This window comes from Paenibacillus sp. RU5M, from assembly GCF_900221055.1.
GTDB classification, from domain to species: domain Bacteria; phylum Bacillota; class Bacilli; order Paenibacillales; family Paenibacillaceae; genus Paenibacillus; species Paenibacillus marchantiae.
In genome coordinates, this window is the sequence record NZ_OBQM01000010.1 from 1 (window position 1) to 57,671 (window position 57,671).

Below are 57,671 nucleotides of genomic sequence, written 5' to 3' on the forward strand. Positions count from 1 at the left end.
TTGGTTTCTCAGTACATGCGTGATTCGGGTAACACAGTACTGACAAATATGGACTCCGTAGCTTCCGGTGGTATTGATCCAGATTCCAATCCATCGGGCACACCAGACGGATGGGTTCGTCAGTAACATGAAATGAGCACCTTCTTGTACATTGAGAGGGTGCTTTTTTTGATAAATGAATGAAACTGTCGACAAAGTAATTTCATGAGAAGTTTTTAAATCACCTCAATCCTGACTGTAGTGTTAATGATTCTTTATAGTACTTTCTATCAACTCAATAAGGCTGCTGGAGATGAATCAACTTAGGGCAAGACATGGTCTTTAGGCTGTCCAAACTTTAGCGAACCACATGCCAATCTCTTAAAGTCCCTTATTATAAGGTTATAACTAAGTCATCTACCAAAATAAGTAGTTTTATTTAAGTCCACATTCCATAGCAAGCAATATTGTACCTCTTTGGGTAAGAAAATGTACCCGAAAGGGTACCTACAAAAGATTTACAAAGGAGTATCATTAATAGCGATGATTATATTAATTATGGGAGTGAAAAAGCATGAGGAAAGTAAGAACCTTTAAAAGTGTTATGGCATCAGTATTAGGTGTATCAATGCTGATCAGTCCTTTCTTGTATCCGGAAAAGACAAGTGCAGATTCAGCAAAAACAGTTGACGTAGTTACCGGATATTACACTACATTTGTAAAAGCTAATGATGCTAATTGGTATGGGACCGGGGATAACTCGTTCTATCAGTTGGCTGCAGATGAGCGAACAGATGTGAAGCACTTTGTTAAGTCTGGTTTAGATGACGCGATTGATATCTCAACTGGTCAGAACGTTACATTAGTAGCTAGAAGTGACGGTCACGTTTTGGCTTGGGGGCAGGCATTAGGAAGTTATCGTTTAGGAATTCCATCTCGAACAGAAGATGTAAAGGTACCTACAGTCGTCGAAGGAATCTCGGATGTAAAGAAGGTAGCTGCGGGAGCACAATATTCACTCGCCCTGAAGAATGATGGGACGGTTTGGATTTGGGGAACAATTGGTACAGACACGGATTCGTATGTTCCCCGAAAAGTAGAAGGTTTGACTAATGTCACTCATATTGAAGCCGGATATAAGACTGCATATGCGATAACAAGCGATGGTAGTCTATGGGCTTGGGGAAACAACAGTTTTGGTCAGATCGGGGATGGCGATACAACCATTACACGTAAAACACCAGTTAAAGTGTTGTCTAATGTAAAAAAAGTAGTTAGTACAGAGTTTACTACCCTTGCACTTAAAAACGATGGAACAGCTTGGGGTTGGGGGAGAACTTCTAATGGTTCTACAGGTTATGGAAATGCAAAAATAGGTGGTACCGTAATTGAGAATACATACTCGGCTCATAAATATGGTACTTTGGATGATGGTTATGATGCTCAGATAAACGACATTGTTGATATCGCTTTGGGTTTTCGAGCATCACTTATTGTTCGGGCAGATGGAACTGTATGGGGAGCTGGAACGAACTCATCGGGAGAACTTGGATTGCCTAGCGTTACGTCTACAAATCCTAGACCAGTTAAAGTTAACAATTTAACAAATGTTTCAAACATCTTTATGGGTGCGTTTCATGCTCTTGCCATTGACACTAATGGAGATACTTGGGGATGGGGAGATAGTTCTAAAGGCCAGCTTGGTTTTTCAAAGACAGGAATTAACCAACAAGCAGCACTATTGAATATCACAAACGCACCTCTTATGGGCCCGGAAATTATATCTTCAGGGATTCAACAGAATGAAATGAAAATTACGATAAATAATCCAGCCTATGTCCTTCCACTCATTCTTGAATATCGCTTAAATGATGGGGAATGGATCATTATTAATTCAGGTTCCAGCATCAATATCAAAGAGAATGGCCTACTTGAAGCAAAAGTTACGGATACTTTAGGTCAAAGTAAAACAAGTACTTATCAAGTAAAAGGACTTAACGTAAAGCCTTCTAAACCTTTACTTGAATCACAATTTACGAACAACGAAATGAATGTGAAATTTAGCAGTCCAAAATCCGCTGATACGCTAAAACTTGAATACCGTTTTAAAAGCGGAGCATGGAATACTGTAACATCGGGATCGACGATTACTTTTAAGGATAATGGATTAATCGAAGCAAGAGTAACAAATGAGTCAAATCTCTCTTCTGATGTAGCCGAACTGGCCATCAACTCTATTGATACATCGATTCCAGGCAGCCCAACATTTACAGTGAATAATGATAGTGATCGTGATGGAAGTGTCGTTATCATAATTAATTATCCTAGTGATGCAACGATCAAAGAATACAAAAATAGTACAGATTCAACGTGGACCACATACACGACAACGGGCGGTCTATATTACACGAGTGATCGAATTATCGAGGCACGTGCAAAGAATAAATTTGGTGTCACATCAGCAGTATCAACATATGCTATCGATTATCTACAAAAAGAAAAAAACAATTCGATTGGTTATAACAAAGTGTATGTTGCCGAAGTCATGAAAGATCAAGCAAATTTAGATGAAGCAAGAGCAGTAGTTAAGGGGCTTATCCCCCTTGATGAGCACTATCGCATCGACTTCGAGAGACGATTAGACGCTCTTCAAGACCTTATTAATCAAAAAGATCCTGCTTACCAACAAAAAGTACAACTGGCGACAGAGGCTGTCATTAAAGCTGAGAAATCTCTGGTTCAGGCTGATTTGGATGCAGCTCGATTGTTGGTTAATGCTCTAAAAGGAAATGATAAAATCAATCTGACTACACGTTTGGATGCTGTCCAAATATTGATTGATGCAGAAGTAGTTTATGTAAAACAATTAAAAGAGGCTACTGATGCAGTTGTTAAAGCAGAAGGATCTAAATTGCAAGTTGATGTGAATGCAGCAAGAACCTTAGTACAATCCTTGCGTATTGTAGATAAATCTTCACTTTCTGTCCGATTGGACATTATACAAAACTATATTGATGAAGAAACAAGTTATATTAGACAATTGAATCAAGCGGTTATTGCTGTTGAGAAAGCAGAAGGGTCTAGATTACAAATCGATGTGAATGCAGCAAGATCGCTAGTAGCAGGTTTGCGTGATACTGATCAAACTGCACTTACTGCCCGTCTAGATATTGTCCAATCTGATATTGATGCATCCGAGGGCGGTTACACCAAACAAGTGGAAGAAGCTATCGCAGCTGTTGTCAAAGCAGAGACATCCAAGACACAGCAATACGTAGACAGTGCTAAAACTCTGGTACAAGCACTACGTGCTTCGGATCAAACAGCTCTAATGAATCGTTTGAATGCAGTGCAAAATTGGATTGATTCTGAGGCATTGTATATCGAACAATTGAATAAAGCGACAGAAGCTGTAGTTAAAGCAGAAACATCCAAGACACAAACAGATGTTAACGATGCAAGAAATTTGGTTAAAGCTCTTCGTGAAAGTGATAAATTATTGCTTAACGGACGTCTAGACCTGGTGCAAGTATTAATTGACTCAGATTCAAATTATACAAAACAAGTTGAAGCAGCGACCACTGCTGTAGTTAAAGCAGAGTCAACCAAATCCCAAACCGACCTTGATACAGCGAGAGACTTGGTTAGCAAACTCAAAGATAAAGATCAAGAAATTCTCAACGATCGTCTTGATGCACTGCAAGATATTTTGAACGATGCATACGATCAAAAGTTAAAGGATGCTACGGCCGCTGTTGAAAAAGCCGAAAAATCGTTATCTCAATCGGATGTGACTGTAGCAAGAGCTTTAATTAAAGATCTCAACACTTATGATAAGGCTTTGCTTGGATCACGTCTGGATGTTGTCCAGGATCTAATTGATTCAAATCAAAACTATCAAGATAGACTAGATGCAGCTATACTGGCAGTGAAGAAAGCGGAAACGTCTGTGAATCAGGATGATTTGGACGATGCGCGTGAACTTGTTAATATACTGAATCCGGATGACCAAACTGATCTACATCTCCGGTTAGATGCACTGCAAGTTAAAATTGATGAGCGAGATGCATACCTGAATTTACTTGCTGAAGCATCGAACTCTGTTAGAATCGCAGAACTTTCCAGAGATCAGGCGGATGTAGATGCTGCTCGAACTCAGGTGGCTCAGTTGAAAAATGAAGATCAGCAAAAATTGAACTTGCGATTGGACAGTGTTCAATCCATTATTGACCTCAATCGTAATCTGCAGCCAGCAAAGGAAGCAGTCTTCCATGCAGAGACAACTCAAACGCAAGTGGATGTAGATAAAGCGAAAGAATTGGTAGAAAAGCTTAGAGAAGGTGCTTGGAAAGCTTACCTGCTTGATATTTTGAATGAGCTCCAATCAACAATTACTGATGTTGGTAAGAGTGTAAGTCAGTTTGATGCAGCTAAGACAAAATTGTCTGATGCAGAATTAAGTAAGAAACAAGCAGATCTGACCAAAGCGAAATCAGCAATTGACGCTTTGCCGGCAAGTAATCTGAAAAATGAACTTACAGAGCGGTTTACTAAGGTGCAAGCAGAAGTGAATTTGACGAAGGCTGTGCAAAATGCGAGCTTGGCTGTTACACGAGCTACAAGCGCAAAAACGTTGGAATCTTATAACGCTGCAATTGCATTAGTAAATCCACTTCCAGAATCATCGAAATCTGATTTAGTTACTAAACTTGAAACACTCAAGTTAAAAATTGATAGTGCTCGATCAGAAGAAACAGAGGTTCTTAATGCCGAAACACTAGTCGAATTTGCTGAAAGTAGTCTGCTTGAAAACGACTATGAACAAGCAGCTTTAGCAGTTAGTCAACTGAAAACAAGTTCAAGTAAAACAAAACTGAATAAAAGAATTACCGTGTTAAAAAATGGTTTGATCAAAGAAAACCTGGTATTAACCAAATTTGAAGTGACCGCACAGACTAAGAATACGAACACCCTAACATGGACTAAAGTAGATGGAGCAACTGGATACAAACTTGAACGTATGCTCAATGGGGTTGTAATCAAGACGTTTACATTGACCACTCAGAAATCTTATAAAGACGTAGGATTGGAACTGAACACTGAGTACACTTACAGACTCACCCCTAAGGCCGGTTCAATTTTAGGGGAGGCTAAACAAATTATTGCACCTAAATTTACTGTAGAATTACCAGCAGCACCTAGTTTGGTAGAGGCATTTGTTGATGAAGATGGAATCTTACATGTAACAGGTACAGGACAGGGAACTAATCCACTATACTTTGTAGTTCAAAATGAAAAGGGAATTCAACAAACAAGAGCTGGAATTATTGATGGTGAAGAAAAAGCTTATATCTTTAACACTGCCGGTGTCTACACAGTGAAAATTGAAGCCTACAACACATCCAGCAAAGTTTCTTCTTATTCTGAGACGAAAAGTGTAACTGTAACTGCTTCTATGGTTGAGCCACCAACTGCCGAAGATGCTATTTATTCTGTGAAAACAGAAGGCGAATATATTGTATTTAATGCATCTGTAGCGAACAATGTGGACGGGGCAGCACAAAAATTCACATTCGAAATTCGAGATCCAGATGATAAGCGTATAAATTATGGAACAGGTAAGCTGGTTGAGGATCGAATTGTATATACATTTAAACGAAATGTTAGTACTGCCGGTCCTGGAACTTATAGTTTAATCATTAAAGGTAAGAGAGGTTCTACTTTCGGTACGCCTTCAACGTTTGAATTGCAAGTTCAATAATTTTCTATTGAGAGAAGTACTCTAATTATAAGAGTACTTCTTTCTTTTTTTGTAAACGAACGAAATCAAATTTGTAATTCATGATTTACACTATAAGGGGGATCAAGTAAAATGAGAGTAGCGATTGTTTAGGAGAATCAATCATCAGGAGGATAATAATGAATATGAGAAAAATAGGATTAATGATTACCTTGGTATCTGCTCTAATAGCGACCACTGCATGTTCCGCTCAAGATATAAAGGAGCAATTAATTAAGAATGATCCACCTATAAAGGTGTTGATTGGTGGTAAAACGTATGATTTTAAAGATTCAAAACCATTTAAAGTAGGAGAAACCACCATGGTGCCAGTGAGAAAAATATTAGAGCCTCTTGGGGCATCACTAGAGTACAATGACTTGACAATGGATGCACTAATTAAGGTAGAAGGAAAACAAATTATAATTCATACCGGTTCAGGTATTGAAAAGAACGATGGCTCCAATTATGTGCTCGTTGACGGAGAACGGAAGGATATGGGGGCGCCAGCTCTTCTAATCAATAAGGAGACCTTTGTACCTGTTTCCTTCGTTGAGACGATCGGTGGGGCAGTAGAGTGGGTTTCAATGGGACAAACCGTCAATATGAGTCTTCCACAGAACGTCAACTTCAACACAAACATTTATACGCGGATTTTTTTAAATGATGGTTGGAAGATCCCCGGTAATAGTGGCATTAAATTATCCTGGGGAACGAAGTACATTGGAGAAGTGAATTTGACGAATGACTTACCCCATGGCCAAGGCACTTTGTATTCTTCTAAATTAAATCTGCTCTATAGTGGCCAATGGAAAAATGGCCTTCCGGATGGTGAAGGTATGATTAGTATCTCTGAAGCAGACAGAGTCGTACTGAAAGGGAGTTTCGAATCCGGAGTATTAATTAAAGGCGCACTAACTCAGTCCGATTCTACTTTTTATGAAGGTGATTTTGGGCACCAGAGACTGAATGAGGGAAAACTGAAACTACCTGATAAATTAGTGTTCAAGGGCCGTTTCACTAAAGATCAAAAATCTGCAGTTGGGATGATTTATAACGCATCAGGTCAAGTAATATATAAGGGTAAAGTATCATTTGATGGGGTCTTAATTATAAACCAGTTCTCTTATCAGAAGATATCTGGGTAGAATCAGCAGGAATTTCTCCCTTTTTCGTGTAACTTTTTGCTGGTTATTTGCGAGAAGGGGGGATGAACTGTATGTGAGAAGACCATTACAAGCCATAAACCTACGCAGTATATAAATACCGCGTAGGTTTATTATGATTCAAACAAGCAGAAAAAGGGATATCATACACCTCCTGTACCCTAATATCAATCCCAAATTTAGATCAATATAGAATACTGAAGTGAGGTTACCCAATGAATATATATACGACAACTAGTCTACTACTTGTGATAATTCTACTGAGTGGATGTACTGTAAAGGGACCGTTATCTAAGTTTGCAGAAGGGCAGAGCACTCAGACACCATCTGAACAGGAACCAATTGTAAAAGAACAGGTAACCACCTCAAAGGATGAAGAGATCCAAGAAGAAATACATGCTCCACAGGTAACCCTCAAAACTTTAGATGAGATCGGCATTGAAGTGGCCACTTTTCTCAGAAATGTCGATTACACGAAAGAAAAGCCATTTTCTACTCCTAAACTGAAGTACCTTTCACCGGGAATGCTTGCTCAGTTAGATAAAGATAAGAATCATCAGATCCAGATTGCCACCTTGAAAAAGAGAAAAATTGAAGTGCAAAACCTAAAGGTTATTAAATCATCTGTCAACATAGAAGATACTACAGCTTCAATTCGAATTCGTGGATCTGAAAAGGGAACAGAACTAGGGAAAGATTTTAAACGTGGTCTTCAAATTTCAGTAAGTTTTTTTAGAGAAAGTACAGAACAATGGGTAGTATCTGATATTGTGTTTACGAACTTTTGACAGATTTCTGAGACTCCCCTTAGTGGATCAGGTAGCAATACTATCGAACCGAGATAAGATCTTATATCTAAATTGGAAGCATAGTTTAAGCAAATGGAAAACTGTGGGTTAAGTCGCAACCCAATGACCGCCAGGCGAGGAGGAAGAAGAATGAGACTTAACCCATAACCGGATCAGACGTTTACCCATAAGTATGTCAGAAAATGCTTAGAATTTTGGTGCTTTAGTTATATCTTAAATGTATTTTGAAGCATAAGTTTGCCATAAGTCGAACTTGGAAGCATAAAGTTGCCGAGAGTCACCATTAGGACGACTTATCATTAAACTAACGGGCAGTAATCTGAATAACTTCCTTTTGAAAAAAACGAATATCTCCAGTATTATCTTATTGTTAGATATATTTTCTATTGGAGGATGATAACTACAATGTCTATTCACGACTATTTGGATCAACATCTAAAACAACAATGGAACATGGTACGTTTAAAAACTCTTGTAGGTACGCCTTTTTTACAAGGTATAGGTGATGAACTTGAAGCCTTAGTAAATAAACAATTCTCTCTCAAGGAACTACAAGTTGGCTATTTAGAGGCCAAGAGTATACCTAACATAACAAAAAATGATGATATCGTGGCTGCCTTTATCTTTAATATGAGCCATCCTGTATAAGTATGTATGTTCTAATATTCCTTATTGACTTTTAATTGAACTAACGAGAAACGATAAGCTCAATAAATTCAAATGAAGTCAATCGTAATAGTGGTTGGCTTCTTTGACTTTAAATTTTTCATTTAAACTATAATTTAAACTTCCTTTTGATTCAAATTGTACATTGTAGAGGTGTTACTTCCCGCAACCGATATTTTAGTGTTTTTTCATTCATAAAGGTCCTAAAACGGGTACTTTGTACACATTTTCAAAGTGGAATAGGAATGTGTGTTTCTAGATGCTTGAATTGGAAGCATAAGCTTGTCAAATGGCAAACTTATGGGTTAAGTCTCAAAGAAGAATGTAAACAGGAAAATATATTCATGTATATCTTGAAGTACAAATGCTAGACTGTTATAATTGATTTCAAGAGAAATGAGTACATTTTCAATGTTTCACTTATTTCACTAATATGCATTTGTATAGCAAAAATCCCCTTTGCTGTAACAAAGAGGATTCTGCATGCATACATAGTATGAAGTTATGTCTTAATTATACAATTACAATAGACTTATTTCAACTTCATGTATAGCATTCCAGAGGCTATATTAGCTGCGTTAAATAATACTTTGCTTAGCATGCATACTCTACTTCTTAGAACTAATCCTTTCTGTGGATAGGACTTGTCAGATGTGGATCTAGCGACAATCAGTCCTTTTCTTTGGATAATGACGACCGCTGCACATGCTATTTAGCGCGTGCGGCTTTTTATATTAAATAAAAAAATACATAAAAAAAACCCGACCTAATTCTAAAGAGGATGAGTTTTGAGCGACCACCTCATTTAGAATTCCACTGGCAGGTTTTTGTAAGGAAACGAATTTAATTGTGATTATTATATCATATTTTTTTCAATTATCCAAGCAAAAGCTTTATTTTATTACGCCAAATAAAAGGTTCGGGGTACAAAAGGAGCCCGACAAATTTGAAACATTCTATAGAACTATTTAAAGCTGCAAATACCACGTACGACACCCCAAATAAGATACAGTTTAAATTGTTGTTAGGCTCTGTTGCTGCATACAATGGAGAAATTCCCCTCACTCGTAATGAGATTAAAGATCGACTTTCCATATCTATTTCTGCCCTGAAGCGTATCCTGGCCGAGTCAAAATATACCGGTGAAATCTACGAGAAAGACGGTAGGTTATTTGTTAATCCTACAACTGTGATTGATTTCAACGCTGAAACATCCAACTCTTATGTTAAACACTTTAAATTTCTGTCTACAACAGAATTTAAAGAAGAAGATCGTCGCGTTCAACGATTCGTTTTAGACATGCTATGCCAACATGTATATCTAAAAGATAGAAAATATGTAACGTACCTTAAAAACCTAATCACTTCCGGATCGCGTGAGTTTGGAACATTTAATATCCGGACTGTAGGTGAGATGAAACAAATTATTGAAAAAGCAGGGAAGTACCTGGATCTGCAGCTCGAGTGTCGGAATACGAAAGACTGGTTAGTTATTGTTCATGGTTTAAAGCCGGAGTATGAAATATTAGGCTCGTATGATAGTGAAGGAGCTATGCTTTGGGTTTCACAAAAGTTGTACGCTGCCGGGTTTGTGGTTGAAGTAATCGAAAAAAGCGTTAAGAACCAGTTGGCTAAAGTAATGGAATACTATTATTCTCAACTCGGATATGAATTGGCTTATAAAGTATTTGTGGGTGCGCTTGATGATCTATTGTATTCCTCTGCTTTCCACTCCATGGTATACGCAAATATAGAGAACGATAAACAACTTAATGAGATTTCAGCTTACTTCCGCCATGTAGCGGAAGCATCCGAGCGTTTTGTCGCTCTAGGTCTTGCTTTAGATTATGAAAAACTAAACAATATCATTGACGATGTTACTCGTATTGCAGTTGATGAGGGCAGTGAACCTTCTACTATACAAGAATTACAGCAAGCCAAGATATTGAAAGACTCTCTAAAATTAAAAATCTCTGCATTTGAAACACTTTGGATCAACAATCACCAAAAGGGGAATCACTATCTGTTCGATCATCAAAAAGATAACCAGGTAGCCCTTCGTTATATGAAGGATTTACAAAGTCTGTTGTATGAATATTGGGTAGTATCCAAATGATTACGTGTCAATTAAATACAATCGATTAACGCCATCATTTAATTTAAAAATAACTCTTAGTTTTCCCAAATTTCAAAATGTGTACCTGGTGAATCTCTTTTTATGCCTATAGAGGTTGTGGATAACGAGAAATATGATGTGCAAAATAATTTTAGTTATCTTTATAAAGAAGAATTCCTTCTTGAGTGATATTCTAGCCATCCAGATGCTGAGTTAGAGCCTATTTATTCTGATAAGCTCTTTTTGGATATGCAGTATTTTGACGTAGTAAAGGATAGTTTACTTTGTGAATTAAAATGCGGTGTCCGCCTTAAAACCATGTGTATCAAGGACTTGAACGCATTCTATTTTACGCCTAATGGTATTGATCTATTGTATTAATCTATTATATTAAGTTATGGAGTTAATTATGGTATTCGTTAATTAATTGAGATATCATCTCCAAATACCCTCCTCCACAAAAATAATATTAACTTTATAAATTCTCTTTCAAAATTCAAAGAATCGTTTCAGTCAACTATTGGGAGGAACACGAATGCTTTTTGCAGTTTGTTCAGTCATCATTATTTTCATGATTCTAGTGTTTACACATGAGTTCGGCCATTTATTCGCTGCTAAGTTTAACAATGTGAATTGTCCTGAATTTTCTGTTGGGATGGGACCAAAACTGTTCTCGATCAAAGTAAATAAAACGGCTTATAATTTTAGACTGTTTCCTATTGGTGGGTATGTCCGGATGGCAGGGGATGATGAAACCTACTACTTAGTGGAGAGGGATATGTATATCGTCGTAAAAGATGAGAAGATATTATCCATTGAGGAAAATGAGGTCCTTAATAGCTCCTATGTCACCATAAAATCAATCGATTATATCCATAGAAAAATCACGTATAGCATAAATGATAAGATATGTAGTCTGCTGCTTCATGAGGATGCATTTGTAATGTTAAAATCTAAGAAAAAAATCTACATTTCTCCCTATAATTCAATGCTAGCTAGTAAGAAACCATTGCAAAAATCAGCTATTCTCTTAGCTGGGCCTTTTGCCAATATTGCCATGGCTCTCATCATACTTCTTAGTGTCAATCTTATTCATGGGGTACCTAGTTCAGACGCAGTCATTGGTACAGTTAATTCAGATACAAGTGTTCTCAAGCCAGGTGATCAGATTATCTCTGTTAATGATAACAGGATAGAGAACTGGAATGAGCTAAGATTGATTCTAAATTTTAGATCAGAAAAAAATCAAGAAATCGCAATCCGTAGAGGTGAGGAATACCTCAATGTTCAAGTAGAAGATTCGATCATGTTGTCTCCAATGATAAGCAGAAACATCGGCAGTGTTCTTACCGCCACGTACCAAGATACATTACATTACTCTACTATTCTGATTAAAGGATTAAGAGATATCCTTACTGGGGAAGAGTCTTTGAAGAATCTTTCCGGACCCGCCGGTGTCATGAAGCAAACCTATGATATTGCTAATACTTCAACTTTTCACAATCTCATCATCTGGGCGTCTATCATGAATTTAAATGTTGCCATCTTTAACTTGCTGCCGATACCGGCACTGGATGGCGGGAGATTACTCGTAATCATTATCGGAGTAATCCGAAGAAAGCAAATAGCTCCAGAAAAAGAGGGTTTGATTCATTTGGTTGGGTTTACTTTCATGATCGGCCTGACAATCCTTGCAACGTGGAATGATTTGGTCAAATTCTTTCACTAGCCACCAACTGAATTTGTCATTATTTAATTCTCATATATGCTACATCTATGAACTTTGTTTTAGACAAACCTTTTGAAGGAGAGAAGTAAGACGCTATAAATAAAATTTAGTACATGGCATGATATATCAATTAAAAGAAAGAAGTGTATTTTCAAATGAGCAAAAATCAATTAGTTGTAATTAAATGGCTGTCCACTACTGGACAAAATTTTTTATCAGACATTGTTGAACTGGAGGGCGCTTTTGATGGTGTTCCGGAAGATGTGGCAGAAGCCTTTGCCACGCTTTCAGACAGGGAAAAAATCGAAGTGATCCAAAAGGCTGCAAATAATTTACTTTATCAGTAACACAGGAACAACAATCGCTAACAATTTTATAATACTGAATTTTAAAATACTGAAGGACTGGTGATAACATTGAATATTACTTTATGCGTAAATAACAATAAACCAACTGAGATCCAACGGATGGTACTAACAACCCCCGAAGTTTTCCAAACGACGCGTAACGAGTACCAATCTGTTCCTGAATCGTTGGTGGCTACGGTCCATATGGATCAGCATCAATCGAAAGAAGAGGCTGAAAAAATTGCTGTTGTAATGGCAGCAGCGCCTGAGCTTTACCATGCCTTAAGAATGCTCCATAACTTATTGGATTTTTCTTCTTCAGATCCCTTGGAGACATTAAGTGGATTATCGGAGGTTGAAATCAGCCGTGCATTTAGTATAAGCAAAGATGCTTTAGACAAAGCATCCGCATTCACTAATTAATGTATAGCTGGTTAATGAGTACCGACCAGCGAATGTTTTAAGTATCTTGGGCTCACTGCCAACTATCTAAGTTGGAGATGAGATTAAGTTCTCATCAAATATAATACGGAGATCAGCACTTCTGATGTTATCATATCATCAGAAGGAGACTGGTTATGGAAATCTTAGATAATCTGAATCATTATAAAATTGTTTTTTCCCATGAAAGTGTCTTAATTGGAAATCTAAAAAGCGTACAAGTTACGTTTAAGTTGATTAATGGCCGTTTTACGACTTTAAAAGTTACGATCAATCGTGGTCTAAAAAAAGTACTATATATTGTTGCTCCGAAAAACTTATCGAAGGACGATGTTCAAGAGATCGGCTTGCAAGAATGGATCGTTGAGCATTATACAGGATTGCAAGATCGATTGGTTAAACCAGTGCTGCAGTATTTCATTGAAGGCGAATGGACTCTTCTCTGTTGTTTTCCATACGGCGACTTATCCAGCGCCCGTACTCAGATAAGAAATATGACTGAAGAAATTCAGAATGTACCATTGAAGCCTGATCTCGCGATCTATGGAGACATGTCATTTCTCTTCAAGAATGATCCGACCAACGTAGCTCAAATTGAGTTTTATACATTTAATGAGTTTATTAGCTACAATGAATTAACTAATGAAACAGATAACGGTACACACTATGCGCAGTTTTATAGAAGATTACGTACGATTTCTCAAGTAGCGATTGCACATAAGGTTAGTCCGACCTTTGTACGGAAAAATGGTCAACCTTTATTCTTTGAGAAAGAGCACTTCATTGAGCGCGTTCAGATATCAAAACGCACATACCTGGGTTCCGAGTTTGACAACAAAAATGTTATCCTTTGCAGCTTTCATTCTCATGATGTTCATCAGACTCAACATGCCGATGTTGTACTTTACAGTATAATCAGCGACGGATATATGTTTGAACAATATATGGTTTATTTGAATCCAGAGATTACATACATCCCTATCGCGGAAGTAAACGCTGATCTAATCGATCATTTTACGACAATGCTAGATCTACAAAAATACGAAATCCGTTTATCCTTTAAAACAAATTCTTTTCAGGCCTCTAGAGAGACCGGCACATACCTTCTACCTCAGATTTCAAATCAATCTGGCGGGGAGGTTCTCTAGATGCGGAACAGAAAAGGAAATCTAGAAAGGATGTTCTTATATCTTAAGAACGTCTCGGCGTATTTCATAACAGTAATCTTATGCTGCACATTGTTTGGCCTTCAGATTCCATGGGTTTCCATGATTCTACTTGGGATCGTGTTTATAGTGTGTATCGAGTTGCACCAACTGGTTAAGAGGATCAAACTAAAAAGAATAAAAGAACGGCCACACAAAGAAGACTCTCTATGATTCAGTGGGAGTCTTTTTTTTTTGCTTACTACTGCTGTGCAGACTACCATTTCAAATCAATGTAATATACAATTAAATTAAGTGTAAATCATAAATTACACCAAACTACCCCAATAAGGCGTTTGGAGAGACTCTCAGGATATGACCTGGAGTTTCTTCGAACGCCTTTTCTATTGAAATTAGGAGGAAAAAACATGTCTTCAGCTGCAGCTACAGTTAACAATCGAGGTACCGCCAGTTTAATGGATCATAGAGCATTAAGACCGGTGATGGGAAAAGGAGGGTTTATCCTTGGAAAGAATGTAATCATGTCTAAAAAACTCTCATATGAACATCTGGCATTAATCGGTCCGACCGGATCTGGTAAATCAAGTACATTCTTTATACCTAACCTTCTAGATTTAGATTTGGGAGTTTCAGCGGTCGTTACAGATCCCAAAGGAGAATTGTATTGGAAAACAGGTCCCGAACTAAGGCGACGTGGATTCGATACCATCCGGTTATCTCCTTTTGAAAATCACTTCCCAGGGTACAACCCGTTATCTGTGGCCAAGGATTACGCAGAAATCAAAGAAATTGCGCAACTCATCCTAATGAACGGCGGACTTGCATTTGAGATCCAAGGAAAAAGCGGCGGGGATTCTACTTGGCTTAACATGTCCCTACCTCTATTAGTCGCGGCATTCCTCTATGTGAAATATAGAAATCCAGAGTGTCCTCGAATTGGTGATGCCATGGATATCATTCTCTTTATGGATATGGAAGAGATGGAGACACTATTCAATGATTACAAATTAGCAAGACGAGAATATGCGCTGTTCAAACAAGCAGCCGGCTCAGATAAGATCTTAGCTAGTATTAAGGTAACGATTGCTACAAACATGCAATTGTTCATGGATGACCGGGTAGTCCACTTTGCGCAACGAAATGATATTCAGCCGAAACATTTACGATATGGATTAAACAATGACAACAAAAAACCAGTTGTCCTGTTTGTTTCAGTACCTGAAACGAAATCCCTTTACGCTGCTCCGCTCATGGCCGTACTTTACCAGCAACTACTCCAGCGTCTTCAAGATATTACAGATGGGTTCCCCGTACTATTCTTTTTAGATGAGTTTGCCAACTTAGGTATCATTCCGATTATTGATACGGTTGCAGCAACAGCACGTTCCAGACGCATGGGGTTAGCTTTAGGCATCCAAGGTATTGAACAATTAAGTCAAAAATATGGAGAAGATAAGGCAGCCAATCTCTTAAATAACCTGAAGACTAAGATATTCCTTTCGGGCCTATCCCAAGTTTCTTGTGAGTACGCCTCATGGTTCTGTGGAACCTCAACAATAAAAATAGAAACCATTTCTACCGCTTTCCTTGCTATGATACCAGACAAAAAAACGATTACATCAGCTGAGCGAGATGCAGTCACATCAGATGAAGTGAGACGTCTTGACCCTAGAAAGGCACTCGTTATTTCAGACTATCTGAATGCAGCAACCGTAGATAAAATCTTCTATTATGAAGAAGACAAATATACCAAAAGAGTACGTGATGGAGACCCCGATTTTTCTACTGAGTTTGAGGATCTTAGAGTTCATTATGGAATCTCCGAAGATGAAAAATTTGATGCTGATCCATTCAATTAAACTCATAAATACTAGTGAAGGGAGGTACAGCCATTGGCAATATCCTTAAGAGACTACCAGAATGAAGCATCCTCTATCGTTTTCGAGAAACTTGCTGCAGGCGTAAAGAGACAACTTATTGTTCTCCCAACTGGAGCGGGTAAGACAATCGTTGCTGCGGCCGTCTCAAAACTATTCAAAGAAACATTTGATATAAACCGACCTATTATTTTCATTGCTCATCGAGACGAACTACTAAAGCAAACAGCGAGTAAAATGAGCCTAGTTTGGAAGGATGTACGTGTTGGCAGGGTTAAAGGCGCCGACAACGAGCAAGAAGTCGATGTCATTGTCGCATCTACTCAAACTTTGGTCCGCGGCAGGCAGATGGTTAGACCTTCGCTTGTTATTTATGATGAGGCACATCATAGCGTCTCTAAGGGTTCATACAAGGTGTTAGAGACCTTAGGCTGCTTTGAAGAAGATGGTCCGCCATTACTCGGAATAACCGCGACCCCAAACAGACTTGACCGGCAAGCATTAGGCCAAGTGTATGAGGAGATTGTATATGAAAAAACGATCTTGGATCTCATACTATCCAAGTATCTCTGTGACATCAGAGGAAAAAAGATTGTTGCAGATGAACTCAATCTGGATTCAGTACAAACACTTGCTGGTGATTTTAACGAAAAACAACTGGGTGAGCAAATGGGCCAGGAAAGTGTTATCGATACAATAGTCCAGGCGTATTTAGAACATGGCGAAGAGAGGAAAACGATTATCTTTGCTGTAAATGTAAAACAAACCTACGAAATTTCCGATCGCTTATCTTCTTATGGTGTGAAGGCTGCCGGCATCGATGGTTCATTGCCTGAAGAGACTCGCGATCAATTGCTTGCGGATTTTTCTCAAGGCATTCTACAAGTCATGGTGAATTGTATGATCCTAACGGAAGGCTTTGACGAACCGAGTGTAAGTTGTATTATGATGGCGAGACCCACTAAAAGTGAGAGCTTATATACCCAGTGCATTGGACGGGGGACCCGATTATATCCGGATAAAGTCGATTGCCTTGTTCTTGACATTGTTGGCGTTTCAGAGAAACACTCTTTAATGACACTTAGTGATCTTTTTCCTCCTGGGCGAATAGAGGATGATGAGGAAATCGATGAAGATATCCTAAAAGACGAAATGTTAGAGGATGGGGAATCCGTACTTGAATTTCAGGAGCGCCTGCATCAAATTGCCTTTGAACATGGCAAGAAAATGCATGAGATTAATCTTTTCTCCACAAAGACAATCTACTTATGGAACTCTATCTCCGGTAGTGCTTACTACATTAGCATTGGCAAAAAGCAATATTGTTACTTAATTAAAGACGATACTCACTGGTGGATTTTATTTGAACACACAAATAAGCGGCTGTATCCATTACATGATGAAGCTTTATCTCTAGAATACGCACAAGGTATTGCTGAAAGCTTTTTGCAGACAATCAGTACCAAGATTATTTATAAGGAAGCTCGGTGGAGACATCATCCAATGAGTCCAGCTCAGCGTTCGCAGCTCGATAAAAATGCTATTGCATATGATGACACATGGACAAAAGGGCAGGCATCCGATGTACTTAACAGTATTTTTGGAGAAAGAATTGCAACTAAAGTCATTGATAGATTTAATGGGGAACTATACCGTAGCATGTTATCAAATCAATATGTGCGTGATAAAATTTATCAGGATCTATCGAAAATTCAGAAAGAGATCAATTAACGATGAAAAATATCGTCCTAAAGCATTGATCAACAGCTGCTCACTTGAGTCTGTGGTGAATTAACTGATAAAGGATTCATTCAGTTCCCTAAGCAAAGCTTCTCCCCACTTTAGGGCAGAAATTGGACGCATAAGATTGTCTGTCGTGATTCCCCAATCGAACGCAAAAAGAAGCCAGTAGACAGCCGCCTAATTAGTCGGCTGTCTTTCCTTTAATGTACTATTATTTAGTTTTAATGCTACCTTGCCTCAGTCAGGCGTAACTGTGAGGATGGCCCCAGTGGGATACTCTGAGTTAGATACACCGAACGCAATCTCCAAAGGTGTCGCACTGTTATATTTCAATCCGCCCAATAATAGAAAATGTTCACAAAAATGACATTTACATTTCGTGTAAAATAATGTTATATTATGTATGTTCTCTTATTTACATATTTAAGATGAATAGTAAATAGAAAGGAGTTATCTAATATTTTGCATATCTAAATCCAACTAAAAAGGAGACTTTAAAATGTTAAAAAAATTTATTGCTGTTTCTTTAGTCGCTGCAATGGCACTTCCGGTAACTGGAGCTTTTGCATCGGATAACCCAACGGATAGAGTTACACCTAACATCCAAAATACGCTTGATTCAAATATAACAGTTGCACCAGGAAAAGACGAAGTCAGCATTTTGGCTTATACATGGACAGTCAAAACAACAGCAAATATTAGAGCAACCGCATCGCCAACGGGAGCACATGTGCTCACTGTATATGCGGGCACTCAATTATTTGGTCAACATGGTGGTGAAGTTAAAGTTGTAAATGGAGAAAAATGGGTCTATGTTTGGAACAGTGCAAACGTAGCGGGATGGATCTTGCTCTCAGCTCTCGAAGAGACTGGTTAATGATCATTGGTAATATGAATTTCTAATTGTATATCATATTTGCTCAACAAGAATTACATACATCACTAAAAAAGATCCTTTCGCGATGTAATTGACGATCGGATCTTTTTTAACTAAAATGTGTCCGTGCTTAACTTATTCTTGGTGTTGGAATAGATTGTATCCAAAATAAAATTGATCTCTCTTGAGCCGTCGTAACTCCGATCTTTGACCTCACCATCCTTCTTGTCGTTATAATAGAATCTCCTCCGGTGGTGGAATACGGTTGATTGATCCGATGATCTAACTTCCTAATTTGCAATATACAAAACAAGCATCTTAAAAAAGTTCACCCTCCTATAAATCCGCACATAGATTTCCCTCTTATTTTCTACAACTAATGAACCATAATTAGAATATATTTGTATGAAAACCAATTATTTCGCAACTTTTAAGGGAGTTATAGCGTTATATTTATGAAAAGGATATTATAGGTAATTTTGTTCCTCCAAGAATATTCACTTTTCAACAAAAAGACCCTTATATATCGGGATAATTACATATACTTCAATTTAAACGGATTCACAGGATAAAAATGTATATCAATAGAATGTTGTCACAATTGAGTAGGTAGTACATCCTGCTTATAGAACTAACTTGAGGGTCACAGGAGGTGATTGGTTTTCCCCAATAAACTTGATATCTTTGAATTTCATAGCATCAGTTCAATTGTCTTTTGAATTAATTTGTTTACGCAACAGGTTGTTTTCCTGTGAATCCTTTTCATAAATGAAAATCATATTGTAACCTTGTCATGCAGTTGAAAGATTAGTAATACGTAAATTAAAACCGAGGTGTAAAATGAAAAAAACTATAATGATGTTGTTATTTAGTGCACTGCTACTCTTTCTAATACCCATGCACACTCATGCGGCTACAAATCAAACTAAAATTATTTTAGATGGCCAGGATCTAGTTTTACCTAACGATGTTGAAATCGTTAATGTTCGGAACAATATTATGATTCCAATTCGAGTAGTCGCTGAGAATTTAAAATTCAAGGTGAATTGGGACCAAAAAACACAAAATGTGGATATTCAAGAAGGTTCTAATGCAATTTCATTGACCGTTGGAAAAGATCAGGCTATAGTCCAAAATAACACTGTGACGCTTAACATTGCTCCCCAGATGATCAAGAATACGGTTGTCGTTCCCATACGCTTTGTTAGTGAAGAGATGGGGTTGGGAGTTGGCTGGAATAACAAAGACAAGATTGTTACATTAACTAGTAATATAACGCTCCCATCCCCACCCTCTAATGAGAAAGGGAATGAAGCAGCCACTAACCTGATTCATGATATAAACTATGCCAATGATCAACTTGTCGTTTCATTAGACCGTGAAGTTTCTCCAGTCATAACAACACTAAAAAATCCTGAACGAATTATCTTGGATTTCCCATCTACCAACTTCGGTAATATGGGACAAGTACCCTCTGGAGGATCCATGGGAAGGTTAGATACTAGCGACTTTCCAAGTGTTACTGAGGTACGCTATTCTCTTTTCAAAAATGATCCTGCTCAAGTTCGAATCGTGATTGAATTAAACAATGTAAATTCGGTTAATTATACTCAACAAAACATCGCTGGAAAATTCATCCTTGATCTGAGTATGGTAAACGATTCCGCACCTGCAACCCCTATCAACAGCGGAAAAAAAGTAGTCGTTATTGATCCGGGCCACGGAGGCAGTGATCCAGGTACAATAAGTTTCACCAAAAATCCAGAGAAGCATTTTGCCCTTGCTTTAGGCCTTAAAGTGCAGGCTCTTTTAGAAAAGGAACCTGACATAGAATTAATCATGACTCGTGAAACGGATATCTACCCTACACGACCAGAACGCGTCAAGCTTGCAAACGATCTTAAGGCAGATGTGTTTGTATCTATACACGGTAACAGCGTAACCGCTGCTCCCCAAGTATCGGGAACTGAAACGTATTACTACAAACGCGAAAGTAGTAAAGAACTAGCAAACATCATTCATGAAAAGTTGATCAAGGCCTTGGGATTTAAAGATCGTGGCGTGAAGAACGGAAACTACCAGGTCATCCGAGAAACCACAATGCCTGCGGTTCTTTTAGAAGTCGGGTTCTTAAGTAACAAGGCTGAGGAGGAGGCCATGATGTCAGAAAACAATCAAAATAAAGCGGCACAAGCTATTGTAGATGGAATAAAAGAATATCTGAATCTATAGGGCAGCAAATAATTTAAGAGGATGTGCTTCTATGAAAAAAGGGATCTATCTGGCTATCGCAATTTGTGCCATAAGCATACTAGCCGTGGGTTGTGGTAGCAAACCTACTTCTTCTGGTCCAGTACAGGGTTCTGATCCTGCAAATACTACACCAGCACCAATAGTTAATCAGGGCGAGGTGGAAAAGGAATCTCAAGAAATTGGTGTTTTTTACGCCGACGATCAACTATTAGATCTCGAACAACGTAAGAAGGAGATTACATTCGAAGATGACTCCGAAAGATATAGTAAGACGTACGAAGCCCTTCAAAGTAGCGATCAAACTGAACTGATACCTTTGTGGAAAAATATTGATTTGCTTTCGGCTACTTTTGATCAAGGAAAGTTGACATTAGATGTGCATATTCCGGATGAAGCAAGATTAGGATCTGGGGGAGAAGTTCTAGCCATCGATGCTCTGAGAGAAACATTTTTTCAGTTTGATGAAGTATCCAGTATTGATCTGCTTGTTGACGGAAATGCAACTGAAAGTTTAATGGGCCATGCGGAATTAGAACATCCACTAACCCGTGAATAGAGCCATCATAAACAGCCGAATCTCTATTAAAATCGGCTGCTTATGATGAAGAGAACCTCCATTCTTAATTGAATGGACGAAGGCCTGCCCTACTTATAAACTGTACCCTACCCTATAGAGTAGACACTTATAAAAGGTCTCTCTGTGGGGTATTTTTTGTTGTATGGCTATAACTAAGACGAGGACGGAGAATGATTAATGAGTAAAAAAACATTTATAACCCGCGAAGTAGAGCAACTTCCGTATCGACAAAAGAATTTATATACACAGATGAACTCAAAGAACGCTTTATTGCATCGAATCAGCACAGGAAGCTGCCGCGAGACATTTTGAGGGTTGTGAATTCGACGTTTAGATCATTGGAATCAAAGCGATTGGAAATCGATAGAGATTTGGTTAAAGAGTGCAAGGAACCTTAACCTTACACGATGAAAAGGTTATTTTACTACTATATACTACTACTACACTCTACAAAATCTATTATTGCGGTATTGATGTAAATCATGATATACTTATTTTAGTTAAAATGAATACATTCGAACAACACTTACACTACCGTAGAAACGGCGTGCTGAAGACAACTATCCATTTGTCTTCATGCACGCTATTTTTTATTTTCTTTTAGAAAGGAGGAACAGACTTGAGTCAGACGGGCTTAGATCCAAATGTTTCTCTGCAGAAAGTGGTCTCATTTGTTGATAGTGAAGAACTCGCTAAGCAAATTAACAATCTTTCGACGAATGGACAAGATATGTTAAGCAGACTGCTAATTCAAGAAATTCTGAATGCATCAAATTACTTTATTCCACTCATTCACCTTGCAGAAGCTGAAGGCAAAGAATTGATCGTCAATTTCTTGCCTGACCAAGTACAAGGAGGGTAATGTCGTGAAAGCCATCGCGAAATATCTTCCTATTGTAATTAAGCTGTACATACCTACAATTTTTTTCATCTCCCTCATAGGACTGATAGCATTGTTTATGAGTTTGTACCGCTTAGGATTCGGTATGCCTTTATTGTTTTGGTTATTAGGACTAACTGGGCATATCATTTTCTTTCGTAACACGAACAAAATAAGCTATCTATCTTTATACGGGTGTATCTTTGCTTTTGATTGGATGCTCGGCAGTATAGTTACTCGTTTAATTGACAGGATTTCACCGGGTTCTACATCCATTTTGCCATCCATATTTAGCTTAATTTGCTTAGTTGGCATGTTCTTTCTTTCATATATCTATGTGAAAGCAGTCAAGAGTTTGAAGCCGCCTATAAATCGAACGTACTCTTGGGAAGATTTCAATTTTGATTTGAATGTGAAATTAGAAAAGGCCGAGATACGTTGGAACGATATAAAGGAAAAGCTATCTGAACTGAAGACCAAATTTCTAACTAAAAAGGTGGATTTGAAAAACCTTGTGAGTAGAGGAGTTACCCAATCGCTCCCTACGCAATCCGTTCCTGTATCCATTGAGGAAGCCGAAGAGATTAGCCCCTTTGATGTGAAAGAAGAAGACGATAATGAGTGGGCAGAAGTGGAACAACCCATGTTTACTATCATTGATTTTGAGAAGGAGAATGCTGAAAATACCCAACAAACAGTAGAGACTCCGAAATCAGAACCAACGAAAAAAGAGAGAATTCCCTTTTTGGAAAGTGAACTACCTGCTTACAATGCTCCCCTGCCTGAACCACCTCCGGTACGATCTAGTAAAAATGGGGCAGCACCGGTGAAGTTGGAGGAAAACAGAAAAGGTCCGCAAACAGCTGAGCATTCTAAGAGTCCTATAGCGACTCCAGATAGCAATGTAACTACTTCTGTTGAAGATACAGTTAAAGAAAACAGTAATGCTGAAACGAGTAGCTTTTGGAAGTTTCAGGAGTAATACCAAATACGAGGAGGAACTATAATGAGTAATATTCTTGAAAATGATGTATTGTTGAAAATTGTCCCTGAGAGTGAGCAGCAGATACATGACCAAGTTGAACAGGAAGCTTGGGAAAAGGTGTATCAAGCGCGACAAAACCGTTCCATCATGCAGTCCGAAATTAGTACTATTGAGACACATGGCGGTAAAGTCTGCGTGATTGTGTTCGTGGGTCATATCAAAGGGATCATCCCGATTGAGGAGACTGATTTCGATCAACGTACACAATTGACTGATGCAATTGGTAATAACATCTACTATAAAGTAACTGGTTTGGATCGTGATTCTGAAATTTTTGTAGCGTCAAGCAAGCAAGCTATCGAACATCTTCAAGGTTTAACATGGGATCGGTTGCGGACAAACCTAATCGTGGATGCAAAGATCGTACGAGTGAACAATCGATCACTGCGTCTTGATATTGGAGCAATTAATGTAGATCTCAGAGCAGATGAGGTCTCCTACGAGTGGATCGACGATATGCATGATCGATATAAACCTGGTGATACCATCCGAGTTAAGGTGATTGATTTCAACAAAGAAGAAAAACTTTTAAAGGTCAGCGGTAAACAACTCTTCAAGAACCCTTGGCCTGAATGTACGACGAGATTTCAAACCGGAAACACTTATAAAGGTAAAGTCTCTGGGGTTGTTGAATATGGTGTGTTCGTAAATCTTGCTGAGGGGGTAGATATCTTGTGTCGCCAACCTAAACCAGGTATTGGCAAAGTGAAAAAAGGGGATAATGTCCGTGTGAGAGTTGCAAAAATCGATGTAGAAAAAAATGAAATGTCGGGAATAATCAAAAGCAAAGTTTAATACTAACACTTCACTTGATACTTGCAAAAGCCTCTAATTAAGAGGCTTTTGTTTTGCCATACTTATAATAATAAATAGGAGGTTTATGCTCATGGTCTTTGATTTATCCCCTTTTCACATGGAAAATAAATATATCATTAAGTGGGGACGCCAGCCATCTGATACGATCAAACTGAAAATATCAACTTTGAATACCGCCCAACGTAAAGTCTTAGAAAATCTGGGGTTTCTATATTTTGCATCAAAAGTACAACTGGCCAAAATTCTTAACCCTGGGAACATTCGTAGAGGTAAAAAAAATGTTTCCTTCTTGTTAGATAAAGGTTATCTGGTTGAGCACACACTGACAGGTAGGGAAAACAACAAGTTTATGCCTGTCTACAGCTTATCGAATCCAGCGAGGAAAATCTATGGATTGGATAAATTCCAAAAAGCATTAACGATCGAGTTACTTCAAAAATTGCTTATATCTCAATTTTACTCCCGGTTTCATGAGATCGATCCTGAAACGAAAGTTGAAGAGACCAAATCCCCCTTTGATGCTAGGTTCACAGTAAAGGGAATGCAATTTCAAGTAGCAACTTTAAGAGAGAAAGTGCAGCGTGACAAAGTCTATAACCACATTCGTTTTATGGAAGATGAAATGAAAACACTGATTGTAGTCAGTGATTGGGATGATGCGAAGAAGTTTTTGGATATTAAAGATCAAACACATCTCTTTAGGATTACTACCGATCATAACCTGCTTAAGGAAGACCTATCTGAAAGCTTCTCTTATGTTGAAAATGACGAATTCATACCAGAGTTCATTCCACCTTTTAGAAAGCCACCTAAAATTGTACAAGAGCCTGTCCAACCTCCGGTAGATGAGAACATAAACAGGTTACTTGGTATTCTTCAACCTTCGTCATAACATCAGTAGAGATAAGTAAGAGGTCCGGACGGACTTCTTACTTACCTTTATTCCCCTAGTCAAACAACATGTACTCCCGCTAAAATTATGAACTTAACTAGAGGTTGGAGTAAGCCAAAAATACCACTATTACTTGATATCCTTGACCATAAAACGTATAATAGTGTCATAGTTAAACCGTTAGATATCAGTATTTTTTTCATTTATGTTATGAACGTTCAACGATGATAACAGATGAATGAAAAGATGGATGGATATACTTGTATATCAGGAAATATTGGTATAATTGCGAATTCAGTCATCGACATGGAAGGGCAATTAAGGTGTTTAGGGATTCTTAGGTAATGAAGACGTTTTTTTGCCGTGTACATTATCTACATTTAACCTACTGCTTAAAATTCCACTTAGATTTTGAACGTTAACAATTACATATACTATTCTTGAATGAATATCTCTTAAAAGCTTACATCCTATCATTGGGATCGTGAGCTTTTTTTTATTATATAAAAAATAATTTGAGGAGGTTAGCAATCATGATAAATCACAAGCATGTTAAAGCAGTCTTCACTCAGGAAGGAGAACAACGGACGATTTTTGTCTCACTTTCTGCTTCAAATGGGGAAGGTATCTACCTCGTAGCAGCTACTTATATTAAAGGTCAAATTGTAATTGCACACGAATGTCCTGCAATCCAACTTAAAAGAACATGCTGGCATTCCGATGTTGTTTTGGATATTTACAGAACTGTTTTTAAACAACACTCAGAATTACAAGACGCTAGGGTCGTGTACCTAAACAAGAAAGTAGTAATGAAAAAGGAATGGATTCAGATCCCTATGCCTAAAACCTATGGAGTTGATAATAATGAGCACAATATCCAGTTACTTGCCTGATATTGTAGATTATGCAGTTTCAGCGGGAATCACTGTAAGATCAAACACATTGAGAAAAGAGCAAACAGAATTTGTTTGTCCTTGGTGCACCTTATCTAAAGGGAATTACAAGCTTACTTTAAATCGATCCAGAGGGGTTTTTAGATGCTTTACATGTGGAATTAATGGAGGTGTCATTGACTTCATCCAACACGTTGAGCAAAAAAGTCGTGAGGAAGTTTTAAAAAACTTACGAGAAAAATCTGGGCTCGATGAAATGTTGCACCAAAAGAAACAAGCGAAGAAACATCCAGCGGAGAGATTAAATACTTCACAGCTTGGTCTTATCGGTTTTCGCGATTCTAGAACCCCAAGGCTGAGATATGGAGATTATACCTATCGTAAGAGTCTTAATGAGTGGATCTGGGCTGAATGGACACGATTTATTGATTGCAAAAAGCGTGAGGCTCTTGTTCATCTAATCTACAGTATTCAGATTAATCAATACCAGCAAGCTTTGGATGATATAGACCAAATGTCCAAAGATATAGACTATGATTTACTCCCTGAAGTGTTTGAAGCTTATGGGTGCGGTAATCAACCTCGAACATGGGCAATTGGAGTCCATAAATGGGCTGATTCTCTACAAGAATCTTATCTTAAAACAATTAAAAACTATTAAAAATATGGAGGTTTTTTTATGCTGAACCGTGTCATACTTATAGGCAGACTTACAAGAGATCCGGAGCTGAGATATACGCCGGCGGGAGTAGCCGTTACGCAATTTACTTTGGCAGTGGACAGACCGTTTACAAGCCAAGGGGGAGAAAAGGAAGCAGATTTCATACCAGTCGTGACCTGGAGACAACTCGCTGAGACGGTAGCTAATTACTGTCGTAAAGGTAGGCTCGTCGCTGTTGAAGGACGCATACAAGTGAGAAATTACGAAAATAACGAAGGTAAACGAGTCTATGTTACAGAGATCATCGCAGATAACGTTCGCTTCCTTGAGTCTCAAAACAAAGATAATAATAGATCTAACTCAAATTCTAATCGCAACTCAAATAATCAAGATCCTTTCTCAGATAACGGTAAACCAATTGATATATCTGATGATGATCTGCCATTCTAGTTAGATAGAGATAGAGAGGCCGTTATCTAGGAAAAGGAGAACATACAAATACTACAAAAAGGAAAATCTCAACACTGGGATTTTCCTTTTTTTTATTAAAGGAGATGCCTATATGCCGAAAAAGATGAAAATATCTTCTGAAGTCAAAGGCAACTACCAAGGCAGTATGACATTAGACTTAGCATTACATCAACCAAGAGTAGTATCTGTCCGGTGTTGTCCTAATGATGAGCAGCACATTGTTCGGGGAAATTGTTTTCTAATGGGTGGACGTACCTGGTACTGTCCAATGTGCGGGATAGAGTGGATAGCGAGTCTGCGGACCGGTACCGTTCGTTATCTTCAAATAGATATTGAGGGATCAACGGAGCTTATTAAGTCTATTCCACTAATATTTTTCAATGAATACCGACAATCCCAAGAATTTAAGAACAACAAAACGGACTTTCTGAACTTAACACAATTAATGAAACCCATAAATAAGAACGCCCTCGAGCGTGCTATAGAATATGAACAATTAAATTTGGATCTATTATAAACCCGAATACTTAGGTGAGAGGATAATTAAAAATGAGAAAACTTACACGTGAAATGGCTCAAGATATCACAGCGGTCGGCATGGAAGACAAACAATCCGTTGAGGTGATTGGTTATTTGGTTTGGTACTCTATCGGCATGAAACAAATTGAACGAAAGCTTTTGGCAGAACATGTTGCTGCATCTGAAGTAGACAAGTCACTTATGCCAAATGAGATACGCGTAATTGATGCGTTTCGCCGGTCTACCAAAGCAATTGAATGTAAACAACCACCCATCGACGGAAAGGGATCAGAAAGGATTCTCGTGCGAGAAACTGTAACGACTGCTGAACGAGTAGTACGTAACATTGTACGAGAAGTAATTGACCCTAAAGAAGAAGAAAAGCTTCTTTACAAAACTCAAGAAGCAATTGTCACGCTTGAACGAGAAGACTTTTACTTCCTGGATACACAGATTATTAATCCAGATGTTGAACCTCTAGTTGAGAGGATCAAGGAGCTCTTCGTTACATTTCAAACAACTCATGATGACAAAGCAGTCCGTCATATGTGCATTGAAACAATTAAAAGGATGTCGCCTGTCATGGTGAAGACTTCTGGTGGTGTCTATTTTATTCCCGTGAAGTTTGAAGAACAGCTGCGTTCATTCACAACATTTGTAAATCTATTAGAACTTAGCTCTGCCTACATGATTCCATTAATCAAAACCGGCGATACGATGGATCTCGTTCGTAAAGCTACGGTTAGTCAGTTAAACACTGCAATGGAAAATTTAAAAAAAGCCTATGATAATCGTGATAATCTTACCGCCGCTGATGTAACATCAGTCGTTAACGAAACTCAACTGTCTTTTGGCATTATTGATGATTATCAAGATCTTTTAAATTCAGATCTGAAGGATATCACTTCATCGCTACGAGATATGCAAAGAATGCTAAAGGCTGTAGCTGCATTAAAGAAAGATAGAAGATCTAAGAATGAGAATGTTCGTCAGCTATCATTATTCAATTAAAATTTAAAAGTATGTAAATCCGGGACTTATCCAAGGATAAGGTTCCTTTTTTTATTCTATAATTTAAGGAGAAATTATAAATATGACTACTCAAACAATCGGAAATTACATCAATGCATGTTATCCAGCGATCTGGATTAATACGTTCGAGGAAAATCGATGTATTAATGCTTTACATCATATTGCACGCGAAAGCGAGCTAGAAATGAAAGTATGGTCTTGCACCGAAGGTTATCTTGATTATACAAATTCTATGGATGATTCCGATTCAGGAATGACTACAGCCCAGGAAGCATTGGAACATATCACAGGTGAAAATCAAAATCAAAGTAATACAATCTTTGTACTCAAAAACTTCCACCATTACATGGATAACCCTTATATTCTACAGAAAATCAAGGATGCAATTCTCAGTTGCATTAACCCCACAAACTACATCATCTTCGTATCCCCGAAAACAGTAATACCAATTGAGGTAGAGAAAGATATTGCTGTAACCACATTTACTCCACTTGATATTGAAAAGATGGGCGAGGTGTTGGATCGTCTTACGAAACCGAAGGATATCGTTATTGATCCTGAGTATCGAACCCTCATTTTAAAAAACTCCCTTGGTTTAACAGAACAAGAAGCCGAAAATGTCTATTCACTCGCTTATACAATCCATCGCGAATATGGAGCAGATGCAGTAAAAACCATCCAGGAAGAGAAAGCAAACATCATAAAAAAAACAGGTATTTTAGAATTCATCCCTCCAAGTAACAATATTTCAGACATTGGAGGAGCTAATGAATTCAAGACATGGGCAAAGATCCGGAAGGAATCATTTTCTGAGGAGGCAAAGGCCTTTGGTGTCCAATCTCCAAAAGGAGTGTTGCTGTGTGGTGTCTCTGGTGGAGGTAAATCCGCTTCAGCTCGAGCGCTAGGTAATCTTTGGCAACTTCCCATTCTGAGATTCAACATTGGTAAGGTGTTTGGTTCATTTGTAGGCGAGTCTGAAGCTAACATGCAAACAGCCTTACGCACCTCAGAATCAATGAGCCCATGTATCCTCTGGATTGATGAGATCGAGAAAGCACTTGCAGGTTTAGGAAGTGATTCCTCTGGTAGTGGGGTAACATCTCGCGTATTCGGGGAGTTGTTAACTTGGATGCAAGAAAAAGAAAAGGATGTCTTCGTGCTAGCCACTGGCAATAATATCAATGCTCTGCCTCCGGAATTAATGAGGAAGGGTAGATTCGATGAGATATTCTGGTTCGACCTTCCTGATAATTCAGAACGAATAGAGATTCTATCTATTCATATTACCAAACGTGGCCGAGACCCCGAAGATTTTGACCTTACACAAGTGTCTGAAGCAACGGAAGGATTTGTAGGTGCTGAATTAGAACAGGTCATTATTGATGGTATTAGTCTGGCTTTTGCTGACCGTAAAGAATTGAGTACAACTCACTTGATCACAGCAGCTGACCAGACGATACCGTTGTCGAGTCAGCGCAAAGAAGAAATTGATACTATGAGAGCCTGGGCCAATACTAACGCTCGCAGTGCCTCAAACCCCATTAAAAAGACTGTAAAAAGAATCACTAAATCAACTACTACAAGCACCAGAAGATTATCATAAATCACTTAGGAGGGACTTCTATGTCTCATACATCTCGTATTCAAACTCAAATTACAAATATTAAAGCACTCGAACGTGCAGTGAAGGCATTAAAATTGCATCTCATTAGAAATGGGATGGTGCGTGCCTATAGTGAGTCTCAGCACTTTAAAGCCGATTACGTCATTCAATGTAAAGGCCCTTATGATGTAGGTCTTGTTAAGGTCGATAAGGTTTATGAGCTCCACACAGATTGGTGGGGTGGTCACGTTGAAAAAGAAATTGGTGAGAAGGGTGGTCGTCTTCTGCAGGAATATCAAATTGCAGTAACGGTCATGGTTGCTCAGTCAAAAGGAGATAACATTATCAGACAAACGTTACCAGATGGAACAATTAAATTAAGAATATCCCAAAAATAAATTCACTCGAAAATTATCGAAATAGATTAGGAGTTGAGCAATTTGAAAGAGGTCATAATGTTATTTAAAGCTGACGGTACAGTTATAGTAGAAGCCGTAGGCTATAACGGGGATGGTTGTGAAGCTGCTACAGAACCCTATGAAAAAGGTCTCGGTCATGTTAAGGAACGAACCTATAAAAAAGAATATCTAGGGAAAAACACTAGAAATCAAGCAATGATCAAAAACAAATAAGGAAGTGGACCAATGGATATTAGAATACATGAAATCACTCATCATTCCACAGTAAATGGACCAGGGGAGAGATCAGTCATACATTTTCAAGGCTGTAAATTTCAATGTCCTGGCTGTTTTAATCCGAGCACTCATTCATTAGCAGGAGGAAGAGATATTTCAATCAATGAGATTATTTCTTCTATTCCACCAACGATTAAAGACATTACCATAAGTGGTGGGGAACCATTTTTACAACCATTAGCATTAGTAACGCTTGCACATGCTTTAAAACACTTCGGATATTCAATCGTTGTATTTACTGGTTTTTATCTTGAGGAGATCGAGAAACTGAATTACGGGCCTCAAATTTTAGCACTCATTGATGTGTTAATCGATGGACGTTACGACGAACAAGCCTCATCCCTCATGGGTCTGCATGGCAGTGATAATCAAACGATTCATTTCCTTAGTGATCGGTATAATCTTACTGACTTCCAAAGCAGAGATGTTGAGATATTTATTTCTGTAGAGGGTGAAACACAGATTACCGGCTTCCCAGATGAGAATTTACTAAAAGCTTTCAGTACACATATCTAAATAACAACAAAAGGTAGAAATCAACTGATTTCTACCTTTTTTTATTTACTAATTTAAATTTCCGGAGGAACGATACAATGAATTTATCACATATATTAGATGGAGCAACTATGATACGCAATTATCGTACAAGCTCAAAACCAAGAAAGCATGGTGCGATTACACGACTATGGTTAGAAAAACCCGTATTACGTGCGGGTAGGTTCGTTGCTGGAGAAGGAATTATTGTTCAAACATTTGCTGACCATGTGCATATAAGAGCTGCCATGAAAATTGAAGTAGCGAGTCACATTGTGCATCATAAAAAAGGTGAGCCTATTTTAGACTTAGCAAATACGGACATAGATAAAGTATTAGGTATTGGTGTTAAGATTGATATCGTTGTCAAACCAGGCGAACTCTACGTATATCGTGAGATGACGTTCGAAATGAATTTTACGGGGCAGAGACCGGAATTCTGTAGTCACTCATTAAAAAAATATAGGTTGCTTTCGCTTTTCTGTGGTATTGGCGGATTAACGACGGCCTTCGTCAATACCGGCGCCTGTGAATCTGCTCTCGGCTTGGATATCGATGAAGTAGCCAATAATCCTTTCGATTGGGAAGGGAAAGGTAAAGATCCATCATATCGAGCATACTCAATAGAAACTTTTCAATTGAACTATCCGGATAGCTTAGTCTACTGGGGGGATTTAAAATCTATAAATAACCTCTACGTGCCAAAATGTGACATTGCCCTGATATCGGCCCCTTGTGTTGAATATAGCCTGTTAGGCGGGCGTATGGAGGGCCTCTTAGAGCATTTTGTTCCCCACATGGTAAGGGTACTTCGTCAAGCTGAGGTTAGAGCTATTTTCATTGAGAATGTACCAAAATATTTTAATTCTGACACGTATCATAGCTTTGTCTCTTTGCTACAGACGGACTTTCCATACGTGTATCATCAGAAGATCGATTCTTATGATTATGGAAGTATAGATCATCGAATAAGAGGATATTCTGTCTTATTATCAGACAAAAGTGAGTTCTCGTTTCCGGAGCCGATTAAGACACCAACATCTAGAAGGAAACGTTTGAAAGATTACCTAAGTAGCACGAAAGATCGTACGTGGATTGACATTGAGGGTTCCACAATGGGATACTTCTACAATCAACATCATCAGCAGTACAGCGAAACTGGTTTTACTGCAGCTAAAAATAAAAAGCTGCTTGTAACCGAGAATGCAGTTGACATCGCGTGCATCACGAAAGGGTATGGAAAGATACAGAGTAATCAATCCTATTTATTAGACAAGGACCAAAAGAGATTTTCAAAGTTCACACCACAAGAAATCTTGAACATATTAGGGTACCCTGGTTGGTTTAAATTTGTTGATGGTTGCTCTAACACACGGCAATACGAATTACTTGGCAACTCAGTGAATGTTAGACCCATTGAAGCCATTGCTTCGCGAGTAGTTACCGCATTAATGGAAATCGACATTCGACATCAATCGAAGTCAAGTTTCAAAGTTAAAGAAACATCGGTTTACGAAGTTAACGCGGATGGCCAGATTGCATTTGTTATAAATTGATATAGAAAAGCCATCCAAGTAGTTTATGCTAGCTTGGATGGCTTTTTTTATTTTACTGAGACTGTTGAGCAAGACGTTTTAATTGTTGGTTTTCAATCTGAAGGAATACCGTTTTTCCATGATGATGGTACAGATCTTCTAGCACAAGAGGTCTGCATCTCATTTCTTCACGGTTTGACATATTCTGATCGATCGCGTTCCAAATATCTCGATAAAGTTCATCCAAAGCAACTTTCTCACTTTGAACTTTCTCTTTAATGATTTGCTCCGCATAGAAGACCAGCTGTGAAATTCTAGTATTTAAGTGAGTTGTAGATACTTTAGGATTTTCTTCTTCTTCATTACTATATTGTTGTTTGGAATCTGCATAGTTACCTTCAATCGCTTTAACGATATAACCAGCAATACTGCTTACTTCTTGATTTTGTTTCTTCTCGTATACATACTTTATGTTTTCCCGCACGTGCTCTTCACCATATTGACTGACTAGTTCAAGAGCAGTTTTCTTCTTCACTTCAAAGCGAGCTAAGAGGTCCATGATTGGCTCAGTAAGAATAACAGAATCACCATCGTTTAATACTTCACGTTCCGTCATTTTATGATTTTTGAAGATATGAAAGGTAATACTTACAACCCGAGTCCCAACCTTCTTCTCCTCAAGTTCAAAACGGATGTCTGTCTTATTAGCCAATTCTTTTTGAGCAGTGAGGATGACTCTGTTCTTAAGATGACTATAGCGGTCATATTGACCTTCCTCAACTTCCATGAAGTCCTTGAACTCCTGGATACTATTAAACTTTCTTTTTCCAAGTGGTAAGTATTGTTTGAGCAATTTGTATAGCTTGAGGGAGTGGCTGCTTCTCAGGTAAAGGATATTCCATAGTTTGAAATGAGTAAAGTTAGCCTTTAATTGTAGCAAATATGGTTTCAACTGTTCAGCAAATTCTAACTCAATTAAACCTTTGCCTTGAAAGTACCGAGCCGATGCAAGCCAATGTGCCTCAAGGACTGATCGAGTTGCTTTCTCTTCGATAACCACTTTCTTATCTTGTAATTGTCGTATAAGATCTCTTACTCTTTTATAGAAATTTTTGTCTTTGATATCTAAACGCTCTGCAATATCGCTGACCTTAAAGAAATGTGTTTTAAATTGAGTATCTTCCGGATGTATACGGGAAGCTAGGATATATATTAGACGTTCCTCATGTAGTGTTAGGTTAGTTTTGGCCTCTATCAATACGTTACTTTCTGTAACAATAAAATGATCCGAGATCGGATCAGGCTCAAATGAAAACTCAATCTGTTCATGATTGTCAGCTGGTAACACACGAACCCCTCCTGTAACCCTTGTCCATTTACTATATCGGATTAACCATAATCTATCTACTCCGTTTTGTGTGGCCGATTAAAACCAGCTTAGACAGGGAAAAACTCATTTATTGCCTGGTTTTGAACAACCACAGGATCATTAAAATTGGTAGTTCAACCAATTTATATGTTCAATTTTGTATAATTAATGTAAATCAACTCCATTTTGCTGAGATAAGGCTTCGGCCACATGAACCAGACTACATAATGTGGATGTACCATACACAATCTAGATCGGCCACACATAGCAGAGTAAACTTCATTTTTATTAAGGCTATGATATAGAGAAGGCCACACAAAGCAGAGCTAGATACGGTTATTAGTTAAAATTGAGTATTAAACTTGAATATTCGGCCACATAGACCAGACTTTACAACGTAAGGCCACACGAAACAGACAAAATGGCTTTGTAATTGTGTATAAACCCCACCAAAGACTCTGCTATGTGTGGCCTTCTCCGTATAGCACGTCAGAAAGGCCACACATAGCAGAGTAAATTATCTCATACATATTCACTATTACAAGAAAGGCCACACCAAACAGAGTAAATGAAGGGAGTAGGACATTAAAAGCCACATGAACCAGAGTATTTTTGAAGATATCCACAGGAATTAAAGAAATGATCACTGTCTGACTCCGTTTCGTGTGGCTGCTTATTCTGCATCATGTGGCTTTTGACTCTTGTTAGTGTGTCTATTCACAGTAAGTAAGTTGTGGCCGATTACATAGTTACGTGTGGCAGTTCACTCCGTTGCGTGTGGCCTTAGTACCCTAGAAAGCTAGATTATAAAAGAGAAATTTTCCCTCTAAAACAAGCTAACACAAGAGAAAACTAAATAATAAGAAATATATATAATTAAGGTGAAAACATACTACGAGCATAATAATCTCTAATTTTTAACTTATAACTTGAGAAGTATATATATTTGATGATAGAATAGTCGCATAGATTTACTTTTATTTCTCAATATACCTTCTTACGCAATATGTTATGTACATTTTAATATGATGATAACTAACTACCGTAATAACATGGATATACCTTATTCATTCATAACGGGTATAAATCTATATTGAGAGAGCGTACTCTACTAAAAATTTAAGAGCAAACGCTGATTAGGGATTAATGACACAAGACACTTCAGAAAGAGTATGTTAACTTTTTGATTTTCTTAGGCCTATCTCTTAAAGTATTAAAACCTTTTCACTCAAAATTTAAAAATTCATATTTGAATATCCAAGAGATGTATCAATCCTAAAAATGGAGATACTTCTCTTTTTTTATATATCCACAAAAAAAGCAGAGTCCCCCGGGCCCTGCTTTTTTCTATTTTAAGGAGGATTACCGATGAAAAAGAAAGCACTAAAATACGTTGCAATTACAATGATTAAATTGATTGAAACAGTTGAACTACTAGTCAAAATCTTTAGTCGTAAAGCACGAAGATCTAGCCGTTTAATTACATCAATCACTTTTGTCTGTATTACCATCTTCGGAAGTGCTGCACTCTTTAATCAAACTATGGATACTCATTCAACAGATGAGTACATAACTTACATTGTTGAAAGTGGAGACACTTTATTCAACATCAGTAAAAAATACTACAATGGAGACCCACGAAAAGCAGTAGATCTGATCCAATCAACCAACAATATCCAGTCCAATATTCAACCAGGACAGATTCTGTTGGTTCCAATTAAAAAGTAAAATATCGTTTACTCTATAGCGGAGGTGAAATTAGATTCACGTTGATAAATAAAAAGAAATGAGACTCACAAATATAATAAATACTTAAGAGAGTTCACTTCAAGTGGACTCTTTTTATTTTAGGAGGAACATGCGATTATGGCTCGATTAGAAAGTGAAGCTAAGGGAGGATTCTATCCTACCCCCGTATCCGAAATGGAACTTATCCTGAAAAGGATAACGACTCAAACTCATGGAAATATCTCCATTCTTGACCCATGTGCAGGTACAGGCACCGCAATCAATCAAATGAAAAATCATTTTGATGATTCAGACAAAGTTTCCACTTATGGAATTGAGTTAGAAAAGTCTAGAGCTGCTGAAGCAAAAAATCATGTGGATCATGTTCTTGCATGTGGGTACGAAGACACTCGAATGAGTCATGATTCTTTTAGTCTACTATATTTAAACCCACCCTTTATGCAGATCAAATCGGAAAGAGCAGAGGTCCAGTTTTTTAGAAACCTTACTCAACCCAATAGTTACTTATCTGATTCAGCATTAGTAATACTTAACGTTCCACAATACACATTAAAAGATCTTGCTAAATTGATCTCTAGTCGTCTTGAAGAGGTTAGAGTGTATCGTTTTACGGATGAAAATTATGATACGTATAAACAAGTGATTATCTATGGTTATCGAAAAAAAACGAAAACCACTAACGAACAATTAGAGGACTATTTAATTAATCTTTCCTTTAGTGGCCCAGCATCAATACCTTCACTAGACACTCCAGATTGGAGCAACGTCTGTTATAAAGTAATCCCCCAAAACAAACCTATGCTTCTATTTACTAGTACTATAGTCTCCATAGAAGACATTCTACAATCTGAAAGTGAAATTCACTTTATGGACAAAGTATATTCGATGGTTGAAGATGTTCGGTTTCAAAATGACCACATCAGAAATCCAGCTATGCCCCTTAAAATTACGCATCAAGTTCAAGCAATACAATCTGGAGCTTTACCCGAATATATGGGTGATCATCTTTTAGTTGCTAAAGACGAATCACATCAAAGTAAAAGGGTCGAATATGATCCAGAGACTAGGAAAAGTAGGTTAATTGAAAACTTCACGCGAAAATCTATCATCCGTGTATTTAAATCGGACGGTCACATTGATCTAAAATAGCAACTATGAACTTAGCAGAAAGTGAGATGTAAATATGACAACTTTACTTAATCAAATTGAGAAACTTATCAGAACGAATCCACAGAATACGTACAGACACAACATTTCAGCAATGCTCCGTAACATTGAGAAGTACATGGATATGGCCAGTAATGAAGTTTGGGAAATCATCCAAGATTATCTCATCGGTATTCATTCTCTCTCAGATTTATGTGAACTGAAAACAGGTTCATTAGGTTACCCGAATGTTGAAGAGTTCATAGCTATTTTACAATATGCTACGACCGATATTCGTATAATCAGATTTGAAGAGGAAGGTAAAACGCTTGAAGCTTACGTAAAAATGCTGATGCTTTCAAATGATCAGGTCACTGTTCTTGGGCTATCTATAGCCGGTACTCTAAGCGCATGCAGATCTATCCATGCTCTAATGTATTCGAAAAGTGAATTCACTATTACAAATTACTTTACTGGGGAGTCCAAAACATATAAAACTAACCGCGCCTACAGAAGAGTTGAAGAAATCCATAACAAAGTCTGTCATACATTTTTATTGCCTCGTTTATCTCTTGTACAAGATTACAACGAAGCATGTATGGAAGCTGATGCAAATAAACGTTCTCATCCAGATAAAATTATTATCTCAAGATCGGATAATATTGAAGAACTTGCTGGACAATTTATTGCCCAAAAATACAATCTACCAAAAACAAAAGATTGGGCTAATTTGTATCTATCATTACTACCAAAAGATAAATGGTACAATATTGACGTTATAAAAACGGATATGGCCAATGCAGATAACATATCGGCCATGCACCTTTCCTCACTAAAGGAAGAAGAAGTGCTTAATATTATAGATCAAGCCATAATTAATGGTACGTTAAATGTATTTTCATCTGACAGAACCAAGTTTGATCAATCAGCCATATTCACAGAAGGAATGACAACAGAGGATTATCTTAGAGAAAATGCTGAGTTTTTATCTTCTAAAATAGATCAATATCTCAAGCCTTTATACGACAATAAAACCTATAAAAAGTACTTGGGTATGACAAACCGAATTTGCTTACCAGCACAGGCTAGAGCAGTAATGGCAATGTTGTATATTCTAAAGCATGGATATTCTGCATTCCTTACCGCTGACATGGGTTGTGGTAAAACACAAATGGCTCTATCGCTCGCATATTCAATAAACCAAGAGAAAAAAGATAATGGAAGCCCTAAGGGTATTTCCGTTCTCATTACTGCTCCGGCAATCACTATTCCAAAGTGGGCAGGTGAAGAAATTCCAACGGTACTTGGATCTCAACATACGATTGTTAAAGTATTGAATTCTACAGAGGATGCTCTTAACTACGTGAGAGATATAAAAAATGGAAATAAGGTACCTAAAGGAATGATTGAGTTTGTTTTGGTGTCCACAGACAGAATGAAATTAACAGCAAGCAAATTTATTAGCGGGGCTATCTGGAATAATCGGAGAAAATATTGGTGCTGTCCGGATTGTTATCAACCGATAAAGTCTCCTAAAGGAAAAGACGGTGAAGCTGGAATCTTGGCTACATGGAAAGACCTTGTTGAATCTCCAAAACATCCCCCTGATTTAAATGACATTGATCAAGCTCGAGAACTTAGAATCCTCGGACCAAACGGGTTACCAAAAGCATTTGTTCAACGTTATACTCCACTAATTAGACAAATCTCCTGCACATGTCAGCTTAAATACTCCCAAATTAAAGATTCTGTGGACAAAAAGAAGAAACAGAAGAAACATTGTTCATTAGCACGACCAGCTCTTAAATCGAGAGGAGAAGATCGTTATAAATCTCGTTGGATGATAGCTGAAATTCTTCAAAAACACCTTCGGTCACACTTTTCATTAGGTATCTTTGATGAAATTCAGCAAATGAAAGCATCTAATAGCGGTCGAGGATTATCTTTTCATAAACTTCTTCGCAGCTGTAATAAAGCAATTTTCCTTACTGGAACATTAACAAGTGGCGTTTCATCATCAATTCAAGCAACACTTTGGCGATCAGAGCCCGGTCCTTTAATAGATGAGGGTTTTGAGCACACCACAACAAAAGAACTCTGGGCTCAAAAATATGGAGTCCTGGAAAGAGTAACTTATCTAGATAATAATGTTGAGGGTAATGCCGGTCGTACAACGAACCGGAGAGCAGAAAATATCCAAATCAAAGAGAAACCAGGGATTGCTCCACAGCTAGTTGCCAAACATTTGTTGCATAAAGCAGTCTTTGTCGAACTTTCTGATTTAGGTCTTCCTCTTGTAAATTTACGAGAAGAGCCGGTAATTGTTGATATGGATGAAGAACACGCTCAAGCCTATAGAACATTTGAAAGGGAACTCTTTGATACCTGTACCAAATTACAATCAGATCTTGGCAGTAAAGCATGGTCTGTCTATGCATCATCCTTGTTGAATTATGCCGCTCAGCCAACAAAAGAAATGTGTATCGAGTTTTTAGATGACAATGGAGGCCGACTTGCGTATTTATCACCACCAACCTTCCCCGATGAATATCGTACTTCTGCCGAACGCGAATTGATTGAAACTGTTCGTAGGGAAGCAGCATTAGGACGAGGGTCTATCATATACACTCACTTCACTAATAAATTCAAAACAAACGAACGTATTCAGAAAATACTATCCGAAGCCGGGATTGAGAGTGTGATCCTAGATAAGAACACGACAAGCAGTATGGGGAGGTTCGAGTGGCTGGAAGAACAGAAGAGGTTGAGAACTAAAGTACTCATTATGAATGCTTCGCTTGTACAGGTCGGGTTAGACCTTCTAGAATGGCCTAATTTGAATTTTTGGCAATTGAATGATGATATCAATGCTGTAAGACAGGCGGGTAGAAGAGCGTGGCGTATAGGGCAGACAAAAGAATGTACTGTGCGTTATTTTGTCAACAAAGATACGCATCAAATGAAGCAGTTTGCCCATTTGATGAAAAAGAGAATTTCTGCACTTTTAGTCGAGGGCAGGATTGAGAGATCAGATAAAATAGCAGAATTTGGTAAAGATAACGAGTCAGCACTGACTCGAGATTTGGCTAGCAGTTTATCAGCAGCGGAGCTCACTGAAACATGGAAAAGCGCTGCTGAAAAAGATATGAATGAAAATCTGCAGCTGGTTTCTGAAGAGGAGTATCCTAAGGCTATAGCACAGGCGTTTAAAGTGCTTACTGAGGAAACAAAACGTTTATGTGGCGTACATGACATAGTTAATCCATTGGATGCAACAGATGTAATCACTGAAGCAATTGATATTACGCGTGTTATACAGAAGAAGAGTGAGATTTACACCCCTGCACCTGAAGACAAAATAACCAAGATCGATTTACTAAACTACAAGCTCTCCACAACACCGATCCGAATTAAGTCTAAGTCCATGGGGGATGTAATTAAAGACCAATTGACTTTCGACTTTTAAGTGATAATGAGTTGTAATAATATTAAATCGGCTATGTGAACCAAGTAAGATATTATTAGTATGTAGTATTCTTGTCATTTGCTTTCTAAACTATAGTACTGTTACACAAAATCAAAAAGGCATCTCATTTTTACTTTGAGGTGCCTTTTTAATTTACGTTTATACAACTTAATATTTTCCTAAATGGTTGATTATAACTTATCTCACTTGAATGTATATTTACTCATAATTGGTATCATTAATGTTAGCTACTTTTGCTTGTACAAACGAGTAATGATTGGCTATGCGTTATTTAGCAAGGCACTGATCATCTCTATTCCCTATTAATTTGTTTGTAGAATTCAGTAAAAACAGCTATACTACTAGTTGGTTAAAATTTCCTAAATTAATATGGGGGCTAAGAAATGGTGTTAAGGAAGAAATGGTTGACAATGCTGACGGTACTTACTACTGTACTAATTCTAGGGGCTTGTGGTACTAACAAAGATTCTGGGCAAACGGTTGAGGATTCAATATATGATAATCCACGAAGTCATACAGCCGAAGATTTTATGCCATTAAGTGAAGCTTTAGAAAAGTATCCTGTTTGGTTTAAAGCTAAAGTATATCCAACTAGAAAGACTACTGTTAAGGACGTGTATGTTTTTGAAAACGGATATGCAACCCATTACTGGAATCTTAAAAGTCTTCCAATTGATGAATATGATGACCTATCTGATGATGAAATAATTAAGTATGTAAAAGAAAATTCAACTGCGAAAGCTACAGGTAAATACATACTAGATATAACCTTAGATGAATTAGGACAATCTACTCAAGAGATAGAGGTTGTTCTGGAGAATGGTATAATGGAATATTATTATCCGAAGGGATATAATTTAGATGGTGAGATACTAACAGAAGAAAAGACAAGCACTGAAGTGACTGATTACTTAGTGAACTTTGAACAAGGGTCGAATAGTCAAAAAATCTTCAATACAACCTATTCAGGTTTAGCATATAACAAGGATTTTAGTTTATTTACTCGTGTAGATGACTCGTTTGTTGGCTTTAAATTGGATGATCCAGACACAAAAAATGATAAAGTGACGATCGAAGGGAAATAAAATAGGAAGCTGCTGTCTGTATTTACAGGCGGTAGCTTTTTCAAATTAATTGAACTCCATAATTAGTCCTACTTTTCATAAATCTCATATTTTCCTTGTTCTTCTAATAAACATAACCGCTGCAACATCTAATTTTATGATAAACAAATACCCAATAAAATAGACCTTAACAACATATCTATCTTATTGGGTACATTTTACGTTTGTGCCGGTAGTTTTTTTGTCCTACAAATTATAAGGGCAATTCATATTGATGATCGTGATGATTGTTCTCAAGTTTTACGAGTTGACGAATATTGTACTTTATGCAATCAATGGAGTCCATCTCAGAAGGAGCGGCTATCTGAGGAGAATTGAGTGGTACTAGGCGGCGGAATCTCCTGCCTATATTAAATCCAGTAGAATCGGTAGAAATAAAAGGAAATTCATTTAGCAATACACTTGAGCCTCCAAGCCAATGGAATCCTTGTTGGTCCCCATATTTCGAAAATATCTCTTGAAACAGCTTTCTCTTGGCTGGTGTTGAATGCATAAACACCGTTCCTCCTATTCCGATTAACTGATGCTCACAAGAGTTTACTAACTTATCTAGCTCGTCCCATCCAAAACCTTGATGCCATACAGGATAGGGCGGGAATCCAACATTCGCACTTAAGTATTTCAGGTTACGTTTTGATTTTTCGATATTACTATCTTCGTCTAAATTGAAGTACCCCATTATATACTCTTTAATGCTGATCAGCAGCTCACAGTATTGCTTGAGACATATATCATTTATCTTTTTGTCCGGATTTGTTTGATTTGTTTGCTTGCCGCATTACGCTGAAGCTTCCAGAATCAATAATCACATGCAATCCAATGTCTCTGCAGTGTCTAAGTGTTGCTAAGAGCTTATCACGCGATAGACCCCGAAGATAATAATTACTCATTAAAATAAACTTACCGCCCTGACTTTGGACGAGCAAGCGATCTTTCGCTGAAAATTCCATTCCAGAAAAGTAATATCTAACACCTTTAATAACTAACCGCAATGTTCGATTTGCAAGCTTGAGTATTCTGGACATATTTTTACTCAGTGCTGCATTCAACACGGCCATTAGATGAGAATTGAAGCTGTGAAACTGCTCTAAATCCTTTCTCGATACATTGCGATGGAATAGAACAAACGCGAGAGCCTGTTTAAATTTCAAACGGTTTAGTTTATGAATAGATTCAGTAGAATCTACTCGAAATATGATATCTGATGAAGTTATCCCAAGTATAGTGATAGTCCGGCCTAATCCCGTTTTAAACGAATGCTGACCAGTACGAATAGATTTTTTAAATGATCGCTCAATTTTTTTGGCTTTATTGTAGAATGAACTTTCCATGTATGGATGTCTCATAAATCCCCCAGAAATAACTAAATTTAATCTACAGAAAGATTAACATCCATAATACAAATGACAACTTTATTTTAACTAAAAGGTTGTTAAATTACATTTTAAATTGCCTATATATATGAGAAGGTAATTAAGACTTATCTAGGCGGAGGAATGACGCTATAGAACAAGTCCCATTCTTTAATTACGTTTCTCTAATCTAATCTGAATAGGGGAATTATTATATGGCTACTAACTATGAATACAAACAAGTTGAAGGAGCACCACTGTCGATTTTTTCTCCATACGGTCCACGTATGAAATATATCAAAACGAAACTTTCCAACATCAAAAGTGAAACAATCTTAAAACCGATGTCACAGACTTCTTTTATGGGTATCAACGGTGGTTTCTTCCATCCAGAGAATGATAACTACAATATCCCTCCCCTGCAGGGTAGATCTATTGCGTACTCATCTACTGATTCCGGTAACGTCTCTGTCACATATGGCTCTCCAGTCAAAACTCGGACACTGCCTAAAAACTATTTGCAAAACGGATCGTCCGTTGAACTCTTTGCACGTAAGACATTGGTCATCTATACAAGTGGGGGTACCACAAAAGCAGCATATATGTATGCAACAAACACTGCAGAGGTATTGGCCAAGTATAGCAATGTTAAAACAATCATTGGGGGTAACAGTTTTACATCTTCGGACTGGAATGTTGCTCAATTCAATGTACCATTGCCAAGAACAGCGATCGCATGGAAAGGCGATGATGTATATCTGATTGCAACACCAGATGCTATTACGATCAATGACTTGAAAGCGTCCATTGAACACATCGGCTTAGATCCTGTTAATTGTGTTGTCCTAGATGGCTCCGGGTCATCCGCAATTCGTGTACAAGTTAACGGTTCATGGAGCAACAGCTTTATTGGTGGAGATCGATATATTTATAATATGATTCGTTTGATCAATGCTACTTAAAAAATATTTTGTGCAAGAAAACCTCTACAAAATGTAGAGGTTTTTTCCAGTAAAAGTATGACTGATTCCAAATAATCATATATAATGAGGTGAATTGAAAAAATATAAGGTAGGTGCTTCATTTTGAACAGTACTAGCCCAAGATTGCAACATCTAGGACGTTTTATCCTCTCAAATGTAATTACTGCTTTAATAGCTGCTGTCTTGTACACCATTCTGATTTTTGCAGCACCACAAAGTGATGGTGGGATAGATAATGCATTCACAACAGGTATTTTCTATATATTCTTAATCAGCATTCCGGTTTTTCTGCTTTCCATAGTCAGTACATCGCTTATCGTGTGGATGAGAGATAGATTGTTTAAGGGGAAAATAAATCCCATTGGCTTAAATCTTATGTATTTGTTGGTTGCTATTGTATTCAGTGTTGTATTTTATTTCATCCATCAGTCGTTCTTTCAGACAAATGTGATTTTGGGAGTATCAGCTCTATTACCGCTTTTGGTTTTTGGTATTCTATACGAAAATTACATCATAAAAGCACCTAAAACATCATAAAGCTTTATTTTTTGTAGATTTTAAGGTAAAATGAACCTAATTTATGAAATCTACACTCTTCAATGTATCTGTGTTTATGTACTCAACAAATGAGATGATAAAATTACAGCGACATGATTGGACTGGTAAGAGTTAAGTCATTTATCAGGATGAAGAAGAACATTGTGAACACTTTTAATAAGTGAAGACAATAAGAACTTGGCGAAACACAGAGGTATTGTTCCTTTTTAAAGCCATTGTTCAATCAACTGGTTACAGTCTTAAACTAACAACGAATTTAAACTTTTTGCATCCAAAACGCATGACATCGCTTTCGCGAAGTCGTGCGTTTTTTTATTGCATAAAAATCCAAGGAGGCGTGTAATGTTGATACTTTTTAAAAGAAAGAAATTTGATTGGACATCGGTGACTAATGTAGTACCTGGAATGCCATCTCTTAAGATCACATTTAATAAGGATAAGCAACAGGAATGTATCTATGTATCTTCTGAGAACAGTGTGAAACATGAGATTAGGAAAGCATGTTCTGCAGCCGATCAAAGCACTGAGGTAATCATTTGGAAAAGGGTAGGATTGGATATGAGCGATGCTTCATGGGCCCGTTTATGCTTGGCCATTCATCAACCAAGCAAAGGTCACAAATTGAAGATCCTAATGCAACATGTACTTCAAGGTTTAAAAAAACGTAGCAATCTTTGGAAAGCTTCAGTCATTCGTAACCTTGAACTTGATTCATTCGACATGAAACTGATGTTCCAGGTCTGTATGAAAAAGTATGGCTACCCTATGAGTGTAGACACTTCAGGTTTGATCTCAGATAAATACGGCAAGTTAGTATTTAAACAATCAACCCAGTATGGTTTGGTCATTCAAAGTAATTTGTATTGTGTTACTATTCACGAAATTATTAAACATATCGGCTTAACTGAGAGCATACAGCGTTTGCTTAAAGTTAAAGTTGAGATTCCAAAATAAAAAAGGCACGGTTACTTTTTTCAGTAACTTGTGCCTTTTTTGTTAGCCATAATTCGAAAGGATGTTCATAAATGAAAATTCAAATAAAAACTAAATTGTTGTTAGATGGGTTGGTCAAGGTAAAAGAAACATTAGATAAGTCCACAAAATTCCCGATTTGCACTATGATCAAGTTTCATGTCACAAAAAAAGGTCTTATATTAACCACGGATAATACGGTTAACTCAACGGAGCATATTATCAAAACTAAAGACCAGGAGTTAGAGGTTTTTGACATTGGATCAGTCATGATCCCTCCATTAATTATTGATATTATCAAAAAAATGGGATCAGGTGTCTGTATTACTGTCTCTGATCATCCGAACGAAGAAAGCACAGATCAGAGGCTTATCAACTTGCAATCCGTTGATACAAAGATAAAAACGGAGATCAATATGCAGGGTATAAGCGCTGTTGAATTCCCAAAATTCATATCAAAAAAAGGGAAACCACTACTGACGCTTGAATCATCACATTTTATTGCAATACTAAATAAAACCGTATTTGCAGCCAGTACTGATGAATCGACTCCAATCTTTACAGGAGTGCATATCAAGCAAAATGATGGTGAACTCATATTCTCCACAACAAACCGACATCGTTTAGCAAGAGCCAGCTATAAGACCGATTCACTAGTTGAGTTTGGCAATGGCATGGTCGTATCCGCTGAACCTTTAAGCAAGATTTCTAAGCTTATTAATAGCAACAAAGTGGACCTATATAATGTGGATAATCGTCTGATTATACAATCAGGTGATACGACATATACAACGACACTACTGGAGGGGACCTATCCAAACATCGACAGGATTATACCCGTCACAGAGGATTACAAAGCAAGCTTCTTAATTCACCGTACGGAGCTACTCGCTTCCCTGGAGATGCAATTTATTCTAAAAGGGGATAGTAGTAAAGGTGGAATAACAATTATGAAAACCAATCCTGAAGGGAGTATCGAATTAACATCTGACGATACCTCTTTAGCTGCAGGTCGAGGAGAAATTTTTATCAACGAATTTATTGGTGATGAGATATCCGTATCTATTAATACGAAGTATTTTATAGAAGCTCTCAAAGCTTATCAAAGTAGAATGGTTAGGGTTGTGCTAACTGGAGATTTAGGCCCTATATTAATTAAACCGGAAGACTTAAATGGTGATGTACAGCTCATTTTGCCGTATAGAAGCAGTAAGCAAACGAAATAAGAACAAAAAAAGGTGTCTCTGCTGACTAACGCAGACACCTTTTTACTTTTCTAATGAGAGGGCATGATTTAAGTGGATAGACCAAATATATCATTCGATTTGGAACGTTTTGAGAAAAGACTCGCAGAAAAAAGTTTGGATGACAAGGTGGTTAGAACAGAGAATGTCTACAGGATCATTGACTATTACTTCTCTGGAGCTGGAAATGTGAAGCATGTTGATTTCTCCTCATTTAACATGAGCGACATTAACCAAGCTTTTGACAGGGCTTTTTACTTGGATTCGCATGAAACTGCTGAATCCTGGGGCTATCGAGAACATGCCAAAAACAATTGGTATAACCCCTTTTATGAATATTCTATATTAATGCAAAATTGCTATTCATTTGCTAACCATAGAGACAAAGTGTTGAGTCACGAGGATGATTTTATCTAAAGGAAGTGTATCATGCTTTTATTTTATGAAGACGACATTGATAACATAAGAGGCTCAATGGACAACTTGAGAATGCTTAAGATCGCTTACGATTACGGTGTAGATCTTAGTCAACTTAAAACAGGAGAAGACCAATGGATAATAGATAACTCATACCAGTATGGTGTGGGAGGATCTTGTCTTCTTTTCACATTGATTAGACTTATTAATTCGGAAATTGGTATTAATGTGGACGATACTAGTGAGGAAAATAAAGATGAAATCGTATACCAATTCAGTGGAACAGTATTGCGAGAATTGATGAGGGAAGACGATTTTGGGTCCAATATGGGTTCTTTTTTAACCATTGTACATTGTGACTATAGTTCCTCTCACATGGAAATTAAACTAAACCAAGAATTTAATATGATCATTTTAACTATTGAAGACTATGCTGGATACTTCAGTTTTTATCTTGAGCACATCATTAAAATAGTAGTTAAAATGAAATCCCTAATGGAAAGGAAAACCGTCATTCGTGCGAAAATTTAACGTGTCCTGGTCTCAACAAAGAGATTTTTCAATTCCAATCTGTCGTGTCGAAGTCTCAAATGATCTTGGAGCAGTTTTAGGGGACTATGAGATGACCTTCAACGATTTTGCTGAATCAATTATAGATGCAGAACTTCGAGAGTTGAATGCAAAAACTATTGTGGGACATCGAACCAGCACTAAAAAATTGAGTATTCATGGTGTAAAGCGCTCCACGCTTATAAAAGAGCGGATTGAGACGCCTATCATGAATAAAGGCTGGATTAAATATATAAGAAACGATAAGACAAATAGACATATTGTGGTGTGCGAAGTCCAAAAACAACTTTGGGATATGTATTATTACAAAGATAAACTACAAAAAGTGGGCCATCCTAGGCTTTTATTTATCTATCAAGTTGAAGTTAGTGGAAGGATTCAAGGAATGTACTGCTTTGGCGTACAAGATAAAAACATAACCGGCGAAACAGAACTCTTTAAATACCCTTATGCCAATGTTAGCTTCGGCAAAGTCTGTATGGGTTCTAATCAGTTGCCGCAATTAACAAAGCTGGGTCAATGCGTTACTATGCATAACCTTTTTTTTGGATCACAAAGTACGAATTGTTATTATAATGAATCCAGAAATCTATCAGGTATCACTGAATTGAGAGAACTATACAGTAAGATGGAATCTTCTGAATTCCCTGATGAATGGCTTGTCAGTGAGAACATTACATTAGATTCTTTTTTAACTAAATTCTAAAAATCAACTAGGAGCTGTCGACAAATGACTCATAAATCACACGATAATGTACAAACGGATATCTTTGCTTTCTTATCTCCTGATGATCAGGAAATATTGAAACCCGCGGTACAGCAACAACATGACATTAAAAATCGCAAAAATAAACTTGCTCAAAGCAGCGCACCAGTCAAAAAGGTGACGGTGAAATACGAAGATCTCCAAGTCAACTTGAGTACCTGTATTAAGTATGATGGGGTACTAACACCCATCACAGAGTACTTCGAGACTGAGGAAATCCAGACCGGGATTCGCGTAAGTGATACGGATGAACGTAGGCCAATAAATACGGAAGACCTTAGACTCAAATTGGCTGAGGAATACGGAGAAATGTGTGATAGTGATTATGTCACTCTTACTATGCCACCGACATCAAACATCATTGTCCCCCAAATTCACGGGCGCAAGAGAGGCTTGAGCTTAGAGGATCGACATGGAATCTACGCTTCTCTGGAGCAAGCAAACCTAGAACCGAAATATAATATGTATGTCCCTTCAGCGGATGGATACGTTTATCACATTAGAAATGGAGATGTGTATACATCTTGTTCAAAGGCAGGTCGTATACCTATTGCTAAACAGCTCTATGAGGGGATTAACTTTAATAAACCGTTGATACCTTTCCAGGTACTTAGCGCGTTCATAAGCATATCAAAGGAGTTTACTAAACAGGAAGTCGAAGTGTATGGTGAGATTCTTTTGTTGGATGGAAACTATACTTTAAGTATACCTCCACAAGACGCCTCGAAAATGAACGTTCAACCAATTAAAAACAGTGGTATAGCTGATGGTAGTATAAAAGTCATGGAAATACACTCACATCACAATTTCCCGGCCAAACCATCTCCACAGGACGATGAAAGCGAGATTGGTACATGCTTATATACAATCATCGGAAAATTGGATGAGTTCTTCCCAGAGATACAATGCAGAGTACATGTTAATGGTAGATTCATATCTGTTAATCCTTCTAAACTATTTTCTTCTCCTTTCCCTCAAAACGCTTCATCATACCCTCAAGTTAGAGTGATTAAATCTGACGTAATACATGAGGATTCTCAAATATGATTACATTCTCCTCTGATTTCAAACCCTATTTTCAGATTGTCCAATTAGGATGTGGAGCAAACGGATCAGCGGTAATACAACAAATTACACAGCTGATGAACATCTTTGGGATTAAAGGATCTTACATGATTGCAGATCCAGATACGGTTGAAGAACACAATCTCAAAAATCAATTGTTCCTACCTAAGGATATTGATCAAAAGAAAGCAACGATCTTAGCTCGACGTTATGGAAATCATTACAATGTACCTGTGTTTTCTTACACACAGAGCTATGTCGATTCAGAACAAATACTTACTAATCTATTTAATGATGAGTATATTGATTTTGGTTTTTGCCAACTGAAAATCCCTATCTTAATCGGATGTGTCGATAATAACTTCAGCCGGCAGCTCATGCATAGATATTTTCTATCTCAAGAAGATCTGATCTATATCGATGTAGGTGTAGAGGGTTCTCGCGTACCACAGGATGAAAGAACAATGTCTCAATGGACAACGGAAGAGAAGACGGATTTTATGGCTACTGGTTGGACCGGGCAGGTCGTGTGCGGGCTGCGTTGGAAAGGAGAGACTATCCTTGATCCAGTTTGTACCGAATTTCCGGACATGTTAGAAGATGAAGATCCTATAGGACCTTCGGAAATGGCTTGTTCTCAACTGATCAGTAAAGAACCTCAAAAACTCCTCACAAATAAATATGCCGCACTAGAAGTGGTATCTTATTTCAGCTCACTTTTCAATGAGTTATCCCTACCAAATCACAAATCTTATCTGACTCTAAAACATAAATGTAAAGTAAAAGTCTATCCAGTGGCGTTTTCTAGACTTTTAGGGACCGAATAATAAAGATCACCAAAAAACGTAGACGACTTATGTCTACGTTTTTCTTATACCAGGAGAGGCGGTATTTATATGAACAGTAATCTTTATCAGAATGATGTAGTTGATATGTACCAGATTGAAATAGTAAGAAAAGAGTTAGAAACGCTAGCTGAAGAACATAATTTTAACTTCCAAAACGAATTTGTGATTCAGAAGTCGGTTGAACTCGATAGACTTCTGAATAGATATAACAAACCGTCCACATAGTTAGGCTAAACCGTCTCCAATAGGAGGCGGCTTTTTTTATTGAATAAAAACAGTGAATACGATAGAATAAAGCTAGTTATTAAATTACTCTCCTCATTGGTTCACACTTATGACATGCACGTTATTACGATGTTGTCTGAAGGTTGAATAAAGGACATGATTAAAAGAAATATAATCATGGAGCAATGATGAGTTACGCGTACATAGGATTATATGATGGCGTTTTTTATAACAAAAGGTGATATATTATTTGTATTCACAATTAACCATCCTTTTGTATGAAGTGTACTAAACATTCTTATCCAAAAATTAAAAACTTGCCTAGCGCATAAATATCGAAAAGCGAAATTCTCTCCAGAGGATTTCGCTTTTTTTGCGTGCTGAGCATGAAGGAGAAGCTAATGAAGAAACCAATTGCAGAAAGTTATGTTGTTCTCAAGGTAAATGCAAAAAGGTGGGAAGAGCAATTTAAATTACCGAGCATTGCCGGTTTTTGCTTCCTGAAAACTAATGGATATTTTCGAGCTTATCTGCTTGAGAATGTAAGTGTCCATGAGAAGACAAATAAACAGATTAATCGGAAAGCAGAAGTAGATCTAACTATTGCTTTGCAAGTCATCAGTGAGGAGAATCTAGCTGCCGGGAAAACCCGACACATGAATCCGAACAACGAGTACCAAATCATTGAATTGATTGCAGCCATTAAGAAAGAAATAAGTTCTTCCAATCTATTTGAGACGGACTTTGAGTTAGTATTCTAAAATAATGAATCGGAGTGATTTCAATGATCAATGTACAAGATAAAGAGCTGGATGTTCAATTAAATGATTATAATCAGTTTCATATCGGATATAACTATGGAATTGAGGCATCAGATGAATTTGAAAGTGATTTAAATAGAAACTTCGAGTTAGGGATGTATCTGTACAATAACAATTTCATAAGTAAACGTAAAATGATTGATGACATTGTCATACAAGCACTTTTTAAAGGAACACGATTTGAGAACTGTAGTAACTTTGAAGCTTTGTTGGAAATGAATAATTATGATCGGAAGGAAGTATCGATTCAGATTCTAATCGATGCGCCAGAGTTGGAAATAACTGAATCTGGATTTATTCCACCGGTTTCACTGCGGTGCATTTCCAATCAAGATATTTTTTATATCAGAAGTGCTATGGAAGTAGAAAACAAATATATGAACAATAAACAATATCATTTGCACCGAGTTTCACTTGATGAGGTCTTACCCTACGGTCTGTTAAAGCCAAAGAGTACTCTATTCTACGGTTATGAGGATAACACGCTGTACATTGTCTCAGAGATTGAAATCGAGTGTCCATGGGATATCAAAACGACATCTGAAAATAAATATGTAGACTATCTGCGTCTTTTAAAATATGGCTCAGATATGGAAGCAGAAAAAAGAACTAGTATTGAAGTTCGAACAGATGTATATGATTATCAAGTGGAAATAGAGGCTGATCATGTATCTGCAATTGAATGGTTCATATTCTCCAGGTCAAAAATGGCTCAGGCAACCGTATGGGATGATGATGGAAGTAAGATTGATATCGAGATTTATGATAATCACAAAGACATTATTCTTCCAATATGTTATGCAGGGGAGTTCATATCATCAAAGGATCGTATAAACGGTAACCAACTATCCTCTGATTGTGATACTTGGGGCACGGCAATGAATGCTAGAGCATATACATCCTATGTATTTTATATCGAGGATCAAGAAAAATATGGTGTAGTGACACATTCATATTATGTATATTGAGAAAATAAAGCCGAACACTACTGTGTTCGGCTTTGATCTTTACAAATACTAAATAAGCGCTGGAGTGATATCTGTGATGAATGTAAATACCAGAGAAATTTTAGAAACATTAAATGTAAATCTCAGTGATTTTGAAGAATATATTGAATATCATATTACGGTTTGCTATGGTGTCGAAGCAAAAAGAGACTTCTTAAATCTATGTAATAGCAATCTACTGTTAGCTGTTTATTTATACAATAATAATTACATTAGCAAAGAAAAGATGATTGATGACATAGTTATTCAGTCATTAATGAAAGGAACGCGGTATGAGGATAATTTCGACATAGACTCTATGGTTAATGAATGTTTCTACGACAAAGAAGAGATACGTCTTCAGATCGATTATGAAACTCAAGAGTACCGGTACAGTTCTTCAATTATCCCGTTTGTCGTAAGTCGTATCTCAAATAAAGACATGTGTTACATTCAACAAGTCATGAGAGTAGAGAATAAATATATGTATGAGAAACAATTTCAATTGCATAGCTATTCTTTGGAGCAAGTTATACCTTACAACTTATTAGAAAACGACAGCCATTTGTTTTATGGTTATGAAAGCAATGTAATTTATATTATTACTGGCCTGGGAATTAGATATATTGAGGCTGAGTAGTTAGTAGATTAACTAAGTTTATCGTCAGATATAAATTGAGACATAGGAATTTTGAATCAACCTAATATATTTTTAAAAAGAGCTGAACAAATTTGTTCAGCTCAATTATTTTACTAGGGAATAGATCATGATGATTATAGTTCCTTAGAAAGGAGCAGATATCAATTCATTTCGAGAAAGAAGTTAAAGAAGCACTCTCCTTGTTGCAAATCGAGGTTCAAGTATTCTTGGAGTACAATTCTCCATTGAGCGCCTTTCTGAAAGGAAAGCACTGTGATATTGCTCAAAGGTTCATTACAAAGCGGCTTTTCTTGTTTGAAAGAGCTTGCCCTTACAGAGTTACTTATGTCAATTTTGAAAAGGAGACTCAAGCCGGGGTAGCAAAATTAGGTAAGCGAATTGAAGTGTCCGAGGATCTCCCGCAATTAATGAAATTTGAAACTATAATGCATGAATGGGCTCATCAGATACTTCATTTGCGCTCCAATGCCATTTTAAAAGACCATATAACTAAAGAGATTGAAGCAGAATCTGTTTCGTTTATTGTAGGTTATATTCTAGGTGTAATTAATGAGATTTCTCACATTTATATAGCCGAGAAACTTGCAGTCGAACAAGACAAATTGCAGCGGCTTCGTTTGTATCAAAGCATAAGTAAATTATCGGATAAAAGAATTGTAAGAGCATCGCTGACGATCTTAAAAAAATTAGCTTATGAGCATCGACAAATTCAACATCATATAAAAAATGGCGGTAAGAATATTTGATAATTTTCAAAAATTCTATTTAAAGAAATGCTATTAAATTGAATAGGTGTCAGGAGAGATATAAATGGATAAAGAAATGCTTTTTTCATTAATTCCAAGAGAAGTTATCAAAGAAGATGAAATAGTAAAAACAATCGAAGAGCAAAGAAGATTAATTAAAGCTGCTAGATCGTTTGTTTCTAAACTATCGGTGAATCGATTTTTATACAAAAAGTTAGCAAACTTTGACTTTGAAGAAATGCTTAGCTTATTTTCAGATTTAACTCATGCTGATTTCGTTATACAGGAAAATGAGTTGTATTTGAGTGAAATTGATATAGACAGTTTTGCTGTAATTTTAGAAGAAGAGTTCAACTTAGAAAGTATGTATGAGCTAGATAATATTTATATCGAGAATCTTTTAAATGGTACAGATATAACAAAGAATGAAATAAATCTTATTGACGAGACCAGACTATTCCAGGATATTCTTGTGAAATTTACGTTCTACAGAAGCGGAATGTCTATGCTCGATACGCCAAACCTATCGGTAATGTTAACTGCAAAAAAAGCATTACTCAGCTTTTATCTCGCGGAGAAGAATGTTGAATATTTGCTAAACGGTCAAAAAACCATCTATAATATTTCAATTTTGATGTAACGCTAATATCTCTGGAATAGTACCCCCTGCCGCAGTTTACCATGTAGGAGGCGCGGTGATATGGTTATTGCAATTGAACCTAATACATTTTTAAAAAAAGAGCTGAACTAATTTGTTCAGCTCTATTATTTTACTAGGGGGGCAGATAAGGGTGATACTAAAATGCAGTTATTGCGATTTAACTGGTCTGTCTGAAGAAGAATTCGAGTTAGACGACTATAACCAAGGGTTTTGGTGTGGGGATTGCGATTCATATACGTATTTTGACCCAGCCAAGGCGCATAAGTTTACGTTATTACTTGAGATGAAGTCGAAACTCTCTAATAAAGCACCTGTGGTAAGTAGTGACATCAAGTTCAAGAAGCAATTGTCATGCTTTCGGTTTCCAGGCGGTAAATCCAAAATGATACCAATAATATACTCCAAGATAAGAAAGGAACAACGTAAGCAACTTGTTGGAGCATATGCAGGTGGAGCTAGTGCTGAATTTGCTTTGCTAGCAGCGGGTGTCTTTGAAAAGTTGGTATTAAATGATTACGATTTTGGAATCTATGCGTTGTATTGGACAATAAAGCATGCTCCATTTGATTTGATTTATCGACTTCAATCTAGCTCAAGTCCAACAGTGAAAGACTATTTTCATGCGCAAAAGATTATTAAACAGGATTATCCTAATTGCAATATCTTAGATGCTGCCTGGTATACGCTTATAGTGAACCGACTTGCATACTCAGGCATCTATAAAGCAAATCCACTAGGTGGGAAGAATGGGAAAACATCTGATTTACTATCTAGGTGGAATCCCAAGGCTCTAATTAAGCGGATAAACGAAATTCATGCACTAAGTGACCGGATAACCGTTTTGAATGAGGATGCCTGTAACGTCATAGAAGAGTATTATTGGCACCCCGAGACCACAATATTTGTCGATCCGCCATTCGTCCAAAAAGGTGAAGATTTATATCGTTGCTACTATAAGAAACAAGATCATATTGACCTATGTGTCCTACTAGAATCGCTACATAGTGGTATGCCTGGAGCTGATATTATTGTCACTTATGATAATGATCCTCTAATACGGGATCTCTACTATATTCCAGAAACCGAAACGATTCATCGATATTATTCCATATAAAAAAGCGGAGGATTAAAACATGAATTTAGTGATGAAAAAGGTCTATAAAGTAACAGAGAAAGCACTCAAACCAAGAGTTTGGATTTACTCCCTTGTGTGCGAGTCTGCCGGGTTCTTGCCTGGTCAGAAGTTGTACATCTCTACTAATCAAGATGAGATTATAGTACAGAATCAACCAGTTACAGAGGATGATCATGTGGTCCACGTATCTTCGAAGAGAACTTCAAAAGGGGCGCAAAGACCTATTGTAGATACAGCTAAGGAAAGCTATAGATCCATTATTGATGTAGATCAAAAAGTGGAAATGTGTGTTTATAAAGATAATGACTTAAGTAGAGTGATTATTAAACCACTCGAATTTTCCTTATTCAAGAAAGAATCGCTGATTAAAACGCGTGATGAGCGAATCAGTACCTTTACTATCTGTAGTGGCGCGGGGTTTGTAACTTCAGCCTTTCAAGATTCTGGTTATTTCTCTTCCGTTGGAGCTATCGAACTTGATGAAGATAGTGGAGCGGTATACAGACATAACTTTCCCTCAACCTTTCTATTCTCTGGGGATTTACTGGATTGTAATACTGTTACTGAAGCTGATGTGACTGTAGTGACATTACCGTGTAATGAAGCGTCCCCGTTAGGCAACCACGAAGAGGGCACCTTCAACAATCTTTCATTAGCTGCCTCTGAATTGATCCGGGCTACAAAATGCCGAGCGATCTTCTTTGAGAATGTGAATGATTTTTATAAGACTTCAGCATACCAAACGTTAAAGGAACTACTCTCAGACGAATTTCCTTTTTGGAAAGAGTCACATATTGAAGCGATAGACTTTGGTTCAATTGCAAGGAGAAGCAGAACCTATGTAGTAGCCGTTAGAACTGAGGAAGACTTTACTAATTTCTCATTCCCTAAACCGCCAGAACGCATCCGGAGGAAAAAGTTAAAGGAGTATCTGGATGGAAAGCACGTGGCACAGCACTGGAAACCTCTAGAGAAATTTATGGATAGCTTTAGAGCAAAAGCGGATAAAAACAATAGTTGGAAGGATCGTAGCCTAAGCAAAACCTTTGTCGATCCTCAAGTGACTGAGATCCAATGTATACCTAAAAGATATCGTGCACAGTCGGCATCAAGTACTTATTTGGTATCCGAGGATAAGCAGTCATTTAGGTTTTTGACGATTGCAGAAATCCGAAAAATACTCTCTGTTCCAGATTGGTTTGAGTATCCCGATTACATCAGTGAAACTCGTAAATACGAAATGATTGGACAGAGTGTAGACTGTAGAGTAATTAAATCTATAGCCAACAATATTGCTGCAATGTTCTTTAAAGGACTGAGAGCTATTAAAGCTTCTTCGTTACCTGGTGTGCGTTATAACGCAGTAACAGAGAACAGTGAAGGACAGTTGGGTTACATCTTTTAAAATAATCGATGTTTAAACTACTACAACAATTAAGAAGGCTTGGCATTCAATTGCCAGGCTTTTTCTATTACTTATTTAAAGGGGTGTTTACTATGAGGAATGTAGATGGACAATTATCGTTTACGATTAATGATTGTAATGAAACTGAATACAAGGTCGAAGCTGAGCTTATTGTATTGAGAGATCGTGACTGTACTATGAATAGCCCTATAGTTCATGGTAATAAACCGGAACTAATATATGGCCAGAATATTTGCATTCAACCTAGTGTACCAGGAAG

53 protein-coding genes (1 of these 53 running past the window's edge) are annotated in these 57,671 nt (G+C 37.4%); 50 read left to right on the forward strand and 3 right to left on the reverse strand.

The annotated features are described in order from the left end of the window. Nucleotides 1-553 precede the first annotated feature (553 nt). The 28 genes from CRO25_RS24520 to CRO25_RS24660 all read left to right on the forward strand — a co-directional run bounded on the left by CRO25_RS24520 (nt 554) and on the right by CRO25_RS24660 (nt 33,122). Nucleotides 554-5,740 carry a hypothetical protein gene (locus CRO25_RS24520; RefSeq protein ID WP_079696720.1) on the forward strand — a complete coding sequence of 1,729 codons (5,187 nt, stop codon included), beginning with the start codon at nt 554-556 and terminating at the stop codon, nt 5,738-5,740. 158 nt (nt 5,741-5,898) lie between these two features. After that, on the forward strand, nt 5,899-6,906 hold the full coding sequence (locus tag CRO25_RS24525; protein ID WP_079696721.1) for a stalk domain-containing protein: 1,008 nt from the start codon (nt 5,899-5,901) through the stop codon (nt 6,904-6,906). Between the two features lie 233 nt (nt 6,907-7,139). Then, entirely contained in the window at nt 7,140-7,712 is a 573-nt protein-coding gene (locus CRO25_RS24530) for a hypothetical protein (protein ID WP_079696722.1), read from the forward strand. A 426-nt stretch (nt 7,713-8,138) separates the two neighbouring features. Further along, nucleotides 8,139-8,381: a hypothetical protein gene (locus tag CRO25_RS24535; RefSeq protein ID WP_079696723.1), complete on the forward strand. Its 243-nt coding sequence runs from the start codon at nt 8,139-8,141 to the stop codon at nt 8,379-8,381. A gap of 964 nt (nt 8,382-9,345) precedes the next feature. Then, nucleotides 9,346-10,515 (forward strand): hypothetical protein, encoded by a 1,170-nt coding sequence (locus CRO25_RS24540; protein ID WP_079696724.1) that lies wholly within the window; start codon nt 9,346-9,348, stop codon nt 10,513-10,515. Nucleotides 10,516-11,050: 535 nt separating this feature from the next. Next, complete coding sequence (gene rseP, locus CRO25_RS24545) at nt 11,051-12,244, forward strand: RIP metalloprotease RseP (protein WP_079696725.1); 1,194 nt, start codon at nt 11,051-11,053, stop codon at nt 12,242-12,244. A 155-nt stretch (nt 12,245-12,399) separates the two neighbouring features. Further along, the gene (locus CRO25_RS24550; RefSeq protein WP_079696726.1) at nt 12,400-12,591 is read left to right on the forward strand and encodes a hypothetical protein; all 192 of its coding nucleotides are present in this window, start codon (nt 12,400-12,402) and stop codon (nt 12,589-12,591) included. 204 nt (nt 12,592-12,795) lie between these two features. After that, on the forward strand, nt 12,796-13,014 hold the full coding sequence (locus tag CRO25_RS24555; protein WP_079696727.1) for a hypothetical protein: 219 nt from the start codon (nt 12,796-12,798) through the stop codon (nt 13,012-13,014). Nucleotides 13,015-13,169: 155 nt separating this feature from the next. Further along, a complete protein-coding gene (locus CRO25_RS24560; protein ID WP_079696728.1) occupies nt 13,170-14,180 on the forward strand; it encodes a hypothetical protein in 1,011 nt (336 codons plus the stop codon). A 425-nt stretch (nt 14,181-14,605) separates the two neighbouring features. Beyond that, the gene (locus CRO25_RS24570) at nt 14,606-16,057 is read left to right on the forward strand and encodes a type IV secretory system conjugative DNA transfer family protein (RefSeq protein ID WP_079696730.1); all 1,452 of its coding nucleotides are present in this window, start codon (nt 14,606-14,608) and stop codon (nt 16,055-16,057) included. 33 nt (nt 16,058-16,090) lie between these two features. Further along, on the forward strand, nt 16,091-17,806 hold the full coding sequence (locus CRO25_RS24575) for a DEAD/DEAH box helicase (protein WP_079696731.1): 1,716 nt from the start codon (nt 16,091-16,093) through the stop codon (nt 17,804-17,806). 511 nt (nt 17,807-18,317) lie between these two features. Then, nucleotides 18,318-18,695 (forward strand): hypothetical protein, encoded by a 378-nt coding sequence (locus tag CRO25_RS24580; protein WP_079696732.1) that lies wholly within the window; start codon nt 18,318-18,320, stop codon nt 18,693-18,695. A gap of 840 nt (nt 18,696-19,535) precedes the next feature. Continuing rightward, complete coding sequence (locus tag CRO25_RS24585; protein ID WP_256863747.1) at nt 19,536-20,927, forward strand: N-acetylmuramoyl-L-alanine amidase family protein; 1,392 nt, start codon at nt 19,536-19,538, stop codon at nt 20,925-20,927. 31 nt (nt 20,928-20,958) lie between these two features. Next, a complete protein-coding gene (locus tag CRO25_RS24590) occupies nt 20,959-21,504 on the forward strand; it encodes a GerMN domain-containing protein (protein ID WP_079696733.1) in 546 nt (181 codons plus the stop codon). Between the two features lie 640 nt (nt 21,505-22,144). Further along, the gene (locus CRO25_RS24595; protein WP_079696734.1) at nt 22,145-22,387 is read left to right on the forward strand and encodes a hypothetical protein; all 243 of its coding nucleotides are present in this window, start codon (nt 22,145-22,147) and stop codon (nt 22,385-22,387) included. Between the two features lie 4 nt (nt 22,388-22,391). Then, nucleotides 22,392-23,387 carry a hypothetical protein gene (locus CRO25_RS24600; RefSeq protein WP_079696735.1) on the forward strand — a complete coding sequence of 332 codons (996 nt, stop codon included), beginning with the start codon at nt 22,392-22,394 and terminating at the stop codon, nt 23,385-23,387. Between the two features lie 24 nt (nt 23,388-23,411). Further along, complete coding sequence (locus CRO25_RS24605) at nt 23,412-24,245, forward strand: S1 RNA-binding domain-containing protein (protein ID WP_079696736.1); 834 nt, start codon at nt 23,412-23,414, stop codon at nt 24,243-24,245. A gap of 91 nt (nt 24,246-24,336) precedes the next feature. After that, nucleotides 24,337-25,158, forward strand: coding sequence for a hypothetical protein (locus CRO25_RS24610; protein ID WP_079696737.1), 822 nt, complete (start codon nt 24,337-24,339; stop codon nt 25,156-25,158). A 533-nt stretch (nt 25,159-25,691) separates the two neighbouring features. Continuing rightward, nucleotides 25,692-26,051, forward strand: a complete 360-nt coding sequence (locus tag CRO25_RS24615; RefSeq protein WP_079696738.1) for a hypothetical protein — start codon at nt 25,692-25,694, stop codon at nt 26,049-26,051. Beyond that, nucleotides 26,044-26,712: a CHC2 zinc finger domain-containing protein gene (locus tag CRO25_RS24620; RefSeq protein WP_175380826.1), complete on the forward strand. Its 669-nt coding sequence runs from the start codon at nt 26,044-26,046 to the stop codon at nt 26,710-26,712. Before CRO25_RS24615 ends, CRO25_RS24620 begins: the two co-directional genes overlap by 8 nt. Nucleotides 26,713-26,730: 18 nt before the next feature. Next, nucleotides 26,731-27,162, forward strand: coding sequence for a single-stranded DNA-binding protein (gene ssb / locus CRO25_RS24625; protein ID WP_079696740.1), 432 nt, complete (start codon nt 26,731-26,733; stop codon nt 27,160-27,162). A 112-nt stretch (nt 27,163-27,274) separates the two neighbouring features. Then, nucleotides 27,275-27,700 carry a hypothetical protein gene (locus CRO25_RS24630; RefSeq protein ID WP_079696741.1) on the forward strand — a complete coding sequence of 142 codons (426 nt, stop codon included), beginning with the start codon at nt 27,275-27,277 and terminating at the stop codon, nt 27,698-27,700. A gap of 32 nt (nt 27,701-27,732) precedes the next feature. Further along, the gene (locus tag CRO25_RS24635; RefSeq protein ID WP_079696742.1) at nt 27,733-28,713 is read left to right on the forward strand and encodes a DUF6744 family protein; all 981 of its coding nucleotides are present in this window, start codon (nt 27,733-27,735) and stop codon (nt 28,711-28,713) included. Nucleotides 28,714-28,795: 82 nt separating this feature from the next. Then, complete coding sequence (locus tag CRO25_RS24640) at nt 28,796-30,337, forward strand: AAA family ATPase (protein ID WP_079696743.1); 1,542 nt, start codon at nt 28,796-28,798, stop codon at nt 30,335-30,337. Between the two features lie 20 nt (nt 30,338-30,357). Beyond that, nucleotides 30,358-30,735: a DUF1257 domain-containing protein gene (locus CRO25_RS24645; protein ID WP_079696744.1), complete on the forward strand. Its 378-nt coding sequence runs from the start codon at nt 30,358-30,360 to the stop codon at nt 30,733-30,735. 42 nt (nt 30,736-30,777) lie between these two features. After that, nucleotides 30,778-30,969 carry a DUF2997 domain-containing protein gene (locus CRO25_RS24650; protein ID WP_217504596.1) on the forward strand — a complete coding sequence of 64 codons (192 nt, stop codon included), beginning with the start codon at nt 30,778-30,780 and terminating at the stop codon, nt 30,967-30,969. A gap of 12 nt (nt 30,970-30,981) precedes the next feature. Further along, nucleotides 30,982-31,548 (forward strand): 4Fe-4S cluster-binding domain-containing protein, encoded by a 567-nt coding sequence (locus CRO25_RS24655; RefSeq protein WP_217504595.1) that lies wholly within the window; start codon nt 30,982-30,984, stop codon nt 31,546-31,548. 77 nt (nt 31,549-31,625) lie between these two features. After that, nucleotides 31,626-33,122 (forward strand): DNA cytosine methyltransferase, encoded by a 1,497-nt coding sequence (locus CRO25_RS24660; RefSeq protein WP_079696745.1) that lies wholly within the window; start codon nt 31,626-31,628, stop codon nt 33,120-33,122. 52 nt (nt 33,123-33,174) lie between these two features. Here CRO25_RS24660 and CRO25_RS24665 read toward each other — a convergent pair whose 3' ends face one another. After that, the gene (locus CRO25_RS24665) at nt 33,175-34,449 is read right to left on the reverse strand and encodes a replication initiation protein (protein WP_175380820.1); all 1,275 of its coding nucleotides are present in this window, start codon (nt 34,447-34,449) and stop codon (nt 33,175-33,177) included. 1,389 nt (nt 34,450-35,838) lie between these two features. Between CRO25_RS24665 and CRO25_RS24670 the strand changes: the two genes are divergently transcribed. From CRO25_RS24670 to CRO25_RS24685, 4 genes are all read left to right on the forward strand, one after another. Next, entirely contained in the window at nt 35,839-36,198 is a 360-nt protein-coding gene (locus CRO25_RS24670; protein ID WP_079696747.1) for a LysM peptidoglycan-binding domain-containing protein, read from the forward strand. Between the two features lie 138 nt (nt 36,199-36,336). Beyond that, the gene (locus CRO25_RS24675; RefSeq protein ID WP_079696748.1) at nt 36,337-37,368 is read left to right on the forward strand and encodes a DUF6094 domain-containing protein; all 1,032 of its coding nucleotides are present in this window, start codon (nt 36,337-36,339) and stop codon (nt 37,366-37,368) included. 136 nt (nt 37,369-37,504) lie between these two features. Beyond that, nucleotides 37,505-40,831 carry a hypothetical protein gene (locus tag CRO25_RS24680; protein ID WP_179132254.1) on the forward strand — a complete coding sequence of 1,109 codons (3,327 nt, stop codon included), beginning with the start codon at nt 37,505-37,507 and terminating at the stop codon, nt 40,829-40,831. A 431-nt stretch (nt 40,832-41,262) separates the two neighbouring features. Further along, entirely contained in the window at nt 41,263-41,937 is a 675-nt protein-coding gene (locus tag CRO25_RS24685; protein ID WP_179800946.1) for a hypothetical protein, read from the forward strand. Between the two features lie 232 nt (nt 41,938-42,169). Here the strand turns inward: CRO25_RS24685 and CRO25_RS24690 are convergent, their stop codons facing one another. Both CRO25_RS24690 and CRO25_RS24695 read right to left on the reverse strand, forming a co-directional pair. Further along, nucleotides 42,170-42,655 (reverse strand): hypothetical protein, encoded by a 486-nt coding sequence (locus CRO25_RS24690; RefSeq protein ID WP_079696751.1) that lies wholly within the window; start codon nt 42,653-42,655, stop codon nt 42,170-42,172. 52 nt (nt 42,656-42,707) lie between these two features. After that, entirely contained in the window at nt 42,708-43,307 is a 600-nt protein-coding gene (locus CRO25_RS24695; RefSeq protein WP_079696752.1) for a hypothetical protein, read from the reverse strand. A 236-nt stretch (nt 43,308-43,543) separates the two neighbouring features. Here CRO25_RS24695 and CRO25_RS24700 point away from each other — a divergent pair, with 236 nt between their 5' ends. The 18 genes from CRO25_RS24700 to CRO25_RS24785 all read left to right on the forward strand — a co-directional run. Continuing rightward, on the forward strand, nt 43,544-44,290 hold the full coding sequence (locus CRO25_RS24700) for a phosphodiester glycosidase family protein (protein WP_079696753.1): 747 nt from the start codon (nt 43,544-43,546) through the stop codon (nt 44,288-44,290). Between the two features lie 123 nt (nt 44,291-44,413). Then, a complete protein-coding gene (locus tag CRO25_RS24705; RefSeq protein ID WP_079696754.1) occupies nt 44,414-44,848 on the forward strand; it encodes a hypothetical protein in 435 nt (144 codons plus the stop codon). 363 nt (nt 44,849-45,211) lie between these two features. Then, a complete protein-coding gene (locus CRO25_RS24710) occupies nt 45,212-45,823 on the forward strand; it encodes a hypothetical protein (RefSeq protein ID WP_079696755.1) in 612 nt (203 codons plus the stop codon). A 71-nt stretch (nt 45,824-45,894) separates the two neighbouring features. After that, nucleotides 45,895-47,067 (forward strand): DNA polymerase III subunit beta, encoded by a 1,173-nt coding sequence (dnaN, locus tag CRO25_RS24715; RefSeq protein ID WP_079696756.1) that lies wholly within the window; start codon nt 45,895-45,897, stop codon nt 47,065-47,067. 72 nt (nt 47,068-47,139) lie between these two features. Then, nucleotides 47,140-47,502, forward strand: coding sequence for a hypothetical protein (locus CRO25_RS24720; protein WP_079696757.1), 363 nt, complete (start codon nt 47,140-47,142; stop codon nt 47,500-47,502). A gap of 12 nt (nt 47,503-47,514) precedes the next feature. Continuing rightward, nucleotides 47,515-48,033 carry a hypothetical protein gene (locus tag CRO25_RS24725; protein WP_079696758.1) on the forward strand — a complete coding sequence of 173 codons (519 nt, stop codon included), beginning with the start codon at nt 47,515-47,517 and terminating at the stop codon, nt 48,031-48,033. 1 nt (nt 48,034) lies between these two features. After that, nucleotides 48,035-48,778 carry a hypothetical protein gene (locus tag CRO25_RS24730; RefSeq protein ID WP_143806586.1) on the forward strand — a complete coding sequence of 248 codons (744 nt, stop codon included), beginning with the start codon at nt 48,035-48,037 and terminating at the stop codon, nt 48,776-48,778. 24 nt (nt 48,779-48,802) lie between these two features. Next, a complete protein-coding gene (locus tag CRO25_RS24735) occupies nt 48,803-49,885 on the forward strand; it encodes a hypothetical protein (RefSeq protein ID WP_079696760.1) in 1,083 nt (360 codons plus the stop codon). Continuing rightward, nucleotides 49,882-50,730 (forward strand): ThiF family adenylyltransferase, encoded by an 849-nt coding sequence (locus tag CRO25_RS24740; protein WP_079696761.1) that lies wholly within the window; start codon nt 49,882-49,884, stop codon nt 50,728-50,730. Before CRO25_RS24735 ends, CRO25_RS24740 begins: the two co-directional genes overlap by 4 nt. 105 nt (nt 50,731-50,835) lie before the next feature. Then, nucleotides 50,836-50,976 (forward strand): aspartyl-phosphate phosphatase Spo0E family protein, encoded by a 141-nt coding sequence (locus CRO25_RS34315; RefSeq protein ID WP_372829357.1) that lies wholly within the window; start codon nt 50,836-50,838, stop codon nt 50,974-50,976. A 401-nt stretch (nt 50,977-51,377) separates the two neighbouring features. Continuing rightward, nucleotides 51,378-51,737: a hypothetical protein gene (locus CRO25_RS24750; protein WP_079696763.1), complete on the forward strand. Its 360-nt coding sequence runs from the start codon at nt 51,378-51,380 to the stop codon at nt 51,735-51,737. 23 nt (nt 51,738-51,760) lie between these two features. Next, entirely contained in the window at nt 51,761-52,765 is a 1,005-nt protein-coding gene (locus tag CRO25_RS24755; protein WP_079696764.1) for a hypothetical protein, read from the forward strand. A gap of 76 nt (nt 52,766-52,841) precedes the next feature. Beyond that, nucleotides 52,842-53,423: a hypothetical protein gene (locus CRO25_RS24760; RefSeq protein ID WP_079696765.1), complete on the forward strand. Its 582-nt coding sequence runs from the start codon at nt 52,842-52,844 to the stop codon at nt 53,421-53,423. A gap of 245 nt (nt 53,424-53,668) precedes the next feature. Next, nucleotides 53,669-54,190 carry a hypothetical protein gene (locus CRO25_RS24765; RefSeq protein ID WP_179800947.1) on the forward strand — a complete coding sequence of 174 codons (522 nt, stop codon included), beginning with the start codon at nt 53,669-53,671 and terminating at the stop codon, nt 54,188-54,190. 64 nt (nt 54,191-54,254) lie between these two features. Continuing rightward, nucleotides 54,255-54,830: a hypothetical protein gene (locus CRO25_RS24770; protein WP_079696767.1), complete on the forward strand. Its 576-nt coding sequence runs from the start codon at nt 54,255-54,257 to the stop codon at nt 54,828-54,830. Nucleotides 54,831-54,981: 151 nt separating this feature from the next. Then, nucleotides 54,982-55,965, forward strand: a complete 984-nt coding sequence (locus CRO25_RS24775) for a DNA adenine methylase (protein ID WP_257018766.1) — start codon at nt 54,982-54,984, stop codon at nt 55,963-55,965. A gap of 19 nt (nt 55,966-55,984) precedes the next feature. Further along, nucleotides 55,985-57,391: a DNA cytosine methyltransferase gene (locus CRO25_RS24780; RefSeq protein WP_079696768.1), complete on the forward strand. Its 1,407-nt coding sequence runs from the start codon at nt 55,985-55,987 to the stop codon at nt 57,389-57,391. A gap of 92 nt (nt 57,392-57,483) precedes the next feature. Next, a protein-coding gene (locus CRO25_RS24785) for a phosphoadenosine phosphosulfate reductase family protein (protein ID WP_218670789.1) crosses the window boundary here: on the forward strand, nt 57,484-57,671 show its 5' portion. Its footprint extends 1,111 nt past the window's final position; 188 of the gene's 1,299 nt are visible here — the first part of the coding sequence; its start codon is at nt 57,484-57,486; the stop codon falls past the right edge of the window.

Coding starts and splice junctions, on each gene's coding strand:
- CRO25_RS24520 (WP_079696720.1), top strand. CDS start 554: ATGAGGAAAGTAAGAACCTTTAAAAGTGTTATGGCATCAGTATTAGGT.
- CRO25_RS24525 (WP_079696721.1), top strand. CDS start 5,899: ATGAATATGAGAAAAATAGGATTAATGATTACCTTGGTATCTGCTCTA.
- CRO25_RS24530 (WP_079696722.1), top strand. CDS start 7,140: ATGAATATATATACGACAACTAGTCTACTACTTGTGATAATTCTACTG.
- CRO25_RS24535 (WP_079696723.1), top strand. CDS start 8,139: ATGTCTATTCACGACTATTTGGATCAACATCTAAAACAACAATGGAAC.
- rseP (WP_079696725.1), top strand. CDS start 11,051: ATGCTTTTTGCAGTTTGTTCAGTCATCATTATTTTCATGATTCTAGTG.
- CRO25_RS24550 (WP_079696726.1), top strand. CDS start 12,400: ATGAGCAAAAATCAATTAGTTGTAATTAAATGGCTGTCCACTACTGGA.
- CRO25_RS24555 (WP_079696727.1), top strand. CDS start 12,796: ATGGATCAGCATCAATCGAAAGAAGAGGCTGAAAAAATTGCTGTTGTA.
- CRO25_RS24560 (WP_079696728.1), top strand. CDS start 13,170: ATGGAAATCTTAGATAATCTGAATCATTATAAAATTGTTTTTTCCCAT.
- CRO25_RS24570 (WP_079696730.1), top strand. CDS start 14,606: ATGTCTTCAGCTGCAGCTACAGTTAACAATCGAGGTACCGCCAGTTTA.
- CRO25_RS24580 (WP_079696732.1), top strand. CDS start 18,318: ATGTTAAAAAAATTTATTGCTGTTTCTTTAGTCGCTGCAATGGCACTT.
- CRO25_RS24585 (WP_256863747.1), top strand. CDS start 19,536: ATGAAAAAAACTATAATGATGTTGTTATTTAGTGCACTGCTACTCTTT.
- CRO25_RS24590 (WP_079696733.1), top strand. CDS start 20,959: ATGAAAAAAGGGATCTATCTGGCTATCGCAATTTGTGCCATAAGCATA.
- CRO25_RS24605 (WP_079696736.1), top strand. CDS start 23,412: ATGAGTAATATTCTTGAAAATGATGTATTGTTGAAAATTGTCCCTGAG.
- CRO25_RS24610 (WP_079696737.1), top strand. CDS start 24,337: ATGGTCTTTGATTTATCCCCTTTTCACATGGAAAATAAATATATCATT.
- CRO25_RS24615 (WP_079696738.1), top strand. CDS start 25,692: ATGATAAATCACAAGCATGTTAAAGCAGTCTTCACTCAGGAAGGAGAA.
- ssb (WP_079696740.1), top strand. CDS start 26,731: ATGCTGAACCGTGTCATACTTATAGGCAGACTTACAAGAGATCCGGAG.
- CRO25_RS24630 (WP_079696741.1), top strand. CDS start 27,275: ATGCCGAAAAAGATGAAAATATCTTCTGAAGTCAAAGGCAACTACCAA.
- CRO25_RS24635 (WP_079696742.1), top strand. CDS start 27,733: ATGAGAAAACTTACACGTGAAATGGCTCAAGATATCACAGCGGTCGGC.
- CRO25_RS24640 (WP_079696743.1), top strand. CDS start 28,796: ATGACTACTCAAACAATCGGAAATTACATCAATGCATGTTATCCAGCG.
- CRO25_RS24645 (WP_079696744.1), top strand. CDS start 30,358: ATGTCTCATACATCTCGTATTCAAACTCAAATTACAAATATTAAAGCA.
- CRO25_RS24655 (WP_217504595.1), top strand. CDS start 30,982: ATGGATATTAGAATACATGAAATCACTCATCATTCCACAGTAAATGGA.
- CRO25_RS24660 (WP_079696745.1), top strand. CDS start 31,626: ATGAATTTATCACATATATTAGATGGAGCAACTATGATACGCAATTAT.
- CRO25_RS24670 (WP_079696747.1), top strand. CDS start 35,839: ATGAAAAAGAAAGCACTAAAATACGTTGCAATTACAATGATTAAATTG.
- CRO25_RS24675 (WP_079696748.1), top strand. CDS start 36,337: ATGGCTCGATTAGAAAGTGAAGCTAAGGGAGGATTCTATCCTACCCCC.
- CRO25_RS24680 (WP_179132254.1), top strand. CDS start 37,505: ATGGATATGGCCAGTAATGAAGTTTGGGAAATCATCCAAGATTATCTC.
- CRO25_RS24685 (WP_179800946.1), top strand. CDS start 41,263: ATGCTGACGGTACTTACTACTGTACTAATTCTAGGGGCTTGTGGTACT.
- CRO25_RS24690 (WP_079696751.1), bottom strand. CDS start 42,655: ATGGGGTACTTCAATTTAGACGAAGATAGTAATATCGAAAAATCAAAA.
- CRO25_RS24695 (WP_079696752.1), bottom strand. CDS start 43,307: ATGGAAAGTTCATTCTACAATAAAGCCAAAAAAATTGAGCGATCATTT.
- CRO25_RS24700 (WP_079696753.1), top strand. CDS start 43,544: ATGGCTACTAACTATGAATACAAACAAGTTGAAGGAGCACCACTGTCG.
- CRO25_RS24710 (WP_079696755.1), top strand. CDS start 45,212: ATGTTGATACTTTTTAAAAGAAAGAAATTTGATTGGACATCGGTGACT.
- dnaN (WP_079696756.1), top strand. CDS start 45,895: ATGAAAATTCAAATAAAAACTAAATTGTTGTTAGATGGGTTGGTCAAG.
- CRO25_RS24725 (WP_079696758.1), top strand. CDS start 47,515: ATGCTTTTATTTTATGAAGACGACATTGATAACATAAGAGGCTCAATG.
- CRO25_RS24735 (WP_079696760.1), top strand. CDS start 48,803: ATGACTCATAAATCACACGATAATGTACAAACGGATATCTTTGCTTTC.
- CRO25_RS24740 (WP_079696761.1), top strand. CDS start 49,882: ATGATTACATTCTCCTCTGATTTCAAACCCTATTTTCAGATTGTCCAA.
- CRO25_RS34315 (WP_372829357.1), top strand. CDS start 50,836: ATGTACCAGATTGAAATAGTAAGAAAAGAGTTAGAAACGCTAGCTGAA.
- CRO25_RS24750 (WP_079696763.1), top strand. CDS start 51,378: ATGAAGAAACCAATTGCAGAAAGTTATGTTGTTCTCAAGGTAAATGCA.
- CRO25_RS24755 (WP_079696764.1), top strand. CDS start 51,761: ATGATCAATGTACAAGATAAAGAGCTGGATGTTCAATTAAATGATTAT.
- CRO25_RS24760 (WP_079696765.1), top strand. CDS start 52,842: ATGAATGTAAATACCAGAGAAATTTTAGAAACATTAAATGTAAATCTC.
- CRO25_RS24770 (WP_079696767.1), top strand. CDS start 54,255: ATGGATAAAGAAATGCTTTTTTCATTAATTCCAAGAGAAGTTATCAAA.
- CRO25_RS24780 (WP_079696768.1), top strand. CDS start 55,985: ATGAATTTAGTGATGAAAAAGGTCTATAAAGTAACAGAGAAAGCACTC.